This window comes from Flavobacterium sp. CFBP9031 (genome assembly GCF_034044945.1).
Taxonomy (GTDB): Bacteria; Bacteroidota; Bacteroidia; order Flavobacteriales; family Flavobacteriaceae; genus Flavobacterium.
Genome location: NZ_JAXCWF010000007.1, coordinates 57,672 through 115,342, shown reverse-complemented (window position 1 = coordinate 115,342; position 57,671 = coordinate 57,672). Strand labels below are relative to the sequence as shown.

Here is a 57,671-nt window from a genome sequence, read left to right as displayed (position 1 = left end):
TTATAAATATTTGCATTTACTCCAGATTGTCCAGGTCCTGAAATTGTTCCCGTTAAGATTTCTGAAACTGGAAGATCTTCAATTTTGTTATTTAATGTTGCACCGTTCATGTCAATGTTCCAAGAAAAATTCTTAGTATCTACTATTTTTGACCCCAACATAAACTCGATACCTTTATTGATAATTTTACCGTCAATATTGGTCCAGATTGTAGTGGTTGGACTCAAAGCTTGAGAAGGAACATTCAAAATAGCATCTGTAGTTGTTTTATTGAAATAATCTAACGTTCCGTACAATTTGTCATTCCATAAATTGAAATCTAAACCTACGTTAAATTGCGTCACAACCTCCCATTTCAAATCAGGATTTGGTGTTCTATTTACCGAAACTCCGTTTACTAGATTTAAATCGTCATATAAATAATATCCATCAGCTCCAGACAATGAATAACTTGCCTGCGTAATTTTATTTTCAACTTCTTGGTTTCCTGTCTGTCCCCAACTCGCTCTAAGTTTTAAGTTGTTTAAAGTAGAAGATTCTTTTAAGAAACTTTCGTTAGCAATATTCCATCCTAAGGCAAATGATGGGAAATAACCATATTTGTTGTTTTTACCAAAACGAGTTGATCCGTCACCTCTCATAGAAGCTGTTAAAAGATATCTGTTATCAAAACCATAATTCAATCTTCCAAAATAAGACTGTAACTCATTTTCCTGCGCATAACCTGTTGTTCCAGATTGCGTACCTTTAAAACCTGGATTTATTGAAGGAGGAACGCCTTCACCTTGGTTTGAAATTCCGTCGATACTGAAACTTGTTCCCGATCTTTCAAATTTCTGATATGAAAAACCTCCTAAAGCTTCTATTTTATGCTTATCCAAATTTAAATTGTACGTCAGATAATGCTCTACCAAAGAGTTTTTAGAATCTAAATTATTCTGAACATATTTCCCTTTCGGATTCAAATCTGTTAAGTTTGGAAAAATAGTAGTATTTCTCTCTGACATCGAACGATCGATACCAAGATTCAATTTATACTCTAATCCGTTCACGATTCTAAAAGAAGTTTCAAAATTTCCTAAAACTCTCAAAGTACGAGTCTGATCGGTATAAATGCTTAATAAATACGCTGGATTGTAATGCGCATTCATATTAAAATTGGTATAATTTCCATTTGCATCAAAAACCGATCTAGTTGGGTTTGCCATTAAGGTATGTACCAACAATTGTCCGTTAGAACCTCCGTCATCACTTGTAGGAACGCCATCGTCTTTGGTTTCACTAGCCGTAAGATTAAATTTTAATTTTAAACGTTTATTGTCTAGAAATGACTCAGCAGCATTAATTCTTCCTGTCAAACGCTTAAAATTGCTATTTCTAATAATACCTTCTTGATCTAATTGTGATACAGAAGCATAGTAATTTCCTGATTCTGTCTGTTTAGAAAATGCTAGCGAATTGCTTTTTGTAATAGCTTCTCTAAAAATAACATCTTGCCAATCTGTATTACCGCCATGGTCAAAAGCTTTATCTTTAATTGCATTTCTGTATTGTCCTGCACTCAAAACATCCAATTTGTTTGCTACAGTAGAAATTCCTAAAGACGAATCAAAAGTTAGAGTTCCATCTCCTTTTGCTCCTTTTTTAGTCGTTACCAAAACAACTCCGTTAGACCCTCTTGCTCCATAAATTGCAGAAGCAGATGCATCTTTCAAAACTGTAATCGATTCGATATCACTATTATTCAAAAAGTTTAAAGGGTTTTTAGCTTGCGAACTACCAAAACCAACATTCGTTCCAGATGGGCTCACATCGTCATTAGACAATGGAATTCCGTCAACAACAAACAAAGGCGTACTTCCGCTTCTAATAGATCCAACACCTCTAATGGTTACGTTTACTCCTGCTCCTGGCTCACCGCTTGTACTAACCACACGAACACCCGCAACTTTTCCTTGAATTAAATTATCTGGCGAAATGCTTACTCCTTGTTTAAAGTTAGCCGCTTCCAATTGTGTAACTGCTCCCGTAACGTCTTTTTTAGATTGTTTTCCGTAACCAACAACCAAAACTTCATTTAATTCTGCAGTAGCTGGCTCTAACTGAATCGTCATAAAACCACTCTGTGCAGGAACCGTTTTAGATTTATATCCTACATACGAAATATCGATTGTTTTTCCTTCTCCAACAGTAAGTTCAAAAACACCGTCAAAATCCGTCACTGTTGAGTTTGAAGTGCTCGTTTCTATTACAGATGCTCCAGGAATAGGCAATTTATTTTCGTCAACGACTTTTCCTTTTATTTTAATTCTCTCAATTGCTTTGGTATTTACTGCTTTTGGCTCAGCTGTTTTTTGAATTAAAATTAATTTACCATTAATGTTATAATTGAAATTGGCTTTTTTAGAAAGGTCATTCAAAATCGCCGTAATAGACTCTGAATTAAAATTTACTGTATAAGCCGTATTATCAGCAATTATGGCTTGTCCGTAACTAAATTTGTAGTCGGTCTGCTTTGTTAATTTTGAAAAAATAGAGACAAGAGTCGCTTTTTCTATTTTATTTGCTATTTTTGACTCTTTTAATAAAGTTTTACTATAACCGCTCTGAAAGGCAAGTAAAGCTAGAACTAAAAAGACAAAACTCTTTAGATTTAAATAAGAAGGTTTAAAATACATGATTTAAGTAATTGTTTTTACGATGCTTAATTTATTAATGGCAGTTGTTCCCGCAACTGCTTTTTTGTTTTTAATCCACTTTTACTATTTCGCCATAGACTTTGAATTTTAGGTTTGTGATATAATTTATTTGTTCCAAAACATTTTCTAATGTCGCGTCCTTCTTAATGAATACCGTTAACGGCATTGCTAATACGTGTTTATTATTATACTCAAATGAAACTCCGTATTTATATTGTAAAATGGTGATTACTTGTTTTAAAGTAGTTTGATCTAACGTAACATCTTCATTATACCAATTCACCAAAAATGCTTTATCGGCCAATTGTTTGGTTAATTTTTTACCTTCAAATAAAGCTTCCTGATTCGGTACTAAATCAACACTCTGCCCTTTTCCAGACACATTTACTTTTCCGGTTACTACAATTACCTTACAGTTTAATTTTGATAATTGAATGTGAAATGAAGTTCCCACAACTCTTGTCTGTATTTCGCCAGAATGAATAATGAAAGGATGTTTTTTGTCTTTGGCGACTTCAAAAAACGCGTTTCCTTTTACTAAAGAAACTGTTCTTTGATCGCCTACAAATTTTTCAGGATACTGAAATGATGAGTTTGCTGCCAGATAAATTTTCGAACCGTCACTTAATTGGATAGATTTGGGAATCGATGACGTTTTAAATGTGATTTGTTTTTGGTTTAAAACATTTGGTCTCAAGAAAAATCCTAAACCAAGCAGAAAAAGAATGCTGGCAGCAGCTATATATTTTAAATAAGGACGGAAAGATTTCTTCTTTCCAATTCTTAACTGAATTTCATCGTACATGTTTTGAGATTCGATTTCTGGATTTCCCATAAAATCATTATCCCACTTTGATTTTTGATATTCGCTGAAAGCAAAATCATGTAATAAATTTTCTTCTGCTGATGAAGTTTTTCCTCGCGAACTTTTATCTAGCAAATACTCTAAACTATGTTTGATTCTTTTTATCATAAATACTTATTGTTATGAATAAGTACCAGAATCTCGAAATCGTACTATCGCCAAATATTATGAAAACATCAAGCGAAAGTTATTTTAAAATTTTTGATTGAAAATAATGAATGGCGCCAGCCAAGCCAAGTCTTTTAAGCCTTCGCGAAGTTGTTTTACCGCAGATGAAATCTGATTTTTTACGGTTTGTTTCGAAATTCCAAGCTCCTCTGCAATCTGATCGATTGTCATGTCTTGAAATTTATACATCAGCAAAACTTCTTTTCTTTTCTCCGGAAGTTTATCTAATGCAGCATAAAGCAGATCCATCACTTCTGGATCAATTGTCGAAAAATTGTCAATAATGTAGTCTTCGAATTTTTCTTCCAGAATCGTCTTATCAAAACGATTGTTCTGATAATGTTTGAAAACCTGATTCTTAACCGCGCGAAACAAAAAAGGTTCAATCGCATTAATATTCAGCTCTTCTTTTCTTTCCCATAAATCCACAAAAACATCTTGAACGATGTTCTGCGCCAAGTCTTTATCCTGAGTCATCGTATAAGAAAACGCATTGAGCTTTTTCCAATATTGATTATACGTTTGTTCAAAAATTTCAGGATTATTCATATTATAATTACAGGCTTTTTAATATCGTAAAATAATAAAATGAAAAGCCAATGCTTTTTGCGTCAAGGTTATCTTTAAATTAATAAATAAACACGTTTGTTGTATTAATACTACTTTTTCAAGACAGAAATAGAAATGTCTTTGCGATTTCTTTTTTTTAATCTAACATAGAAACCAATAGCAGCTTTTAACTTAGTCCCTTTCAAAAAATGCAATTTTCTTTTGATGCGTCCCAATCAACAGTATCAATTACATTTTAGAATTATGAAACCATTTTTGTTCACTTTATTATTAGCAGGAGCTTTAAGCGTTCAGGCCCAAAACGACAATCTGAAAATGAACCAGCTTCAAGTTATCGGATCGCATAACAGTTACCGTCACGCGATCGAAACGGACTTATACAATACTATTCAGGCACGAGACACTTCTCGTTCGCTTAAGGGTTTACAATATACTCACATCAGTATTACAGATCAATTAAACAAAGGTCTACGCAATCTGGAAATTGATATTTTTGCTGACGCGAAAGGCGGAAAATATACTCATCCGAAAGGTTTAGATATCGCAAAATCTGAAGAAGCTTACGACCCAGATGGATTAATGAAAAAACCGGGTTTTAAAGTTTTCCACATGCCGGATATCGATTTTAAAACTTCTTGCTACACTTTTGAAATCTGTTTGCAGGAACTAAAAAAATGGTCTGATGCCAATCCAAATCATATTCCCGTTTTTATCACTTTAGAGCCAAAAGACGGCGATGCTAATTTCTTCGGAACAAAACCAGAAGATTTCACTGCATCCGTTTTTGATGAAATGGATAAAGTAATTCGAAAAGAATTAGGAAAAGACAAATTGATTACGCCAGATATGGTGCGAGGAAAATACAAAACACTCGAAGAAGCCGTTTTGCATGACAACTGGCCAACTTTAAAAGAAGCCAAAGGACGATTTTTATTCCTATTAGATAATAACGGCGCAAAAAGAGATTTGTACGCATTGAATCATCCGTCCCTTAAGGGACGCGCCGTTTTCATTAACGCCGAACCCGGAAAACCAGAAGCCGCAACATTATTCAGAAATAATTCTGAAGATCCGCAGATTGAAGATTTAGTTAAAAAAGGATATTTAATAAGAACAAGAGCAGATTCTGACACCAAAGAAGCGCGTGCCAACGATTATTCGCATTTTGAAGCAGCTAAAAAATCAGGCGCACAAATAATCACAACCGATTATTATCTTCCAAGCACTTTCTTCAATTCACCGTACCAAATTAAATACGATGATGGAAGTTATGTTAGAAATAATCCTGTTACTGGAAAATAGTTTTTTTTTGTTTCAGGTTTCAGGTTTCAAGTTTCAAGTTATTTCTGGAACGGGAAACCTGAAAATTGAAATAATAATAATTTTAACCGCAAAGAGCGCTAAGATTTTTTATTTAAGATTGCGTTTAGAAACGCAAAGTTCGCAAAGCTTTGTGTTCTTCGATTTTTATAAATCATGCTTAAAAATCTTAGCGAACTTTGCGTAACTCTTTGCGCTCTTTGCGGTAAAAAAAACAAAACCTATGAATTCAAAATTTATAATATTATACATAATCTCGCTCCTAGTTTTTTTCAATAACGTAGCATCCGCACAAAAAGTAAAAAACCTCAACGGAACACAAATCGCATTTTTATCTGATGTCCATCTACAGGATTTATTCGGAAGATTTTCAGATTCAGATTATAAAGGCGTTATAAATCCGAAAACGGGAGAATATGTTTTGGTGCGAACGATGTCATCTCAGCTACATTCTACTCGAATATTCAATGAAAATTATTTCGCCTTTATAGCCGCTTTAGAAGATATCGCTAAGCGCAAAATCAAATACGTCGCACTTCCTGGAGATTATACCGATGACGGACAGCCAATTCACGTTCGCGGATTAGCCAAAATATTAGAACAATACACCAAAAAGTACGGAATAGAATTCTTCATCACCACAGGAAATCACGATCCGGTTGGGCCATTTGCTCAAGAATCTGGAAAAGAAGATTTCTTAGGCAATGATGGTAAAAGTCAGCCCATTTTTAGCAAAGACGGCCTTTATAAGCCCAATTTAAACACCGAACAGCCAGTAGTTGTTACCGCCGATATTGCTAAAATGGGTTATTTAGGAATTACAGATCAGCTTCATGATTTTGGTTTTCATCCAAATAAAAAATACAAATTCTGGGCAATACCATTTTCTACCTATTCAAGCAAGAATTATACATTCGAAAAAGCTCTAGAAAGCGCCAAATTGGCAAATCGCGTATACGAAGTAGCACCTGGTTATGAAGTTCCAGATGTTAGTTATGTCGTAGAGCCTATAGACGGACTTTGGCTGATGGCCATTGACGGAAATGTTTATATCCCAAAGAAAAATGCTTCTGCAGAGAAAGACTCTAAGAATTACAGCGAAGCCAGCACGGGTTATAACAATGTACTTTCGAACAAAAGACATCTTATAAAATGGGTTGAAACTATTTCAGCGGAAGCCAAAAAACAAGGAAAAACTTTAATCGCATTCAGCCATTTTCCAATGATTGATTTTAATGATGACGCTTCTGCAGAAATAAAAGAATTGCTTGGTCCAAACAAATGGCAATTAAACCGAGTTCCTGTCGAAGAAGTAGCACAAGTTTTTGCAGATGCGGGATTGAAGATTCATTTTGGAGGTCATATGCATATCAACGATACGGGAGTTCGAACTTCAGCAAAAGGAAATACTTTGGTTAACATTCAGACTCCATCGCTTGCAGCCTACATTCCTGCTTATAAATTATTGAGTTTCAAAAAAGATAATCTCGTAGATATTCAAACCATTACTATTGATAATGTTCCGAGGTACAACGAACTTTTTGATTTATACAAAATGGAATATCAGTTTTTGGAAAGTCAGAACATGCAAGACATTTGGAATATTGATATTTTAAAAACGAAAAACTATCATGATTTTACCGATTTTCATTTAAAAGAATTAGTTCGACTTCGTTTCTTAAAAGACGATTGGCCTAACGCTTTCAAAGATTTTATATTGAATGTTTCTGCAAAAGATTTACTGGTTTTAGCCAATATGCAATCCGATCAAGATTTTGATTTTATACTAAAAAATAAAGAGCAGTTTCAAGAACAATGGAAAGAAGCTGAAGCTAAATCAGAAAAAATCCTAACTCAGAATAAACTCAAAAAAGAAAACTTTAATTGGACGGGTTATGATCTTCTAGTAGATTTTTATCGTTTTAGAAGTGCAGATGAATTGGCTTTGGCTGATGTTGGAATTCAAAGAGCAAAAGAATATAAAGTTTTGTCTGATTTATTTTTAGAAGGTTCCAAAGCTGATCTTTCAAAAGACACTCCGCTCCAAAAACAGATGAAGTTATTCCTAATCATCTTCAATAAATTTATGCACGAAGTTCCAGCAGATCATTTTACAGTTGATTTGAAAAATGGTGAAATTAAGAATGTCAAGTGATTCTCTTTTTTAACCGCAAAGCACGCAAAGTTTTTTATCTCTGCAAACCTATTAAAAACGCAAAGTTCGCAAAGCTAAACCTAAAGCTTTGCGAACTTTTTTATTTTATAAAATTTAGTCTTAAAAAACTTTGCGCTCTTTGCGCAAACCTTAGCGTTCTTTGCGGTTAAACATAAAGCTTTCATCATAAAAAAGGCCGTCCAAATAGACAGCCCTTTTCATCACATTAAAACCTAAAATTTAATGTATCTAAAACCATTATGGCAAATGGGTTATGATTATTTTTTAATAAAACGTCTTACCGTTTTTATTCCGTTTTTCTCTACCGAAATCAGATAAATTCCTGTTTTTAAAGTCGAAACATCAATGCTGTTATTATTTACGGTTTGAGAAAAAACAGTCGCACCGCCTTCTGTATTGATTACATTTACATTTCCGCCAGAAACCTCTGTGCTGAAGAAAAGCTGACTTTCAGTCGGATTCGGATAAATTTCTAAACTCGCAATTGATTGTTCTGTGCTTGCAGGAGCAGATTTTGCAGTTGAACCCGATTTTGTAATTCTAAACCAATTTATATTAAAACCTGTGTTCTGAACATATATCCCGAAATTATACGTTCCAGCATTTACATTTACCGTTTGAGTAATCGTCTGCCAGTTTTGCCATCCTCCTGTATTTGGAACATTTACAGCACCAAGCTGAATAGTTCCTGCATTTAAATCAGATGATAATCTTCCGCCTGTAACTGCACTTGCCACTCGATATTCTATTTGATAAGAACCAGAAGTTGGAAAATTAATATTGTAATAAGCCATCCAGTCGCCAGTGTCACAATATCCAACATTTAATCCGCCGCCTGTATCGGTTGTTGCTTCGGTTTGAACACCACTCATCGTATTATAATTTTCAGCCTGAATTGTAGTTCCAGTTGCTGGAGGATTACTTCCTGTAATTACCTGATTAACGGCTGTCAGTAAGGATTTAGATCCTGTTGCATCTTGAGATAATTCCCAAATCATAACTCCGCCTGCGTTTTGAATCGCAAAAGTCGTTTTTTGTTTGATAGTTGGAATTCCGTTATAATAAATCGTATTTCCAACCTGATCCAGATTCTCCGCTCCTGGATATTGCGCTACAATATTAGCATAAGAAATTCCCTGATTGGCAGAAGCTCCAAAACCGTAGCCATAAAACGGAAGTCCAATGATAGCTTTACTTGCTGGCAATCCTCTTCCTGTCCAATAATTAAACTGATTTACCGCCATGCTGTAAGGCGAATGCTGTCCCGGATTATTTGGCGCCCAAGGCCCAGTTGCATCATAAGCCATGATATTGATCCAGTCGTAAGCTGCAAAAGTAGATGAAGGTACATTGGCACCACCATATCCTTCTGAAAGCGCTGCTGAAATCAATTTGCCATTGGCATGCAGTTTATTGGCAAGGGCAATTACAAATCCGCCGTAATCTCCATTAATTGCTGGACCTTCTAGATCTACGTCTACACCGTCAAAATTATGGGCTACAACATAATCGTAAATTTTCTGAATGAAAGCCGTTCTGTTGGCTGGCGTAATTAAATTGAAATAATTATCACGAATTGGTCCGCCTTCAGAAACAGAACCACCTCCAAGCGATACAAAAACTTTTACGTTTTGGGCATGCGCCGCATTAATAATGGCATTACTTCCTGAATTAAAACTCAAATATCCGTTGGCATCAGGATTTTCAAAAGCAATATTAATATGCGTTAATTTACTGTACTGAATCGTACTCGAAAAAGCATTCAAGTCGATCCAGTTGGGAACGTAAGCTATTACTTTCTTTTGGGCCGAAACTAAATTAAAGACACCCAACACTAAAATAATCATGCATTTCTGCAGCATTCTTTTGTAATTGTTTTTCATAATAATTGTTTTAATAGATTAATAAACTCGTAAACATGGGACGGTTATTTGAGTTGTATATTTTTTTATTTTAGATTTCAGACTTTAGATTTTAGATTTTAGATTTTAGATTTTAGATTTTAGATTTTAGATTGGGATTTGGCAAAGCCAAATCCCAACTAGGATAGTGTACAAGTGATTTCAAATTAATCTAAAATCTAAAATCTGCAATCTAAAATCACTTTAATCTAAAACTATTTCTTTATGAATCGTTTGATCGTTTGTTTTCCATCTCTTTCAAAAACTATAAAATAGATTCCTTTTCTAAGATGCGAAACATCAAAACTATTGTTGTTGATTTTTTGAGATGCTACAGTAGATCCTGTTTGAGAATCTACAATTTTTGCAGTTCCTCCAGAAAGATCTGTTGTTACATACAACGTATTTTCAACTGGACTTGGATAAACATTTAAAACAGTTTCAGCTGGTTCTTCACCAGTTTCAACTGAAGCCATTCTTGCTGTTCCTCCTACTACTTTTGTAATTTTAATCCAGTTGATATTCATTCCTGTATTCTGAATGTAGATTCCGAAATTATATGTTCCTGCATTTACATTTACAGTCTGCGAAACGGTATGCCAATTTTGCCAACCTCCCGTATTCGGAATATCAACATTTCCTAAAACGACAGCTCCAGCATTCAAATCAGAAGATAATCTTCCGCCCGTAACACCGCTTGCTACTCGATATTCAATTAAATAAGAACCAGTTGTTGGGAAATTAATATTGTTATACGCCAGCCAGTCTCCTGTTTCTGTATAACCAACGTTTGAACCTCCACCTGTATCGGTAGTCGCTTCAACTTGAATACCGCTCATTGCTGAATAATCTTCTGCTTGAATCAATACCGAAGTTTGAGAACTTGTAGCTGGAACCAATTTCCATTGTCCGCAAGTTTGATTGTTGTTATCCCATTGCTGAACGATCGCTCCCGATGCTGTACTTGCTCCTGCCACCTCAACAATTCTTCCGCTATGACGGGCCACAATTTTATAATAGCCATCGCCTGTTGCAACCAAAATAAACTGCTGATTTGTGGTAGCATTGTATGGATACTGTTCTACTCTTGCGCCATTTGCTTTATTGAAGTTATTAATGTCCATTGACATTCCGCTGTGGTTCGCAATGATTTTATACAATCCATCACCTAAATGCGTGAAAGTAAATTTCTGATTGTTTCCAGAATTCAAAGCGCCTTGATTGATTCCTGCTCCGTTTGACGTACTCGAATTCCAAACATCCATATATAATCCGCTGTTTCTGTTTTGAAGAAAGAAAGTCTGGTTTCCTAAAGTTGTCGTTCCGTTTGCAATAATTCTGATTGAACTTACTTTATCATTCCAAGTGGTATTCAAACAAGAATTATCAGAATTGATTACAGTTGAAGCTCCGCCGAAATTATCATCTTGATATAAAATCGCCTGATAACCGGGAGTAATTTTAAGTGATGAAATATCATCATTTAAAACTCCTAAAGAATTTAAACGAGCCAAATTATAATCTCCAATTGTCAATCCTGCTGAGAACCCTGTGTAGTTACAATCTTTATAAACTGTGATTACATCTGTTGTAGCTGGAACTGAAGGCGTATTAAGTCCAAAATAACCTCCAAATGTAGCAATGACTTTTGTTGGCTGTGGCGAATGAAGCGATGGCGACTGATCGGCAACATCATCATACGCAAATCCGTAAGCCAAATTATCAATATTAATTCCTGGTAAATGCCAGAACTTAGAATAATGATTGGTTGGATTTACTTGATAATATTTCGATGCATCGTACCAATTTTGCTGTCCCGGATTTGCTGTTGTAGTATTTACCACATGTCGGTTGATCGCTGCTGTTAACTGAGCCTGAATTACAAGATCTAAATCTCCATCAACCAATCTTCTGTCCAAAACACCTTTTCCTTCAAGTGCTTCTTGCGTTGTTGGCCTATTTTGAACACGTCCAGTTCTTCCGACAAAAGCACCAGATTGTCCCACCATTTCTAATTGTTCTCCAATAACTCTTCCTTTAAAAACTCCCGCATCTCCTGCGTAAAAGATCAAGTCTTCATTTTTGTATTTATTCCAAATCGCATCGATATATGATTTTAAATAATTGGCGTATGGTCCTGATCCTTCAGCATAAGCAGCTGTTTTAGAAGGAGCGGTAATTTCTCCAGTTGCATCATTGACACAGCCTTGAAATTCTGCTGGAACATTCGCTTTAAAAGCCGCAACAATATCAGCATGCTTTTTTAAATCTCCCACTTTCTTTTGATATCCGTTAGCTCCAAACAATTCCAATCCCATTGGATATTTGTATGAATCGACTCTTGTTGGATTTCCGAAGAAACCATATTGATTATTAGTCAATTCGATCATTTCATACAAAATTCCCTGATTTGGATCTGTTGCGTTCTGCGGATTTGGCGATGCATATCCCGAAGGCGCTCCGCTTGCTCCAAAAAAGTAAAAGTACAATTGTGAGCCTTTAGAAATAAAAACTCTACATCCTGCAATTAATGGCAAAGTGAAAGTTTTGTTTGGAATTTCGCTCAGTTTTGTAAAACATGCGGCATATTTTGAGTTTTGTCCCGGTCCTGTGTTTCCTCCATAAGTGGGTCCTGTAACTGTATTATAAGAAGCATTCATGGGCAAAACCTGACTTGTCTTGGCATTGACCCAAACGTGATTTCCTGTAGTATAATCGATTCCTACAATGGCAACATATAGGTCGCTGTCTGCAAATGTCGAATTATTACTAATCGTAAACGGTACAGGCCCTTGAGCATGCATTAGGCTTGAAAACACTAAAAAAAGCGTCATCAAAAAAGAAAATCTTTGAAGTCTAATTTTATTCATATCTAAATAATTTTGGGGTTACATAATAATTAGATTCTAAAACTAAAGTCATTTGAAAATGACTAAATAATTCCGCCAGGTGCAACTGGTCTGCCCTCCTTGAATTGCACCCAACGGATTTAAAAATTATTTCTTAATTAACTTCTTACTCCAACTCTTTTGATCTGATTTGAAGTTTAAAATATAGATTCCTCTGCGAAGTTTACTCACGTCAATTACACTTTCATTCCCTTGAGGTTTATTCTGTAAAATCAAAGTTCCAGAGTTATCATAGATCGTGATCACTTTATTGTCTAAGTTTTCAGGAGATGAAACTTGAACATAGTTTGTTGTCGGATTTGGATAAACTGCAAAAACAGTTTCTTCTTCCTGAGGTTCTTCGGCAACATTCAAAGCCATTCTAGCCGTTGAAGAAGATCCGTAAGCTTCAATTTCATACAATGAATATCCGTAAGGAGCCAAAGCTTTTGCTGTACATAAAATGCGAAGATATCTTCCTGTTCCGCTTACCGCTAAATCATCCGTTCCGCCATCGCTTGCCGTTTGTGTACTGATGGTTTCATTTTCTGTAAAAACATTGTCAGTTGAAAGCTGTATTTTATATTGAGTTGCATAAGCAGCTTCCCATTTTAAAACTACTCTGTTAAGTGTATAATTGCTTCCTAAATCCACATAAATCCATTCGGTTGCATTGGCAAAAGAACTCGCCCATCTTGTACCTCCATCTCCATCTGTTGCTTGGTTTGCAGTAAAAGTCGCATTTTCTAATGTCGAAGCCGTTGCTGTTTTAGCCAAAGCTAAATTCACATTTGGAGTTTCTGTAGAGGCTAAATTTAAAGCTCTCAGATTATCAAAATAATAGGTATTTCCAGAATTAGTTCCCGGTTCAAACAAGAAAACAAAACGGTTGACATCATTGTCTGGAGTTGAAGCGTCTGGCGTGCTTACATACGTAAAAGTAATCGTATGCCAAGCGTTGCTCTGTTTTACCACTCCCTGATAAATACTGTGTCTTCCAACAGGATAATTGGATGGAACTGAAGCACTACTTTCTGCTTGCCATGAAATAATTGATCCAACTGGCGCAGAAGTGTAAACATCCATTGCAAACTTTTTTGTTCCCGCTTTAAAATCACCTATGTTGTTTAAAGTCGTGTTGAACGAGAAATTATCATACAACTCCGTTGATTTACGAACGTATTTTCCAACATTAGAAGAAGTATTGATTCCACTTGCATTTGGATTTGCTGTGTTTGCTGTATACGTTCCAATAGCATCTCTAAATGTAATATTATGAATCGTTTGATAATCTTCATACACAACACCAGGCGTAAAAGTATCTGGAAGCTTAGTCGATCCAATTCTAATATTATCAAAATAATATGTATCGCTTGTGTACGAACCCGAATTAAACAATAAAACCATTTGATTCACTGCCAGATTCGAAGTTCCAGCATCCGGACTGGAATTATAGTAGAAAGTTAATGTTTCCCATTGGTTTTGTTTGGTTGTAATGGCTACGTAACTACTATTTCTTCCTGTCGGATAATTGGCTGGAAGCGAAGTCGCACTATTTTCAAAATTCATGCTTACAACTGTACCAATTGGCGCCGTTGTATAAACATCAATCATAATTTTATTGGTCTGACTTTTGAATAATCCCGCATCTTCAATTGAAGTTTGTGTATTAAAGAAAAGCACATCATATTGCTCAGATGCATTTCGAACGTACTTCGCCACATTCGCGGAAGCGTTAACCGAATTAGCCCCAGGATTTGCCACAACAGAATACGTTCCCGTTGTCGTTCCTTTTATAATTTTATTTGCTCCATCATAATTTTGCAAAACATCTGTTGCAATAATTGGTTTTTCTGGCGCTGCTTTAGTCAGTAGATTATCAAAATAATATGTCGCTCCAGAATTTGAATTCGATTCAAAAAGAATTACCACATTATTAATCGCTAATGCGCTCGTATTTGGATCGATTACTTTTTCAAATTCAAATTCAATCGTTTCCCATTTGTTCTGAACTGTTGTCGTCGCTTTAAAACCACTATGTCTTCCTGACGGATAATTGGTTGCAGTTGTTACATTGCTATTTTCCAATTGCATCGAAATTTTTGTTCCGACAGGAGCCGAAGTATAAATATCAAACGAAAGTCTTTTTCTTCCGTACACATAATCGTTCGCATTGGTAATGATTACGTTTCTAATATTCAAAACATCGTACAATTCACTTGAATTTCGAACGTATTTTCCAACCAAAGCAGAAGTGTTAATTCCTGTGGCCGAAGGATTCGCGACAGCTTCTGTCAAAACTCCCGTTTTTACAGGATACAATACATTTCGATTACTCTGGAAATCTTCATGTATTTTTTCTATTGGCAATGCTGGCTCGGTTGTAACGGCTAGTTTGTAAGTATTGACATTACAGCCAGAAACCGTTGCAGCCACAGAAACATCTCCTCCAGTAGTTCCCCAATTTACAGTAATCGAATTTGTTCCCTGTCCTGATGTAATTGTTGCTCCTGCTGGAACTGTCCAGTTATAGGTCGCCCCCGCAATTGCATTTACAGAATAGGTTTTACTAGTTTCATTTTGGTATACTTTGTTATCTCCTGCTACCGCATATTTAAAACTCCCATCGTAAACACGAACATAATCGACTTGTAATTTTGCTGGGAAATCACCTGGAACTGGCGCTACTCCCGCTCCATTTACACTGGTATAAGGCGTTCCTGCGCTACCAACAGCAAGGTTTAAAATGATATAAAACTGACTATCGTTAAAAGGCCATCCGCCATTAACGGTCGTATTTGGAGTTGCTGTATGAAATAAAACATCATCAACAAACCATTTGATAAAATTTGGTCCCCATTCTACCGCATAAACGTGAAAATCTGAAGATAAATCTGTCGGAGAACTATAGCTTCTTCCCGTAAAATGATATCCGTTTCCATCATAATGAATCGTTCCGTCTACAGATTGCGGATTTCTGTGTTTGGCTTCCATAATATCAATTTCACCGGTAAACGGCCAGTTTCCGTTTACAGGAAGCATCCAAAAAGCGGGCCACGCGCCTTGTCCGTTAGATAACTTCATACGGGCTTCAACCCTTCCATATTTTAGAGAATATTTTCCTTCTGTAGTTAATTTTGAAGAAGCATACGGCTGATCTGGGAATGAAGCGCTCGGCTCATACTTTGCCTGAATGTTCAAATAACTGTTTGCACCTTCTTTTACAATTGTCGCCTGATTCGGATCATAGCGTTGTGCTTCGGCATTTCCAAATCCGCAGAGCGACGGACAGCCATTTCCTGAAATGCTTTGCCATTTGGTCAAATCTACCGTAGTGCCATTAAATTCATCAGACCAGACCAATGTATTACATTGGGCTTGAGTTTTAAGAAATGGCAGCAGTAGAAATAAAACTGCCACACAAAATTGTTTTAATAAATAGGAATTACTTTTCGGTGGTCGGCCGAAAAAAAAGTCTTTTTGCTTCATTTTAAATAGGTTTTAGTTAGTAAATGTTATTTCTTCAATAAAAACCATTTAAAAAAAATAGTTTGTATTTTCCGACAATAACAAAGCAATATTAACTAAAAAATCAGGCAAGACTTACATTTTTGAGTACGGTTTGACTACGGTACTATCGAAGAAATGTAACAAATCATCGATGAAATGCATAAAATCACTTAAAATTTCACTTAAATGAGAAAAATTAAAAATTGAGAATAAATTCGGTGATGTTTGTATCTGATGGAAGCTGCAATTTTTTACGAATGCGATAACGGGTATCTTCAACACCACGAACAGAAATTCCTAAAAGCGGAGCAATTTCTTTTGTATTGAAGTTCATTCGCAAATACGCACACAATCGCATATCGCGCGGAGTCAATTCTGGATAACTCGATTTTAATCGCTGCATAAAATTATCATGCAATTGATTAAAGATTTCTTCAAATTCATTCCAATGTTTGTCTCCCTGCAATTCGTGGTCAATCAATTTATTGATTTTCGTCAGCAGGCTGAAATTTACATTCGGATCATTCTTCTTATCAATCTGTCCGATCAATTCTTTAATAGAAAGTAGAATTTCATTTAAATGAATCAAATTGACTGTATTTGAAGCTACTTTAGCATTTTTAAGATTTATTGTCGTTTCGAGATTCTCTCGCACAATAGCCATATTCTGTTGTTCGAATGTCAGTTTCTGTTCGTTAAGTTCTGCACGGCTTCGAAGCAATTCTCTTTCCTGATTCTCTATTAATTGACGGCGTTGACGCTCAGCAACAGATTTCTGATATCTCACAATTAAATAAATTACAATACTATAAAGCGTAAAATAAAATAAGTATGCCCAAAAAGTTCTGTACCAAGGCGGTAAAACTTCAAATCGAAAAACAGCTTCTTCGCTGACCACATCATACACGTTTTTTGCCCTTACATGAAAAACATATTCGTTTTCAGGCAAATTGGTATATTCCTTTTCGGTCTGAAGACTATAATCTGACCACGTTGGCTCAAAGCCTTCCAGCCAATATTCATATTTTGTAGCATCGGCGTCTTCAAAACAAAGCGATGCAAAAGAAAAATGAAGTGCATTGTTAGAATACGCTAATACTGTTGAAAGTTTATCTTTTACCGATCCCGTTTTATTTGGAAGAACATCATAACGGCTAGAAAACAGCAAACTATCTTTTGGAAAAATGCATTTTACTTCTGAAATAACCGCTTTATATTTCGTTTGATATTTTTTGTTTTTAATGGCACTGTAATGAATCAAGCCTTCTTGCGTTCCAAAAAACACATCACCACTTTTTGTCGTTTGAATATTTTCAAATCCAGGAACATATAGGTATCGAAGTTTTCGATAGGGAAGTTCTTCTGTCTTGAAACTTCCGTTTTTCTGTTTGCTCATTTTTCCTGTATTTTCACCAGAAATGTACCATATATTATCCTGCTGATCTGGTTTTAATAATCGGATATGATTTTCTAATCCCAAATATTTCTTGAAAACAGGATCTGGAATCATTTTTTTTGAAGATACATCTTGTCTGTAAACGCCTTTTGTGGTTCCAAACAAAATCTGATTATCGATTTTAAAGGTATTCAAAAACAAACTCGACGGAAATCCATTTTTATCATTATAAAACTGAATATCAGCAACTGAATTATATACTGCATTGAATTTCAATTTGTAAATTCCTTTGTAGCCGTGTGCAATCCAAATGTTTCCTTGTTTATCGGTTTCCATAATTCTGCTGCTTTCTTCAAAACCTTTTATTCGGTGCTGAAAAATCCACGAACCGTTTACTTTTTTTAAAAGATACAATCCGGTATAACCGCCAACAAGAAGCAAATCAGGACGATTCGGGATTAGGATTCCTTGCCAAGCGCCATCAATTTTGGCTAACGCTTTCGCGGAATTTCCACTGATTTCAAATATGCCATTTTTTTCAAATGCTAACAACGAATTGCCAAAAACACCAATATTCCAAACATTTTCAGACATTCCAGAAACATACTGAAACGTTACATTTTCTCTTTTTCCACTTTTATAAGCTTCCCAATCGAGCCAAAATACGCCATTATCTGTACCGATATACAATTTATTCTGGTAAATCTGACTGCAGTAAATTTTAGTTTCAGAATTTGTACCGTCAATAATTTTGGATAAAGGAGATGAAATCTGAATTAATGAAATTCCGCCTTTGAGCGTGACCCAAAGATTGCCTTCCGCATCGATTTTAAAATTGGTAACATATTCGTTTTGAAGTCCCATTTGTTTGTCAATATGCTGAATCAAATATCCTTCACTATCAATAACTATCAACCCCGATTGACGGGTTCCAATTCCTAAATAACCGTCCGAAAGTTCAATTCCTGCCGAAATCTGATTTTGTTTTAATAAAGGATCAACTTCCGTTATAAATGGTTTAACCTGTTCTCCATCGAAGATAAAAAGTCCATTTTTTTGAGTTAATACTAAAAGTCCATTTTTGGTTTGAAAAATCTTTCGAACCTGCAATCCAACAAACTGCTGGCTATTTACAACTGGAATTAATTCATTTCCTTTCAGCTTTAATAATCCTTTTTCATTGTTTGTAACATAGATTTCTTTTCCCACTTCGAAGAAATCATCAAAAGAGGTTTTGGCATTAATTACCTTGATTGTATTGTTTTTGTAAATAAAAATCCTTTCGTAAGAGAAAAAAATAACTTCATTATTTCGAATGACCGTATGAAGTACATCCCCAAAATTTCGAGCCGATTTAGGAAGCAATTTTACTAAAGAAGTATATTGATATTGCCCATTTGGAAGCTGAATCACAAACCCGAAATCACCTTGCGCACCCACATACATTTTATCGCTTTTATCAATTGTCATCGACCGCACCATGCTTCGGTTTTCTGGCTGTGTCACAATAGCCCAACGCACACCGTCGAATTGCATAATACCAAAATGATTGGCAAAAAACATCATGCCTTTGGAATCTTGCAAAACATCCCAATTTTCTGATGCAGCTTTATAGGTCTTGGGGCTATAATTGGCTATAAAGGGAACTCCAATCTTTTTGATTTGGGAATTGATAATTGGAGAAATAAATAACAGTAATAGAAATAAAATCTTGATTTTAAGTTTCGTCATTTTTGTGCGGTCTGTAGGTTAATGCAGTGACTTTGGGAAATCACTTCCTAAAAAAGATCCTTTGGGAAAAATCATTTTTTAGGACAAAAAACATTTCTTTTTAAATATAGTAATAACAATTATTCAATATTACCAAATCAAAAAAGAGAATGTCGAAACTCAAATATATAAAAATTTATTTTAATGCAACAAATTACATTTTAATGAGAGAATTTGATAATTAGAAAATTTACCAATTAGATAATTAAACTTTGTCAAAGTTTTGAACTTTGACAAAGTTCTTAAGAATCTGCCGTCGCACAAATAAACCCGACAGGTTTTAAAAACCTGTCGGGTTTAACTTGAAACCTGAAACTTGAAACAAAACAAACAAAACTTAAAGTCCAAGCTTTTCACTTAATTCTTCATATGAGCTAAAAAGCTCTGCTCCTTCTTCTTCTAAATCTTCATTATTGAAACCATTGGCAAAACCATAAACTTTAAATCCTCCGCTTACTCCTGCTCTTACACCAGCTTTACTGTCTTCTAAAACAATGCATTCTTTTACCTCAAAACCCATTACTTTAGCGGCGTGAAGAAATATTCCTGGTTCGGGTTTCCAGCTCCCAATTTGATACGAACTGAATATTCTATCTTCGAATCTATCGAGTAACCCAGCCACTTCAAGATTCAAACGAATTTTATCTACTGGTCCGCTAGAGGCAACGCAATATGGAATTTTTAATTTTTCGATATTTTCGATAAAATCAACAATTCCTTCCATTGGTTTTACCTGAGTTTTAAAAGCTTCAAAACTCTTTTCGCGATATTCTGTTTCAAAATTTTCTGGAAGTTTCTGATTGATTGCTTCTTCAATATGTCTGAAGCAATCTTTTAGATTTCGGCCATTAAAATAACGATAAGCATCTTCCAGTTCCATCTCGAATCCATGTTCTTGCGCCATTGACAACAATATTCCGTTACCGATTTTCTCAGTATCGACCAATACTCCGTCACAATCGAAAATTATGCATTTAACCATTTCTGTTGATTTTCATTTATTTATAAATTCTTCCCGAACTCAAAATCAGGAAATGTAAATTACGGAAAATAATCTATTTTCTTGATAAAGCTTTTCTGCTCATTTTCAAACTTCTGTACAGAATTACTCCTATTCTGTATTTTCAATTCCGTTTTGATTTGTACTTTTATAATCCTATCAAACCTAATTTTGAGAAATATTAAAATCATAACATTTTGAAAAAACATCTTTTTATCATAACCATTCTGACAGCCCATTTTGCAGCTTTTTCTCAGAATAAAATCATTACAATTTCCAACTTTTTAAAAGTTGACAGAGAATTTGAAACCATCGAATTGACTAAAAAATCACTTGGATTAAATACCGATTCGAAACTTGAAAACTATGCTGTAAAAGACATTAGCAGTAATACTTTCTTAGAAACTCAAACCGTAGATAATGATGACGACGGAAATGCAGATGTTTTGCTTTTTCAGCCAAAAATCAAAGCTGCTTCTAAACAGGATTTTGAAGTATTAGTTGGAACAAATCCAAATGCTTCAAAAGTAGTTAGCTGCTATTCTCGTTTTGTTCCAGAACGTACAGATGACTATGCGTGGGAAAACAATAAAGTAGCTTTTAGAACTTACGGGCCAGTGGCTCAAAAAATGGTTGAAGATAAAATTCCTGGAGGTACTCTAACTAGCGGAATCGATGCTTGGCTAAAAAGAGTAGATTATCCAATCATTAATAAATGGTATGAAAAAGCCACAAACGGAACCGGAACGTATCATAAAGATACCGGCGAAGGTTTAGACAACTTTCATGTAGGTGACAGCCGTGGTGTGGGTGGAATTGCTGTAAATGTTGATGGAAAATATTATTTTTCTAAAAATTTCATCAGCTGGAAAACCATTACAACAGGGCCTATCAGAACGAGTTTTATTCTGACCTATGCCGATTGGGATGCAAAAGGCAATAAAATAACGGAATCGAAATTAATTAGTTTAGATTACGGAAGTCAGCTTTCTCGTTTTGAAATCAATATTACGGGAACTAAGCAAATTGCTGCCGGATTAACGCTTCATGATAAAAAAGGAACAACTGGAACAAATGTAAAAGAAGGCTGGCTAAGCTATTGGGAGCCAATCGACGATTCTGAAATTGGCACAGGATTGGTTGTTCCTAAAGGCAATTTAATCAATTTTGACAATCATGTAACAGACGAAAAAGATCTAAGTAATCTGTACGGAAATATTGCTGTTAAGAACAATAAAGCTATTTATTATGTTGGCTTTGGATGGAAAAAAGGAAGTCCGTTTCAAACTAAACAGGAATGGGAAAAATATTTGAGCTCTTTTGCGGAAAAGGTTAATAATCCTTTGATTGTGAAGGTGAAGAAATAATTATTTTTGCCACTAAAGCGCTAAGGCGCAAAGTTTTTTATATCTACCTATTTCCATACAGTTTGTCATTTCGACCGAAGGGAGAAATCTCCACGAGTAGCTCTACAAAGATTGGTGATAATCTATACGGAGTTTCTTACGAAGATTTCTCCCTTCGGTCGAAATGACAAACTAGACTTTAGAAAAAATCATTTTCTAGGAAAATAATTCTCCTTCAAAATAATTTCTAACGGAATATAATGCGTTCGCTCCGTCTCTTCTTGCAGAACCAATTTCTTATACAAATAATTAATACCCATATAACCTTGATCTTCGGGTCTTTGATTGATTAAAAAATCAATTACGCCTTTGTTTAAATATTCGATATTCTCTTTCAGCAAATCAAAACCAATAATTCGAACACCTTTTATATTGTTTTTTTCTAAAAACTCGGCAACAATATACGCTCGAGAATTGGGTACAAAAACGCTGTTTACACCCGAAAACATTTCTAAACTCAATTGATCGATTCCGGAATCTTTTAAGGTAAATTCAGAAAATTTAAAATTGGTCAATTCATCATGGTCTTGAAAATACGAATAGAAACCTTTTATACGCTGCTGATACACAGAAGTGCTTTCGATTTCTCTAGTAATCTTAAAAATTAAAACTTGTCGCTCATTTTTTACGGCAAAACTAATTAATCTTCCAGCTAAATAACCGCTCTGAAAAGCATCTTGCCCTACATAAGCATGTTCGTTTTCTTCAGAAATATTCGAATCGATCATCACAATCGGAATATTCTTTTTTTCATATTCCTTTAAAAACTGAACAGAATCTTCGTAAAAAATCGGTGCAAACAATAAACCATCGCAATCAAATCCCAATACTTTTTGAGCCGATTCTTTAAACGATGCCAAATTATAATCGTAGAAAAAATAATCCAATACGATTCCGAATTTACTGAATTCCACAGCTGCTTTTTCTATTCCGTCAGTTTGACTTTTCCAATATTCCAAAGTTTCCGATTTTGGAAGGAAAACTGCAAAATGAAACTTTTTATTCAGTGCCAGATTACTTGCCAAAATATTTCGGGTATAACCAAACTCTTCAATTATTGCATTCACCTTATCTACGGTTTCCTGCGCTACTTGTCCGCGTTTGTGTATAATCCTGTCGACAGTTCCGGTAGAAATATTAGCTAGTTCGGCAATTTTTTTAATTGTTATGATATTGATTCTTTTTAAGTTAAAAAAATAAAAGCAGTCGGGTAAAATTAATTTATTTTATTAAAAATAAGTTGTTTTACATCACTTTTTGCATACATTTGTAAAACACCGTGTGCGTACACGCAAATATACATATAACACTGAAAAATAAAAATAATAATCAATTAAAATGATACTAGACTCATTACAAAATGCACCAAAATACTACGGTCTGCATCCAAATTTCAAAAAAGCTTTTGATTATGTTAATCAAAATGACATTGCCAATCTAGAAGAAGGGGCTTTTGAAATTGGCGAAGGTTTAAAACTAATTGTAATTGTTGGACAAGGAAATACAAAGGAAGAAGCTGTAAAAGGATTTGAATGTCATGATAAAAACATCGATATTCAAATTTCGATTAAAGGACCCGAAACTTTTGCATGGAAGCCAAGAGAAAAATGTGTGAATCCGAATGGCGACTACAGCGATGAAAGAGACGTTAGATTTTTCCATGATGCACCAGATACTTTTTTTGAAATGCAGGAAAAACAATTCGCTATTCTGTTTCCAGAAGATGTTCATACCGCAATGATTGGTGAAGGAACACTGAAAAAAATCGTTATTAAAGTAAAAATATAAGTCATGAGCACTATTCAGAATTCGATTGATGTCATTGTAAAACAAGGAATGCTTCCATTGTATTTTAATGCAGAGGAAAGCAAAAGCATCACGATTTTAAGAACACTTTATAACTCTGGAATTAGAGCAGTAGAATATACAAGCCGCGGTCCAGAAGCGCTTTCTAATTTCAAAAAAATGGTTGAAGTAAGAAACGCTGAAATGCCAGGAATGCTTTTAGGAATTGGAACCATCAAAAATTTAGCACAAGCAGAAACGTATTATTTAACTGGAGCCGACTTTTTTATAAGCCCAGGATTTGTTCCTGAAATTGCTTCGTTTTTAATTTCTAAAGAAGTTTTATACGCTCCAGGCTGCATGACGCCAACTGAAATTATTGCTGCTGAAAATGCTGGAGTAAAATTCATTAAACTTTTCCCCGGAAACATTTTAGGTCCAGATTTTATGAGTGCCATCAAAGATGTTTTTCCAAACTTAATTTTTATGCCAACTGGAGGTGTTGATACTACTAAACAAAATATCGAAACTTGGTTTAACGCTGGTGTGTCTGCTGTGGGAATGGGAAGCAAATTAATTAGCAAAGAAGTAATGGAATATGGTGCTTACGAGACAATCGAAAAAGAAACCAAAAGGGTTTTGGAATTGATTGAAACAATCAAAAGTTAAATTCCAAATTTGAAAACCCAAATTCCAAACTCAATATGAACTGATGGGGCTAAATAAATCAAAAAAGTAAAAATTAATTATACAAAAATGTGCTTTATTTCCAAATTGGAATTTGGAATTTAAAGTATTGAAAATTAAAAATTAAAATGGATTCAATATTCAATCTACAAGGAAAAATTGCCTTAATAACAGGTGGTGCTGGAGTTTTAGGAAGCAGATTTGCAAATACCTTGGCACAACAAGGTGTAATTGTCGGAATCGTTTCGCAATCACTGGAAAAAGCTGAAAACACAGTAAAAGCCATAGAAGCAAACGGCGGGCAAGGTTTTGCCGTTCAAGCGAATGTTTTAAATAAGGGAGAAATAGAAAAAGCCAAAGATTTTATTGTTGAAAAATACGGCCGTCTAGATATTCTAATTAATGCAGCTGGCGGAAATATGCCGGGCGCAACCATTCAGCCTGATCAAGCGGTTTATGATATGAAAAGCGATGATCTGCAAAAAGTTATTGATTTAAATATTATCGGAACAATGCTTCCAACTCAGGTTTTTGCCGAACTTTTTGCGAAACAGAAATCAGGAAACATCATCAATATTTCATCGGCTTCGGCACAAAGACCTTTAACAAGAGTTGTAGGATATTCTGCTTCAAAAGCGGCAATTGACAACTTTACACAATGGATGGCGGTGGAACTGGCTCAAAAATATGGCGAAGGACTTCGTGTAAACGCTATTTCTCCTGGGTTCTTTATTGGCGAACAAAACCGCGCTTTATTGCTTACTCCAGAAGGAAAACTGACTCCAAGAGGTGAAAAAATCATCGAACATACACCAATGGGAAGATTTGGAACTCCAGAAGATATTGACGGTGCACTTTTATTTTTATGCAGCGATATGTCAAAATTTGTTACTGGAACTATCTTAAAAGTTGACGGCGGATTTGCTGCAACAAGCATTTAAGATTTCACCCCTCTCCTGCAAGGTTTCCAAAACCTTGCAGGTTTAAATTGTAGATTATTATAAATTAAAATACCTACAAGGTTTTGGAAACCTTGCAAGAAATAAAAAAAAATAAAAAATGGAACAAACATTAAGATGGTTCGGACCAAATGACCCTGTTTCTTTACAAGATATCAAACAAACTGGAGCAACGGGAATTGTAACGGCTTTACACCATATTCCGAACGGGGAAGTTTGGAGTATTGACGAAATCATTAAGCGAAAAGTTGAAATCGAACACGAAAACGGCGATCCTAAAAAAGGTGCTTCTGGGTTAACTTGGTCGGTTGTAGAAAGTATTCCGGTTCATGAAGACATTAAAAAACAGACTGGAAATTATCTTCAGTATATAGAAAATTATAAAGAAAGCATTCGCAATCTGGCTTTGTGCGGTATCAAATGTGTTTGTTACAACTTTATGCCTGTTTTAGACTGGTCAAGAACCGATTTATCGTATACAGTTGAAGACGGTTCAAAAGCTTTACGTTTTGACATTAATGCTTTTGCTGCTTTTGAATTGTTTATTTTAAAAAGACCAGGTGCAGAAAACGAATATTCTGAAGAACAAAAACAAAAAGCAAAAAGCTATTTTGAAGCCATGACATCAGAAGATAAAGTAAAATTGCAACAAAATATTCTGGCTGGGCTTCCAGGGGCTGAAGAAGCTTATTCTGTTGAAGATTTTCTAGTAACATTAAGTGCTTATAATCATATTGACAGACAGGCTTTAAAGAATAATCTTTTTCATTTTCTGAAAGAAATTATTCCGGTTGCTGAGAGTAAAGGTGTTTTGATGGCTATCCATCCAGACGATCCTCCTTACCCAATTTTAGGTTTACCAAGAGTCGTAAGTACCGAAGAAGATTTGATGGAATTAATGAACGCCGCTCCTTCTCCATCAAACGGATTTACAATGTGTACAGGTTCTTACGGTGTTCGCGCCGATAATGATTTGCCTGGAATTGTGAGACGCCATGGCGACAAAATGAATTTTATTCATTTAAGAAGCACGCAGCGCGATGAAGAAGGAAGTTTTTACGAAGCAAATCATTTGGAAGGCGATGTAGATATGTACGAAGTTGTAAAAGCCATTTTGGAAGTTGAAAAAAGAAATAATACTCAACTACCAATGCGCCCAGATCACGGACATCAAATGCTGGATGATTTGAAGAAAAAAACAAATCCGGGGTATTCTGCAATTGGCCGTTTAAGAGGCTTAGCAGAACTACGCGGACTTGAATTAGGGATCAAACGATCTTTATAATTTTGTTTGCCATTAAGGCGCTAAGACGCAAAGTTTTTTATTTTTTTGTTTCACGCAGATTTAAAAAGATTTAAGCAGATGAACGCAGATAATTTATACATAATAAAATCTTCTATAATCTGCCAAATCTGCGTGAAAAAAAATCTTTTTAATCCTTTTAATCTGTGGATAAAAAAAAATTCGTGCCTTAGTGCCTTCGTGGCAAAACAAAAAAACTAACTAACCACAAAAACCACAAAACCATGATTCGCCAAGCCATTCTTATATCCTGTGGCTTTTTTATAAACACTTTACTGGCACAGGAAATACCCAAAATTATTACTTCAAAAACCAATTATCTTCCAGATTTTAGTTATGCGGGATATCACTTCGGCGAAAGCCAGATTCCCGAAACCAATGGAAAAGTCATAAATGCAATTGATTTTGGCGTAAAAGCAAATGACAATTTGGACGATTCAAAAGCGCTTTTAAAAGCCTTTAAAGCCGCGAATGCTGCTGAGGGAAATGTCATTCTGCAATTACCAGCTGGACGCATTATCTTAAGTGAAATTCTCTATATAGAAAGAAGCAATTTTGTACTTCGTGGCGCAGGTTCTAACGAAAATGGAACTGAAATCTACTGCCCAAGACCGATGATGTATCTTAAAGATTCTTATGTTTTGGCTGAACTTCGCGAATATTTAACCGCTTTTGATAAAAGACAGCGCGAACCTGAAAACAATATCGATTTGCCTTTCTCGCAATACGCTTGGTCTGGAGGTTTTATCTGGACGCAAGTTTCGGGCGAACGCGTAAAATCGTATTTGGATAAATACGAACCAGAGTCTAATCCGTTGGCGAAAGTCAGTTCGGGAAAAATGGGCGAGCATGTCATTACAGTTTCTGATGTCAAAGGTTTAAAAGTCGGTGATGTTGTTGAACTGCAGCTTTTTAATAAAGACGGCGAAAATGGCGAAATCATCAACGATTTATATCAAGGAGCTAAAGTAAAACCGGGTTCGCATCACTGGAAATTTCCAAAACTTCCCATTGTGAGACAGCAGGTTGAAATTACTAAAATTTCGGGTTCCAAAATCACATTAAAAACACCTTTAACCATTTCAATTAAGCCAAGTTATCAGGCGCAATTGGTTGAGTGGAAACATTTAAACGAAGTCGGTATCGAGCATCTTCGTTTTACGTTTCCTGATATTCCAAGAGTCGCGCATCACGTAGAACCTGGCAATAATGGTATCTTCTTAACTCGTCTTTTCAACAGTTGGGTTAAAGATGTGAAAATCACCAATGCCGACAGCGGAATTTTAGCCGAAGAAGTTGCTAACGTTACCATTCAAGATATTACAACCGATGGACCGCATTTATCGCATTACACCGTAACTTTAGGCGGCGTGCACAATATTTTGGTTAAGAATCTCAAAATCTATAATTCTGCCGTCCATCCTTTAAGTTTCAACACTTTTGCAACTAAAAATGTGTATCAAAACTGCGAGATATTTACTGACCCACTTCTAGATCAGCATTCAGGAGCCAATCATCAAAATTTATTTGATAATATTACCGTTCACATAAAAACAGACAAAAATAATAGTTACGCCTTATTTGGCGGCGGAGGTGCAGATTATTGGAAACCTTCTCACGGTCCTTTCAGCACGTTTTGGAATCTGAATGTTCAGGTTGAAAATCCAGATCTATCAAAACCAGTTTTATTGTACGGAATGAAAGACGGCGCTTTAGCCAGAATCATTGGTGTTCACGGAAATACGAAATTTGAAATCAAATACGACATTGATCCCTATATTGAATTTTTGAATACGCCAATTGAGAAGATTCCTTCTTTGTACGATTATCAATTAAATAAACGTTTGAAAAAATAAATTTAAACACATAGAAACATAGCTTTTAGGAACGTAAAAAGGCGTTTCACTTACATAAATAATCATAGATTTTGCGTGAAGCTATGTGTGAAAAACTAGTTTTTTTTAAATGCCTTTTTTATAAAAAGAAAAAATCTATGTTTCTATGTGTTTAAAATTAATCTCGCAAAGTCGCTAAGACGCAAAGTTTTACTTGTTCATTTTAATCATTAATTAAGTATAGTTTGTCACTTTCGACAAAGGAGACTCAAGCGATAGCAAACAAGCGAAGCAAATCTCCACGAGTAACTCTATAAAGATTGACGAAATTCTGTACGGAGCTACTTGCGAAGATTTCTCCTTCGTCGAAATGACAAAAATGAGAAAACCTTTGCGTCTTAGCGACTTTGCGAGATTAAATCATAACTAAAAAAACTTTGCATCTCTGCTCCTTTGCAACTTTGAAACTAAAAATAAACGCTATGAAATATAAAATAGCTTTTCTCGCAATTGTATTTGTTTTCGGGAATTTGTTTTCCCAAAATAAATACCGTCTTAAAAATTTCTCTACAACAGACGGGCTTTCGCAGAGTTCTGTCATTGCCATTCATCAGGATAAATTTGGGCAGATGTGGTTTGGAACCCGCGATGGTCTTAATAAATATGATGGAAGCCGATTTACAATTTTCAGGAATGATGCAACTGATAAATTTTCGATTAGCAATAATGATATTTTAGCCATTGAAGAAGACGATTCAGGAAAAATCTGGGTGGGAACTTACAACGGACTAAATTGCTATGATCCCGTTTCGAATCGCTTTACAAGATATCTTCACACCAAAGCCAATCATACTATAAGTAATAATGCGGTTTGGAGTATTAGGGAAATTGGCGGTGAAATGTGGTTTGGAACTTCAAAAGGATTAACGATTTTCAATAAAAAATCAGGATTATTTACTTCCGTATTTCATTCCGATGGTGATGCTTCTACTCTTCCAAGCAATAATATTCTGAGCATTTTAAAAACTAAAAAAGGCGAAATCTGGATTGGAACAACGAAAGGTTTATGCCAATTGACCAGTCGAAAAAATGGTAAATTATCTTTTAAAAATTATCCATTAAACACAACTGACTTACTAAACGTTCAATCGGTTATTGAGGACAAAGATGGCAGCTTATGGGTTGGGACAAAAAACAAAGGACTTTTAAAATTCGATCTAAAAGAAAAAGCTTTTATTTCTTTTTTACCGGCTGAAAAATACCGCGAAATCAATACCGACATTCGCTCTTTAGTGATTGACAATCAAGGTTCTCTATGGGTTGGCGCTTATGACGGAATTTATATTTTAGGTAAAGAGAAAAATATTCAAAAAATCAATAATAGCACTAATGCCAACGGAATCGACAAAGTAAAATCTATTTTTATGGATAAAAAAGGTTCTATTTGGATTGGCTGTTATTACAAAGGTGTAAATCTTTGGGACGTTTCGAATGTCAATTTCTCCAATTACAATCAGAATTCGAAAAAGATTCCAATGAGTTTTGATGTTGTAAGTTCTATTATTGCAGATAAAAACCAAAACATTTATTTTGGAACTGAAGGCGGTGGAATTAGCATTTACAATACAACTACCGAAGCTGTAAGTTATATCAATAGTAAAACTGGACAAACTCATAAAAATGATATCAAGGCCATGTGTCTTGCAGACGATCATATTTTATGGATTGGAACTTTTTCGAAAGGATTATCGGCTTACAATACCATTTCTAAAAGAATGGAAGATAATAGAATTGCATCTGATTTAACCGAATTACTGAAAGAAAGCGGTGTTTATTCTCTTAAAGCTGAAAATAAAATCTTATGGATTGGAACTTTTGGCAAAGGTTTAATTCGTTACAACACATTAGGCAAAACCTTCCAAATTATTGGAAATGATACTTCTAAACCTGTTTTTCTAACCAATAATATGGTTCGCAGTATTTTGATCGACAAACAAAATTCAATCTGGCTTGGAACACAAAATGGTTTAAATCGCATTTCGCTTCAAAATTTTGATTCTAAGAAATACCAAATACAACATTTCTTTTACGATCATTCGGCTTTGTCGGGAGATGATATTCTGACTTTGTTTGAAGATTCTCAGAATAAAATATGGGTAGGAACAAAAGCCAAAGGACTTCATGTTTTTGATGGAAAAAAGTTCACCAGAATCAATCTTAGAATTGGAAATACGGTTATTACCTCTATTCATTCGATTTTAGAAGATGACGATAAAAACCTATGGATCAGTACTAATCAGGGAATTATCAAGTACAATACAATTAAAAAATCGGTTGTAATTTATGATCAGAAAGATGGTTTGGCGAGTAATGAATTCAACGATAATTCGGCTTTAAAATTAGGTTCCAATCAGTTTTATTTTGGAAGCCCGTCAGGTGCAACTTTTTTCGATGCCACAAAAATTTCCTTAAATAAGTATGCTCCTCAGGTTTTAATTACCGATTTGAAAATTAAAAACGAAACAGTAAATGCGCATGATAAAGACGGAATCTTAGAACAGAGCATTGGCTATACTAAAACGATCACTTTGGATTATGACAAGGCAAATTTCTCGATCAGTTTTGCGATTCCAAATTACATTCGATCCAAAAATAACCAATACAGTTATCGTTTGGTTGGTTTGGAAAATAACTGGACAACTACTAAAAACAGTGAAGCTAATTTTGCGATTCAAAATCCGGGCACTTATACTTTTGAGGTTCGAGGCGCCAACAATGACGGCGTTTGGAATCAATCTCCAACAACTTTAACCGTTATTGTAAATCCTGCTCCATGGCGCAGTATTTGGGCATTTCTGATTTACGGAATCATAATTGGTTTAGGTTTATATGGCCTGATTTGGATTATGAAATCGAAAGCGAGATTGAAACAAAAACTCGAACTGGAATATCTGGAAACGCAGCGTATTGAAGAAAACAATAAGCTGAAACTAGATTTCTTTACCAATATTTCGCATGAATTTAGAACGCCTTTAACTTTGATTTTAGGGCCGTTACAACAAATTTTAGCCGATTACAACGGAACCAACGAAATGTATAAAAAACTTTTGGTTATTGAAGGAAGCGCGAATCATCTTTTGAGTTTGATTAACCGTTTAATGGATTTTAGAAAACTGGAAAATCATCAGGTTACGCTGGAATCTGCAAACGGAAATATTGTCAAATTTACCAAAGAAATCTTTCTTTCATTTATCGAATATGCCAAAGACGGCGGATACGATTATACGTTTGAAACTGAAAACGAAGAAATTCTGCTTTATTTTGACCGCTATAAACTGGAACGCGTATTTTATAACCTGATTTCAAATGCTTTTAGATACACTCCAAAAGGCGGTTCGATCAAAATTAAAATCAATCAAGACCAGCAGAATCTGTTTATCGCCGTTGAAGATTCGGGTGTAGGAATTGCCGAGGAACATATCGATAAAATTTTCGATCTGTTTTTTGAAGTTCCAACACATAATCAGGTTCAGAAAAATTACAATAAAGGAACAGGAATCGGACTTTCTATCGTTAAAAACATTGTTAAACTTCATAAAGGAAAAATTGATGTTACCAATAAACCTTCTGGCGGAGTTATTTTTAAAGTGACTTTACCGCTTGGGCGTGAACATCTTCTGGACAACGAAATTATTCCTGATTTTAAAATCAGTGACGATATTGCACAATACGCAGCTCAGTTAGAAACTTCAGAAATTGTAGAAAATGATGACATTGAAGATTTAATTGTAAACGAAGAAAAACAAACGATTTTAATTGTTGAAGATCATAAAGTCTTGAGAAAGTTCATGAAAAACCTGCTCAAAAAAGACTACAATATTATCGAAGCCGAAAATGGTAAAATTGCTTTAGAGAAAGCTTTAAAATTTGTTCCAAATCTGATTATCAGCGATGTGATTATGCCAGAAATGGTAGGAACTGAATTGTGTTCACGAATCAAAGAAAACATCAAAACCAGCCATATTCCGGTTATTCTGCTGACTTCGAGATCGTCATTAGTTTACAAATTTGAAGGATTAGAAAGCGGTGCCGATGATTACATTAGTAAACCATTCAATTTAATGGAATTCAGGCTTCGCGTTAAAAATCTTCTAAATACAACGGAACGTTTGAGAATCAAATTTTCAAGTGAAGACAGTTTTATTCCGTCAGAAATTACGGTTTCTTCTCTGGATGAAGAATTATTGAAAAAAGCATTCAAAATTGTAGAAGAAAATATTTCAAACGAACAATTCGATATTCCGTTTTTCTGTTCAGAATTAGGCGTAAGCCGAACGATGTTATTCTTAAAAATAAAAGCTTGGACCAATTGCACGCCAAACGAATTTATACATGAAATCAGATTAAAACGTGCGGCTCAATTATTAGAACAAAACAAATTAACGGTTTCTGAGATCAGTTATAAAGTCGGTTTCAACAATCCGAAATACTTTAGCAAATGCTTTCAGAAAAAGTACGGTGAAACTCCATCTCAATACGCCGACAAATTTTATAAATCTCCTACGATTAAATTGTGAAATGTGAGATGTTAAATATTAAATGTTAAATGTGAGATGTCAAATGTGAATTGTTAGAGGTAACTAAACTATTTACTTTTTACTATTTACTTTTTACAACTCACATTTAAAATCTTATTTAAACAATTCGCATTTTTAAAGGCTTAAAAAAGGGTATCTGTATTTTTAGATACCCTTTTTTGTATTTCTATTTCTTTTTCGGCCTATACATTTGCGATATGAAAATCAAAAAAACAAAATTCTTATTGCTGCAAATTTTCTTTGTCATCATCATAATCGGAATGAGTTTATTGCTTTTCTACTTTATCTAACTTATTAACCTTAAAACCAAAAAATGAATGTTTACAAACCACAAAAACAAATCGTTTAGATGGTGTTTTCTAGTATCTTTTTTACTGGTAAATATCGTGATGCATGCACAGGAACGAAAAGTAACTGGAAAAATAACTTCCAGCGAAGATTTGCTCGGGCTTCCAGGTGCTAATGTCTATATCAAAAACTCCTCTGTAGGCGCTTCTGCCGATATGGACGGAAATTATACTGTAATTGTAGGAGAGAAAAATGCTGTTTTAGTTTTCAATTTCGTAGGATTTCAAACGGTCGAAGTTCCAGTTGGAACTAAAAATGTTATCAATGTAAGTTTAAAACCAGATACAAAAGCACTCGATGAAGTTATCGTGGTGGGTTACGGTACACGTAAAAAGAGTGACATTACGGGTTCTGTATCTTCTGTAACGGCAAAAGAACTAACTGCTTTTCCTGTTTTAAATGCAGAACAAGCTTTACAAGGTCGTGCAGCGGGTGTTTCGGTAATGACCAATAATGGTGGCGAACCTGGAGCTCCTACAAAAATTAGAGTGCGTGGAGGAACTTCTATCAATGCCAGTGGAGATGCCCTGATTGTTGTAGACGGCTTTGCAGGTGTTTCTATGCCAGCTCCTCAGGATATTGCTTCTATTGAAGTTTTAAAAGATGCTTCGGCAACTGCTATTTATGGTTCTCGCGGATCTAACGGGGTTATCATGGTAACAACCAAAAAAGGAAAACCAGGAAAACCAGTAATTGAGTTTAGCAATTCGACTTCTATTCAATCCGTAAATAATAAATTAGATTTATTAGATGCAGATCAATTTGCAGCTTATAGAAAAAGTTTTACTACGCACACGCAAGGTCCTGCAAATACAGACTGGCAAGATGAGATTTATCGTGAAGGAATGATTTCGAATACGCAATTGTCTTTCTCAGGCGGATCTGAAAATATCAGATATTATGTTTCTGGAACGTATTTCAACCAAAATGGAGTTGTAATCAATTCTGGAATTGACAAATACACGATTGTTGGAAATCTTGAGGCCGATTTAACTCCAAAATTTAAAGTAGGTTTAAACACTTTTACAAGCAAGCAGAACAAAGAAGGAATCGTAAGTCAGACAGGTGCTGGAGGAACTGGTGCTGCAGGTGTAATTGCTTCTGCATATCGTTTTATGCCTGATAAAGGAATTTACAATGCAGACGGAACTTATACAACGACTGCTCCAATTGGTGACGATATTGATAATCCATACGCAACGGCAATGGAAAATATTTTGGAAACTGTTTCTATCGTAAACCGAAACAATTTCTTCGCTCAATACCAAATTACAAAAGATCTTGATTTTAAAACTACTTTAGGTTTAACCGATAATAATTCGCAAACAGGAAGATTTATTCCTTCCACTTTAATTGCCGGAAAAAACATCAAAGGAGAAGCTTCTGTAAACAACACAAGATTTTCGTCTTTCCTGACAGAGAACTATTTGACTTTCAAACGCGAAATTATCGACAAAGGAATACTGACAGTTCTTGGAGGATACTCTTACCAGAAAAACAAAAACGAAAATTCGTATGCCGCTTCAAGAGGATTTTTGACGAATACGAATTCATATAGAAATTTAGGCGCTGGAACTGTTTTCTTAAAACCTGATTCTGGTTTATCTGAAACTGAGTTAATCTCTGCTTTTGGAAGGTTGAATTTTGATTATGCCGACAAATATCTATTGACATTTACAGCAAGACGTGACGGTTCTTCAAGTTTTAGTAAAAACTACAAATACGGAACTTTTCCTTCTGGCGCAATCGGATGGAACATTAGTAAAGAAAACTTCTTAAAAGACAATAAAACGGTTTCAAACTTAAAATTAAGAGCAAGTTACGGAGCAACAGGAAACCCTTCAATTGGTGCCTACTCAACTCTTTCTAGATTTTCTGAAATCTATTATGTAAGCGGTGATGTAATTACAAATTCGGTTCAGCTGACTTCATTAGACAATCCGAACTTAAAATGGGAAACGTCGTATCAGCAGGATTACGGAATTGATTTAGGTTTGTTTGATAATAGAATTAGTATTACAGCAGATTATTACAAAACGATTACCAAAGATTTATTGTTCAACAGGCCACTTCCTGGAATTTCTGGAATTGCTTCTCAGCTTCAAAACGTGGGAGAATTAGAAAATAAAGGATGGGAATTAGGTATTAATACCAGAAACTTTATTGGTTCTGATTTTACTTGGTCAACAAACTTTAATATTTCTTCAAACAAAAACAAAGTTTTAAAATTGGCTGATAACAAAGATCTTTTAATCAACTCTGCTCCTGGGCATTTCTTAGCAACAGAATCGCAAATTTTAAGAGTTGGACAGCCAGTAGGTTCTTTCTTTGGATTTATTTATGATGGCGTAATTCAGCAAGGTGAAGCTGTCTTACCAGGAAACTTTGAAACTGTTGCAGGTGGTGAAAAATTTAGAGATGTAAATGGTGACGGAAAATTGGATTCTCAAGATAAAACAATCATCGGAAATCCAAACCCAGATTTCATCTTCGGATTCAACAATGATTTCACTTATAAAAATCTTGACTTGAATATCTTCTTTCAAGGTTCGCAAGGAGGTCAAATCTTAAACTATACTTTGATGGAATTGGCTTCTGGAAATAACAACGCTACAACTGAAGTTTTAGATGCTTGGACACCAACTCATACTGATACAAATGTTCCTGCAAATGCGGCAAGAACAAAAAGAATCACTTCAAGATTTGTTTATGATGGAAGTTATATCCGTTTAAAAAACATCTCTATTGGATATAGTTTAGATGAAAAAGTTGTTTCTAAAATGGGATTAAGCAAAGTTCGTTTTTACATCAGTGCACAAAACCTTTGGACCATTACTGATTATCCAGGAACAGATCCTGAAACGAATTACTTGAACGACACGAATTCTAGAAGTAATACCAATTTAGGATTGGATTATGGAGGATATCCAAACGTAAGAACATTTACAGCAGGATTCAATTTAAAATTTTAATCTAAAACAATTATGAAAAAATATATAGCTCTTCTTTGCTTTGGAACAATGGCGTTTTTTAGCTGTTCTGATCTAGAAGAAAAACCAATAGGAATTATTCGTCCAGAGAACTTTTTTAATAATACAGACGATTTGCAGGCTGCTGTAAACGGTGCATTTGCCAACATTGGTCACAATAATTATTGGGGAAGAGAATTTACAATTGCCCTTATGCTTCGTGACGACATGTCTGATATTGGCGACAGAACAACGCAAGCGGCTCGTATTGATGTAAACGATATGTCAATGAATGATACCAACGCGCTTGTGGCAAACTTTTGGCCTCAATCGTATGTAATTATCACAGCCGCAAATCAGGCGATTGAAGGTGCTAAAAAAACACCTGGCGATCCAGCAAAAGTCAACGCTATTGCAGCTCAAGCGTATTTTGCAAGAGCTTTTGCTTATTATCATTTAGTGCGCCTTTTTGGTGATATTCCGTATGTTGATTTTGTGGTGAATGATGTGAATCAGGTAAACTCGATTGGAAAAACAAAAGAAGCGGATGTTTATCCAAAAATTATTGCCGATTTAGAATTTGCGAAACAATGGCTGGAGGATAAACCAAAAGTAAAAGCTGTTCCAGGGAAAGGTACTGCCGCAGGATATCTAGCGTCTGTTTATTTGACTTTAGGAAATTTTCAAAAAGCATATGATGAAGCAAAATTTGTAATTACCAACGAAGCTAAATTTGGTTTAGGTTTGGATGCTGATTTTCAGGATTTATTTAACGCTACTAAAACAGCTACTTTAAAAGAGCCACTTTTTACAATTGACTTTAATAACTTAACATCAGGAAATTACGGTCAGGATTATACCGCCTTTTTTACTGGATCTTTAAAAGATGATAGTTATAGCTACGGACAAGGATTCTCTGTTGCCGTTCCGTCTTTAAAAGTTTTCAACACTTGGGATCAGAGAGATTATAGAAGAGCGGTAAGTTTTGATACCATTATCAGAAAGAAAACCGGACCAGGAGGAGCATTACAAGTCTTTCCTTCAAGCGATAATGAAAAAGCACCTCGCCCACACATTGCCAAATATTTCCGTTTTCCAGGAAAAGCAGGTGCTAACGGAAGAACTTCTCAGCACAACTACATTACCATGCGTTTTGCAGAAGTTTTGCTGACAGCAGCAGAAGCTTTAAACGAAATTAATCCGGGAACAACAGAAGCTAATGGTTATGTAAACCGTGTTCGTGCAAGAGCAAGAAACAAAGCGGGTAAATTAGTTTCTTTTCCAGCAAACGTAACTCCGGGCTTATCTCAGGCAGATTTCAGAAAAATGGTTATTGATGAAAGAAGATTAGAGTTGGCTTTTGAATATGTAAGATGGTACGACATTAAAAGACTTAAAATCGGACCCGAAGTATTTGGACCAGATGGCTTAGAACCACATGCCAATTTTGATCCAAACAAAGATTATTTGTGGCCGCTGCCTGGAACAGAATTGGCTATTAATCCGAATTTAAAACCAAATAATCCTGGTTATTAATTGAACGCGGATGAAACGGGTTTGCTATCTCAAAAGCGCGGATTGAAACGGTTTTTTTTATTACGTTTCGCATAATTGGTTTCCCGCAGATCTTGCAGATTTAGCAGATAAAAGAAAAAAAAGCCAAATCTGCGTTTTCGCAATAGCGAATCCGTCAAATTCGTGTCTAAAAATCACGATCACAAAATATATATTATTTTAATATGAAGAATGTCAGTTTCATTTCTTTAATTCTTGGGTTTGCATCGCTGGTAACAGCATGCAAATCCGGAATTAATACTCAAACAAAAACGACCTCAGCAGCGACAGAAAAACTGGAAACGCGTTACAAAATGTTACTCGATTATCCAGTAGATTCTATGTCTATGCCTAGAAGTATGAATATAAAAACTCTTGAGATTCGCAAAGTGCCGTCGAGAGATTGGACAAGCGGCTTTTTTGCTGGAAATCTTTGGCAATTGTACCGATTAACAGGCGATTCAAAATATAAAGAACAAGCTCAAAAATGGACTCCTTTCAGCAAAAAAGAAAGTGTCAATAGTAATTCGCATGACGTAGGTTTTAAAGTGTTTTGCAGTTTTGGAGAAGCTCTAAAAGTGGAAAACAGGAAAGAATACGAAGCGGTAATTGTTAAAGGCGCTGAAACTTTGTGCACAAGGTTTAATCCAAAAGTGGGTTCGATTCGTTCTTGGGATTTCAACAAAGAAATTTGGGATTATCCGGTTATCATCGACAATATGATGAATCTGGAATTGCTTTTTGAAGCATCCAAAATATCTGGAAATCCAAAATACCGCGATGTTGCGATTAAACACGCCAATACAACTTTGAAAAATCAGTTTAGAGAAGACAATTCATGTTACCACGTTATCGATTATAACCCAAATACAGGCGAAGTTAGAAAGAAAACCACACTTCAAGGTTACAATGACGATTCGGTTTGGGCACGAGGTCAAGGATGGGCAGTTTACGGATTTACGATGTCGTACAGATATACAAAAGATCCTGCTTATTTAAAACAAGCCGAAGCAACGGCAAAGTTTTTTATGACGAATAAAAACCTTCCAGAAGACGGAATTCCATATTGGGATTTTAAAGATCCTAGTATTCCAAATTCGGCGCGCGATGTTTCGGCTGCAATGGTGATGGCATCTGCTTTATATGAATTGCATGGTTATACCAAAAATGACAGTTATCTGGCTTTCGCCGATAAACTGATGGCTTCGGTACAAACGGATAACTATATTTTAGATACTAAAATTAAAGCACCGTTCCTATTTGATCACAGTACAGGAAACTGGCCAAAACATGATGAAATTGACGAACCTATAATCTATGCCGATTATTATTTTTTGGAAGCTCTATTAAGAAAAAGTGACAAAGTAACAAAGTAGCAAAGCTTTTTTGCCTTTGTACTACTGAACCTTGGAATCTTTGAGCCTTTGAACCTCTGAACCTAAACACACATGAAGAAATATCAACACAATACATTTTCAATTTTTGCGCTTTTTGTTTTGTTTCAAATTTGTCTGAGCAGCAGTTTTGCTCAGACAAAGATGAACATCAATGACAATTGGCTTTATTTAGAAAATGACACTCAAAAACTAAACGAAGCGCAAAAAGCCTCCAACTGGACTTCTTTAAACTTACCGCATACTTGGAATGCCGAAGATGCAACCGACCTCTATCCAGGATACAGACGCGATGCCAGTTGGTATCAGAAGAAATTAAATATTGCGCAAATCGATAAAAACCATGTTTATTCATTATACTTTGAAGGTTCAAATGTAACCACAAAAGTATATGTAAACGGAAAAGAAGCTGGTTCGCATATTGGTGGTTATATTGGTTTTTCAATAGACATTACCAACTTTATCAAAGAAGGAAACAACGATATTTTTGTTCGTGTGGATAATAGTTATGATATTGAAATTATTCCATCTCAAAAAAGCGATTTCTTTATTTATGGCGGAATCACGCGTGATGTGTGGCTAGTTTCGAAATACAAAAATCATATCGAAAATATAAAAATTACAACTCCTGAAGTTTCTGCTAAAAAAGCTTCGGTGCAAATTGTTTCTACTTTTGTGAACCCTGAGAATTCAAAAGATTTATCATTGACGATAACTTTAAAAAACCCGAAAGGGAAAAAAGTGGCAAGTAAAACCGTTTTGGTTTCAGATAAAACTTCAACAATTACTTTCGAAAACATCAAAAACCCAGAACTTTGGGATACTGAAAAACCAAATTTATACCGACTTTCTGCTGTTTTATCAGAAAAAAATCAAATTAGAGATAGTGTTTCTGAAAAAGTAGGTTTCAGATGGTTTGAATTTAAAGATCATGGTCCGTTTTACCTTAACGGAAAACGTTTATTAATTCGCGGTACACACCGTCATGAAGAACAAGCTGGAGTTGGAGCTGCTATGAGCAACGAACAGCATTGGGCTGATATGAAATCGATTAAGGAAATGGGCGCTAATTTTGTTCGTTTAGCACATTATCCGCAAGATCCTGAAATTTATAAAGCTTGCGACGAACTTGGACTTTTGGTTTGGGATGAACTTCCTTGGTGTCGTGGCGGAATTGGAAATGAAGTGTGGAAAACCAACACCAAAAACATGCTGGAAGAAATCATCAATCAAAATTACAATCATCCAAGTATTATAATTTGGTCTTTAGGAAATGAAATCAACTGGCTTCCAGATTTTCCTGATGGAGATAACGCAGATAAAACCAATGTGTTTTTAAATGAATTGAATGATATTGCTCATAAACTTGATCCGACAAGAAAAACGGCTATCAGAAAATATTATGAAGGATCTCATATTGTAGATATCTTCTCTCCCTCTATCTGGTCTGGTTGGTATTCTGGAAGTTATAAAAGCTACCAAAAAGCAATTGATGTCTACAAAAAAGAATACAAGCATTTTATTCATGCCGAGTATGGCGGAGACAGTCATGTTGGGCGCCACAGCGAAAATCCTGTAACGGGCGAAAATGTAATAAAAGCTGAAGGATGGGAAGAAGCTATTGTACAGACTAAAGTGGCTAACATTGCCCAAATTGGCGATTGGAGCGAAAACTATATAGTTGATTTGTTTGATTGGCATTTGCATATATCCGAGAATGACCCAACGTTTGTGGGAAATATTCAATGGGCATTTAAGGATTTTGCAACGCCGCTGCGTCCAGAAGACGATATTCCATATATGAACCAAAAAGGACTTACGGATCGAAACGGAATTCCAAAAGACGCATATTATGTTTTTAAAAGTTATTGGGCAAAAGAACCTTTCGCTTACATCGAATCGCATACCTGGACGGAACGTCAAGGTCCAGAAAATACGCCAAGAACAATCAGTGTTTTCAGTAATTGCGAGAAAGTAACGCTATTTCATGATGGGAAATCTTTGGGAGAAAAACAGCGTAATCTTTCCCTTTATCCTGCAAATGGTTTAACTTGGGATGTCAATTTTAAAAAAGGAGAAAACGTTTTAATTGCCATTGGTAAAAATAAAGATGGAAAAACGGTTTCTGATACGATAAAAGTCAATTATCGCTTCAATAAAAATGATACTGCTTCTTCGCTTCAATTGTCTTCGGAAAAATTAAAAAACGGCAATTATCTGGTTACGGCAATTGCAATTGACAATAACAATTTACGCTGTTTGGATTATGAAGCGAGTGTCTATTTTCAATGTCTAAAAGGCGGAAAAACATTAAAAAACCAAGGAACACCAACGGGAAGTGAATCTATTAGAATGGCAAACGGAAAAGCTTCTATAGAGGTTATCCCTGACGGTTCTGGCAATCCGATTGAAATGACGGCGTTGAACCAGAGTTTTAAAGGGGAATATTTGAAGATTCCAGTTGAGTGAAAAGATCCTAAGTTGCTAAGGTTCTAAGATTCTAAGTTTTATCGCCTAGTTTGTCATCCTGACGAAGGAAGGATCACACTCGTAACTCTACAAAGATTGGTGACAAAGATTGCGGAGCTTCTAGTGTGATCCTTCCTTCGTCAGGATGACAAAAAAACGAATGAAAAAATCTTTGTGCCTTAGCGCCTTTGTGGCAAAATACATAATAAACAAATTTACAATGAAAAAAATTCTAACATTATTATTCCTGACGTCGTTCGCAATTGGACAATCACAAGGTTTAATTTCTAACGTGTCAAACCGAAATACTACTTCTTTAAACGGAATTTGGAATTACATAATTGATCCGTACCAAACTGGCTTTTACAGCTTTCACCTTGACCAATACGATAAACAGGAAAAACCAGCAAAAGGAGCATTTTTCACGAATTATCATGCTCAAAACAAACAGGAATTGGTAGAATATGATTTTGATAAATCGCCAACAATTACTATTCCTGGCGATTGGAATTCGCAGGTTACAGAACTGAAATATTATGAAGGAAATGTATGGTTTAAAAAGTCTTTCGATTACAATTTAGCAGCCAACAAACGTTTGTTTTTATATTTGGGAGCTATCAATTACAAAGCTGATGTTTATTTGAACGGAAAGAAACTAGGAACTCACGAAGGTGGTTTTACGCCATTTAATTACGAAGTGACTTCTATTGTTCAGCCCAAAGGCAATTATTTGGTTATAAAAGTTGATAATACGCGCCATAAAGAAGATGTTCCGACTGTGAATACAGATTGGTGGAATTATGGCGGAATCACGCGCGATGTAACTTTAATTGAAGAAGAAGCATCTTTTGTAGAAGATTACACTATTCAGCTGAAAAAAGGTAATGCGAATGTTATTTCGGGATTCATCAAGATCAATAATTTAGATCCATCAAAAAATCAGATTTCGATTGCTATTCCTGAATTAAAAATCAATTACAAAGGAAAAGCAGATGCTCAGGGAATTCTAAACTTTGAAATCCCAACGAAAAAGATTTCTTATTGGTCGCCAGAAAATCCGAAATTATATGATGTTATTGTTGACTTTAACGGAAAAAAATTAAACGACAAAATTGGTTTCAGAACAATTGAAACGCAAGGTGATAAAATCTTATTAAACGGAAAAGCAGTCTTTTTAAGAGGAATCTCTATTCACGAAGAAAATGCAAAAGGCGGACGTGCTAATTCTGAAGAAGATGCGCTGCGTTTACTAAATTGGGCAAAAGAATTAGGCTGTAATTATGTTCGTCTGGCACATTATCCGCATAACGAAAACATGGTTAGAGAAGCTGATAAAATGGGATTAATGGTTTGGGAAGAAATCCCAGTTTACTGGACTGTTGAATTTACTAATAAAAATACGTATCAAAATGCCCAAGATCAATTAACGGCTGCTATTACAAGAGATAAAAACAGAGCGAGTATTGTGATTTGGTCTATGGCAAATGAAACTCCAGTTTCTGACGCTAGAAATACTTTTATCACGAATTTGGTAAATCATACAAAATCATTGGATAATACAAGGTTAATTAGCGCCGCTTTATTAACGCATAACGGAAAGATTGACGACGAAATTGGCAAATCGCTTGACATTATTGCTTTCAATCAATATTTAGGCTGGTATGGCGGTAACTTAGAAAATGCTGAAAAAACATTCTGGACTACACCATACAACAAACCTGTTTTCGTTTCTGAATTTGGAGGTGATGCAAAAGCGGGCTTTCATGGAGAGAAAAACGAACGTTGGACAGAGGAATATCAGGAATATTTATACATTCAGAATCTAAAAATGATTGAAAAGATTCCTCACTTAAGCGGGACAAGTCCGTGGATTTTGGTTGATTTTAGATCTCCGAAAAGATTGCTTCCAGGTATTCAGGACGGTTACAATCGTAAAGGCTTAATTTCAAATGATGGTGAAAAGAAAAAAGCTTTTTACATTATGCAGGATTGGTATGCTAAAAAGAAAAAGGAGTCTCAGAATTAATTCGTTATTACCAATTCATTAACAAAAAACAAACTGTAAATTATATGATTTTTCTTCATTATTAACTTACTTTGTAGTTATTCTAAAAATTGTAATCCTATGAAAAAAATTTATTTACTGGCAGTTACATTGTTTGCTGCCTTTACAGTTCAGGCACAAGAAGTGGTGAAATTTGCTCCATTAGACAACAGCCCTGTTGATATTTCTTATTTCCCAAACAAGGCGGTTAAATTCAAAAAAACAGATAATCCAAATCCGATTATCAAAGTTATTTACGCAAGACCTTCTGCAAAAGGAAGAACTATTTTTGGCGATGTTGTAAAGTTTGGAGAAATCTGGAGAGTTGGTGCTAATGAAAATACAGAGATTAAATTCTACAAAGATGTAACTATTGGCGGTAAAAAAGTTCCTGCAGGATATTACAGTTTATTCGCTATTCCAGAAAAAGATAAATGGACGATCATTATCAATAAAGAATTGGATTTATGGGGTGGTTATGCTTATGATGAAAGCAAAGACGTTGTAAGAGTTTCTGTTCCAGTTAAATCTGTAAGCGAAACAATCGAAGCTTTATCTATTGCATTTACAACTCAAGGCAATGTAACAAATCTTGTTATTGGATGGGATAAAACAACTGTTGAATTACCAATTACGATTAAATAAGTTTTAATGATATATGCCACGAAGGCACAAAGTCGCAAAGTTTTTTAAGCTTTGCGACTTTTTTATTTAAGCACAAAGAGCCGATTTTACATAAGCTCTCAAAGCCTTATCACGCAATCTTGTCATTTCGACGAAGGAGAAATCTCCGTAAGTAGCTCCGCAGTAATAATCCATTCTTTGTCGAGTTTCTCGCGAAGATTTCTCCTTCGTCGAAATGACAAAAATGAGGTTACTCACAAAAAAATCCCTTTAAGATCTTATTCTCAAAGGGATTATTGTAATCGTTTTTTATGCTTAAACCTTTGCGGTCTCAATAATTTTATCTAATGTAATTGGTAAATCTCTAACACGTTTTCCAGTTGCATTAAAAACGGCATTTGCAATTGCAGGCGCCATTCCGACTAAAGCTGTTTCTCCTAAACCTTTTGTTCCCATTGGGTTACTGATTGGGTCTTTTTTATTAACGAAGAACACTTCTTGTTTTTCTATATCTGCATTTACAGGAACATGATAATCAGCGAAATTATTGTTGATTGGACGGCCAAAACGATGATCGATTTCTAATGCTTCCATCAATCCCATTCCGATTCCTCCTACTGCTCCACCGAACATTTGTCCAGCAGAAGTTTTCTGACTGATTACGGTTCCAATATCGGCACAAGACACAACATGAGCCAATCTTATCTTACCCAAATTCGGATTCACTAATACTTTTACAAAATGAACCGAAAACGAATAAATCGAATATTTCTTCGCTTCTTCTGCGGCTTTAGAAAGATTTTCTACTTCAAAATCTTCTAATTTATTACTGCTTAAGAGCGCCGCTAATGTAACCGATTTAGATTTGTCTTTTTTAGAAGAAACTGCACCATTTTCAAAAGTTAAATCTGTGAGAGCGATTCCTTTTAAAGCAGAATTTTTACTTCCCAATTCAATTATTTTATTCACCAATAAATTACAAGCATCATGAACAGCAGAACCAACAGACGAAGTCGTTGCCGAACCACCTTGCGTTGGGCCTTTTGGCAATCCGCTTTTTCCCATTTCGATAACTACATTTTCAGATGGCAAACCAATTACTTCAGCTCCAATAGCAGTCATCATAGTTGCCGTTCCTGGTCCCATATCATTTACACTGCATTGCAATACCAAATCTCCATTAGCCAAAAATTTTGCCTTTACAGAAGTTGGGCTTCGATAACAGCCGAAAGTTCCAGTTCCCATTCCGTAACCCACTAGCCAGTTTCCTTCTTTAACAGAACCCGGTTCATTTTTACGGTTTTTCCAGCCTATGCGTTCCATTCCAGCTTCGTAGCATTCTAAAAGAAATTTACTGCTCCAAGGTTTATTTTGTTCCTGATCTTTTTCAGCATAATTGCGTTTTCTGAATTCAATCGGATCTAGGTTTAATTTATAAGCCAATTCGTCCATTGCGCTTTCTAAGGCAAAAGAGCCTGTCGCCTCTCCCGGTCCACGCATCCAGATTGGTGTGCAAGTATCCAAAGGCACAATTCTATAACGTGTCGAAACATTGGCACAATCATAAATAAATCGGGACATGTTTACGGTACCTTCCATAAAATCCTCATAGCTTGAAGTCATTGCAACCGCTTCATGCGTTAATCCAGTCAGTTTTCCATCTTTAGTTGCCCCAAGCCCCATTTTCTGAATCGTGTAAGGCCTGAAACCAACATTGGTAAACATCTGTTCGCGATGCAGTACTAATTTAACTGGACGATTTAGTTTTTTGGCTCCAATTAAAGCCGCTATTTCATACGGCCAAGTATGCAATCCCATTCCGAAAGCGCCTCCAAGATATTCGGCGTGAACCTCAACATCTTCGACAGGCACTCCAAAAACTCCGGCAACACTTTTACGCGTTCCCTCGACACCCTGACTTTTGGTATATAAAATGGGTTTATTTCCGTCCCATTTGGCTATAATATTTGCCAGTTCCATCGGGTTATGCACCTCGGTTGGAATCGTATATTCGGTTTCTAGAACAACCTCAGCATTTTTATAACCATCATGTTCTCCGCGATGGTAATCATTTCCTTTATCGGTTTCGACTTTCTTTTCCTTTTCAGCTGCTTTTTTAAGTTCTGTCGAATGTTCTTCTTTAAAATAATCGGCTTTAATTAAACTCGCCGCATATCGCATACGCTCAAAAGTATCGGCAATAACCAGAGCAATGGGCTGATCGTAATACAAAACCGAATCATCCTTGAAAATCTGCAAGGGCTGACCAAAATTATGCTTGTCTTTTGCTTTTTCGTAGCCAGCAGGTTTATCCACATTTAAATGCGTAATTACAGCCAAAACTCCTGGCGCCCATTCCGCTTTTTTAGTATCAATGGTTTTAATTCTTCCTTTCGCAATCGTACTTCCTACCAAACAGGCATAAACAACGCCTGCTGTTTTATATTCTGCCGAATAAGTTGCTGAACCCGTTACTTTAGCAAATCCGTCAACTCTATTAATATTACTTGTCTTGCTCATAATTTAATTATTTTGATGCTGCTATTGTAAGTGCTTCTGCTACTGCATTCTCTCCAAGCGTTATTTTAAAATTATTATCCCCGAATCCTTTTGCACCTTTCATAGACAAATGGCCTGCTTGTTTAAATAGATCTTCAGAAACTGTTTTTCCTTTCAGGAATTTTTCTGTTTCAGTCAATCGCCATGGTTTATGTGCCACACCTCCCATAGCCAATCTGACATCATTTATGGTATTATTTTTTACATCTAAAGCCACAGCAACAGACACTAATGCAAAAGCATAACTCGTCCTGTCACGCACTTTAAGATAATGCACATTTTTAGTAAAATTATTATCTGGAATTTCAACAGCAGTAATCAATTCTCTGCTGTCAAGTGTATTGTCTTTTTCTGGTGTATTTCCAGGAAGTTTATGAAAATCAGTAAACTTAATTTCTCGTTTTCCTTTTGGACCTTCTACCAAAACTGTTGCATCGAGCGCCGCCAAAGCCACACACATATCACTTGGGTGAACGGCAATACAACTATCCGAAGTTCCAAAAACAGCTGCCATTCGGTTAGAACCTCCAATCGCACCGCATCCGCTTTTTGGTACTCGTTTGTTGCAAGGCATATCGGTGTTGTAATAATAAGAGCATCTCGTTTTCTGCAGCATATTACCTCCAACGGTCGCCATGTGACGAATTTGCTGAGAAGCTCCAGCAGCTAATGCTAACGCTAATAAAGGATATTTCTCTTTAATAGAAGCATCTTCGGCAACCTGACTATTTTTTGCCAATGCACCAATCGAAACTTTTCCTTTTAAGAACTCTATTTTCTTTAAGTCTAATCCGTTAATGTCAACCAATTTATCTGGAGCGACAATATTCTTCTTCATCAAATCCACCAGATTTGTTCCTCCCGCAATAAACATAGAAGAATCATCTTTGGCTTTTCCTGTAATTGCCGAAGAAGACGACAAAGCTTTAATTATCTGAAAGTTTTTCATATTTCCTTCCCTCCTTCCTTCACTTCCGTTATGGCGTCAACAATGTTATGATAAGCACCGCATCTACAAATGTTACCACTCATATATTCACTGATTTCTTCTCTGCTATTTGCATGGCCTTCTTTGATACAAGCAATTCCAGACATGATTTGTCCAGGAGTGCAATAGCCGCACTGAAAACCATCGTGTTTGATAAAAGCTTCCTGCATTGGGTGCAGTTTTTTTCCTTTCGAAAGTCCTTCAATCGTAGTTACCTGTGCGTTTTGCTGCATCGTTGCCAAAGACAGACACGACAAAATTCTAGTTCCATTTACGTGCACCGTACACGCACCACATTGTCCGTGGTCACATCCTTTTTTGGTTCCAGTAAGCTGTAACTGTTCGCGAAGCAAATCCAATAACGTAGTTCTTGGCTCAATATTTAGATTGTGTTTTGTGCCATTTACTTCAATAGAAAGCGGTACTGTTTCTAAATATTCCGCTATTTTTTCATCCCATTTCTTTTCTGTAGCCATAATCAATGAAGGCGGCGTCAGGGCAAGGGCGGTAAAAAGTCCTGATTTCTTTATAAAGTCACGACGCGAATTGGAATCTTCGGGTGTTACTTTATTCTGATTTGTTTTTTTAGAAGCCATTCAATCTATTTGTTAAATTAGCAAATTCGCTTTTGTCATTCTAACAAATTTAGCGATCTTATGTAAGAAAAAATTATAAAATTCAAACATTACTCTTATTTAGAATAATTACAATTTCTTTCTTTTTTTTAACCGCAAAGAGCGCAAAGGGTTTTCGCAAAGTTCGCTAAGTTATTTTTCTCTCGCAGATTTGGCAGATAATGCAGATTTTGAATACGATGAAAAGATTTACACAGATTCTTTTTGATAGAAATAAATAAAAAATCTGTTTAGATCTGCAAAATCTGCGAGAAACAAAAATTATACACATTAAAATTTTGCGTTCTTTGCGAAAACCCTTTGCGCCTTTGCGGTTAATTTTTTTCAAGTAGATTAATTCTGAAATTGTATTTTTACTGAACTAAGCCCAAATTATGCTACAACAAAAAATCATTTACCTTGATAACAATGCCACAACACGTGTTGATAAACGAGTTTTGAATGCAATGCTTCCGTATTTTACTGATTTGTATGCAAATTCAACAGGAACACATTTAGCGGGATTAACGGTAAAAGAAGCTATTGAAAACGCAGCATGGCAAACGGCAGATTTAATAAATGCCGATGCAGAAGAAATCATATTTACTTCGGGCGCGACTGAGGCAATTAATCTCGCAATTAAAGGTTTAGCCGATCAGGACCGAAAACATATCGTCACCATTCAGACCGAACATAACGCGGTTCTGGAAACCTGTCACTTTATGGAAAGCATTGGTTTTGAAGTAACTTATCTTCCTACTGATTTCCACGGACTTTTGAGCCTTCGACTTTTAGAAGAAATAATCACAGATAAAACTCTGGTTTTCATCGGAATGTTTTCTAATAATGAAACTGGTGTCATACAAAATATCAGTACAATTTCTAAAATATTGAAAGCCAAAAATGTACTTTTTATGTGTGATGCTACGCAGGCGGTTGGAAAAATTCCTGTTGATGTAAAAAAACTCGGAATTGATCTTTTGACTTTATCCGCACATAAATTTTACGGTCCGAAAGGCGTTGGCGCTTTGTATGTTTCGGCGAAAGCCAAAATAAAATTGTCTTCTCAAATTCTTGGAGGCGGACAACAAAGAAAATTACGAAGCGGAACGCTAAATGTTCCCGGAATTATAGGTTTAGGAAAAGCATCGGAAATTGCTGTAAATGAATTAGAAAAAGATCAAAATAGAATTTCTCTATTACGAGACAAACTTGAAAAAGGTTTATTACAATTTGAAGGTTCTTTTGTAAATGGAAATACAGAAAACCGAATTTACAATACTTCTAATATTTGTTTTCCAGGCGTGAATTCAGAACAACTGATTCTGGCTTTGGGAAATATTTCCGTTTCGAATGGCGCTTCTTGCTCTGCAGTTACTTCTAAGCCTTCTCACGTTTTAAAAGCAATGGGCTTGTCTGATGAAGAGGCTTTGAGTTCGATTCGTTTTAGTTTGGGAAGATTTACTACTTCTGAGGAAATTGATATTGCTATTGAGAGTGTTTTGAGTCTCGCTAGGCAGTTTGCCACGAAGACGCTAAGACACTAATTTTTACTTTTTTAATCTCGCAAAGTCGCGGAAACGCAAAGGTTATTTTTGTCATCCTGACGAAGGAAGGATCACACGCGGGAGCCGACAAAGATTGAGGATTTACTTTATGGAGTTTCTAGTGTCATCCTTCCTTCGTCAGGATGACAAACTGGATCTAGAAAATCTGTGTAAAAAAAACTTTGTCACTCTGCAACTTTGTCCCTTTGTCCCTTTCTTCAGGATGACAAACTGGATCTAGAAAAGCTGTGTAAAAAAACTTTGTCACTCTGCAACTTTGTCCCTTGTCCCTTTCTTCAAGAAATCAACTTAAAATAATCCTCCTCTGTATCAATATCAATATTCCCTTTTTCAAAAAGAACTGAAACTACATTTTCTGTATGCTTTTTAATGAGTTTTTTAGCGCCTTCCTGCCCTTTTAACTCCAGAAGTTCTTGAAAGTATTTTTTATGAAATAAAACTGGCGTTCCTAAAGTTTCAGAGTATGATGAAGCGGCAATTCCTTTTTTTGTTTTATTGGCTTGAATAATTAAATTTTCAAAAACAGCATTTGTCACAAAAGGCTGATCGCAAACTGCTAAAATACATTGCTCACAATCTGGATTTAGAAGCAATAATTCCTTTATTCCTTTTGCAATTGAAGAAGACATTCCGTTTTCCCAGTCAGAATTAAATGCAAATGTGACTTCGGGTAAATTAAGCTCTTTTTCGATTAAATCATGGTTTGAACCTATCACGACTATTACAAATGAATTTTCAACCTTCAAAGCTTCTGAAACGGTGTTTTTCAACAAAGTTGATTCTTTATATTCCAGCAATTGTTTGGGTCTGCCTAATCTTGAAGAATTACCAGCGGCCAAAATAATAATGCCTGTTTTATTTTGAAATCTATTCTCCATAATGAATTTCATCATGTATTTTGCCTTCTTTATATTTCAGCGAAGTTCCTATTCTTTCTGAAGCTACCGCTTTTATTTCCGAAACAATCGATAAAGCAATTTCTTCAGATGTTTCTGCGCCAATATCGAGTCCAATTGGAGTATGAATTCTTTTCATCTGCTCTTCGCTTACTGTTATTCCTTCGATCAAAAGATCGTCTATCATTCGGTTGAATTTTGACTTCGGACCTAAAATTCCGATATAATGAAAATCGGTTTTTAGCAGCGCTTTTAAAACAGCTAAATCATATTTGTAATTGTGCGTCATCAAAGCAAAATAGGTCTGATCGTCAATAACAATATTCTCTAAAAATTGTTCTGGATTTACCACCGAAACTTGATCGGCTTTAGGAAACCGTTTTTTAGTTGCATGTGTTGCGCGTCCTTCGCCAATAGTAATTTTCCAGCCTAAAATTGAAGTCATTTTTACTATAGGCTGAATATCGTTTCCTGCACCAGCAATTACAAGCGAAATAGAAGGTTTTATGTATTCGATTAAAGCTTCGTTGTCGTTTTCTTCCTGAAGTTTTTTCACTACAGAAGTTTTAGTTTTCAGCACTTCTTTTACATCCGAAATTAAATTTAAAACCTCGTTATTATGATTTAAAACAGGACTGTCTTTTCTAAAAAACAAAGTTGTTCCAATCTGAAAAGCATTTCTTTTCAAAGAAAAAACGGTTACAATTACAGCTTCTTTTCTTTCTAATTCCAATTGCTGCAAAAGCTGAATTGGATTATTCGAAATCTCTTCATCAATATATTCAAAAAGAATATGAACGATTCCGTTGCATCCGAGCTGTAAACCCACTTCCGCATCATCTTCGTTATTCGTATTGTAAGTAACTAATTTATTTTGTTTTTGATGGATTGAAAGAAGTGCTTTTCGTAACGCGTCGCCTTCCAAACAACCACCACTTATTGCACCGGTCAATTCTCCATCTTCTGTAACCAGCATGCGAGCGCCAGGTTGTCGATATGACGAACCTTCAACTTTAACGACCGTTGCTAGAGCTGTTTTTTTTCCTTCGGATTTTGCTTGCGAATAGGCTTTAAGAATTTCGTTGATTTCTTTCATAGATACTTCTTCATCAATAGAAACTTAATATTGATGATACTTTTTATTAGCCTAAAAGTAAAAAAATATTACAAACTTAAAGACTGCAAAGTCATTTAAGTTTGTAATATTTTTTTTGAAAAGTCTTATTTAAACTGCCTAAATTATTTTATTCATTTAATTCTAAAAAATAATTCAGCTTAGACTTTATTATTTTTTTGTTTCTGTCTAGCAGATATAGTTTTTCGGGATTTTTACTGTAATAACCGTAATAAACCTGATCTTTTTCTGGTTTATCCCAGTTTAAAATATAGATTGTTCCATCAGGATCTTTCTCTAAACCTCTTTCGGTATTGATATTACCCATTTCTTTAAAGTTTTTTTCAGGCTGTTTCCCTTTGTATGTACTAGATAATTGAAATGTATTATCTGCAACATCAATTTTTAGAACCGTTTCTATTCCTTCACAATCTGCACATGGCAGCGTTCCTTCAAAAACAGAAATAGTATCATCTGGTTCGTTTTTTTCATTACTAGCTATAGTATCTGTCAAAACAGAATTATTTTCATCTTTACTATTTTTAGAATTACAAGATGCTATAAGAGCTGATGCAAAAGCAAGAATAATTATTTTTCTCATAATATTTTTTTTCTTCAAATATAAGGAATATTCTTACTTGTGTGTCGATTTTAAACTTAAAATCTACAGCGATATCACTCCCATAATAATAGCAGTCTGTACGGCCTCTGCGGTATTGGTTACTTTTAATTTTTCAATAATATTTTGTCTGTGGCGTCTTACAGTGTAAACCGAAATATGCATTTCTGTCGCAATTTGTTCGCTTTTATTTCCTTTTGCTACACTCGTCAAAACTTCTATTTCTCTTTTTGAAAGTATATTTTCTGTATTGTTTTTATACTTTTCTGGTTCGATTACCTCGCCTGTTTGAATATTAAAAATTTTTCCGTCAATTCCAGTTCGAGGCTGCAAATCTGTTGATGGCAGATATAAACACAATGCAAGAGAGATACTTCCGTTATTAAATGTGTTCAAATAAATTGTACGGTGATTTATATACGTAATTTTATCGTTAGAATCTTTCATTCTCAAACGGCTCAAAGTACTGTAATTACTGTATTCTTCTTTTGGAATTTCTTTTAAAAACTGATAAAAATTGAGTTCTAAAACATGACGTTCAACCAAATCGTCTGAATTGATTTTAGTAAAAATACATTCTTCAAAAGCAGAATCAATTACAGCATTTTCATCTGGAAGCCCGAAAATAGAGCCGAAACTTCCGGCATAAATATAACTTTTATCGGATTGATAATCGGATAAAACGGCTACACATTGCTCTATTTTGACATAATTGATAACAAATTGTTTGTACATTTCGATATCATTTGATTCTCCAATTTCAAATTTTTGTTCTAAAAACGTAGTCATTAATTGGTTTTCTATTGAAGAATTTTGAAGCATTAGAAAGTATAATTGGTTAATTTTAGGTATTGCCTCTTTATTGAAGCCATTCTATTTTTGGAAAACTAAAAATATCACTTTCTATCCCAAAAAAATAATCTATGAAAACATTTTTTTACCACGCCATTATCCTTCTTGGTCTTTCTGCTTTAACGAGTTGCAATACTAAAAACGAAACTGCAAAAACAGCCATGAAAGAAGAAACCAAAACAGATTCTGCATTTGTAAACGGTTCTCCTTGCGACATTAAATTATCTTCTATACATTTTACAAAAGCGATAAACGGCGCCGATACGCTAATTAAAACCGAAGCTAACGAAAAAGTCATTTTTAAAGCTGGCGAAAAATCTGATTATTTTTCTGATCCAGACGGGAAATTGTCGAATACAACAGCGCCAATGCTTTTATCTGAAGTAGACAATACAAAACCTTTTACGCTTACCGCGAAAGTTACGCCTGAGTTTACAGAAAAAGGTTTGTATAATGCTGGTGTCTTATATATTTATGTGAATGATAGCTTTTATCAAAAATTTTGTTTCGAACAAGATGAAAGAGGCAATCATCGAGTTGTAACGGTTCGAACAATGGGTACTTCTGATGATAACAATCACGATATTGTAAAACAGCCTTTTGTTTACATGAAAATTTCTTCTGACACAAAAACAGTTGCCAGTTATTATTCGTTAGATAAAAAGAATTGGCAAATGGTTCGTTTATACAAAAACAATTATCCTAAAAAAATCTGGATGGGAATTAGTACTCAATGCCCTGTAGACAAAGGAACGCAGAGTATTTTTGAAGAGATTAATCTAGAAGAAAAAAGTGTTTCTGATTTTCGCTTAGGAATCTAATCTTGATCTTTTAAGTTCTTGAACAAAAACAAATTGTTATTGTTAACATAATTATTTTTTCAAATTGACGTATGATTTATATTACTAAGTTTTGTATTTTTATCTATAGCAAAATAAATATTACCTAACTTTAATAATAAACTACATGGGAAAATTTGTAATTACTACTAGAGCTAATGGAGAGTTCCAGTTCAATCTAAAAGCTGGTAATGGCCAAACCATTTTAACAAGTGAAGGCTATACTACAAAAGCGGCCTGCAACAATGGTATTGAATCTGTTAAAACCAACGCGGGAGATGATAATCGTTATGATAGAAAAGAATCTAGTAACGGTAAACCTTATTTCAATTTAAAAGCTGGAAATGGTCAAATTATTGGTTCAAGCGAAATGTACGAAAGTGTATCTGCTAGAGAAAACGGAATCGAATCGGTAAAGAAAAATGCTCCTGATGCAACTATAGATGATCAAACGGCTTAAATAAAACATATATTAAAAATAAAAAAGCGGTTTCTAATTCATAGGAACCGCTTTTTTATTTTAATAATCTGATGCTTATTTTTTATTTTTTAACTGATATAAAACTGAGCTGTGAGGCTTTAAATCGGCTGTTATTTCTTTTGAAGTTACTTTTGATTTCTCACCGGTCCACATATTTAAAACTTCGGCTGAAGTAGAAATTCCTAAATCGGAAAGATTTACGGAAACTTTTTGCGAAGCATTATCTGAGATATTGAACAAAGCCAGATAAACACTGCCATCTTTGGTATTTTTTGATGTCACAGCAATTTTTCCTTCTTTCTGAAAAAGCTGTTTTACATCGCTGCTTTCGTTATGCATTTTTACGACCTCTTTATTCGTTAATAATGATAAGGTAAAAGCATCATTACTTGGTAAATCTCCTCCAAAAAACAATGGCGATTTGAAGATATTGAAAAATGTAATTAAAGTATATTGTTCGTCTTTGGTTAAACGCGTCATTCTATCCTCGCCTCTTTCTCCCCTTACCGAAATGCGTCCTAGCGGAATCATATCGCAGTCTGGCCATGTTCCTGGTGCAATGTACGGATACCATTTTTGCGCTACATCCATTAAGTGCGTAATGTGTGGCCATGTATCCCAAACATCATCAACCATTCGCCACATATTGGCATGATTGCTTACGTGAGCGGCAGCTGAAATTGGCGTTTCACCTGGCGATGTGCTTAATACAATTTTGCGTCCGCATTTGTCAATCGCATTTCTAATTAAATTGATTTCAGCTTCATGATACGGTCTTGACAAATCATCAATTTTAATAAAATCTACTCCCCATTTTGCATATAATTCAAAAATAGAATCATAATATTCCTGCGCTCCGGGTTTGTCTGCCACAACGGTATAGTTGTCTCTCAGCCATTCGCATTGTAAAGAGGTGGTATAAACCTGATCTGCTGTAATTCCATTTGCTCCTTTTATGGGCAGTTTATCTTCAACTGCTTTTTTAGGAATGCCACGCATGATATGAATTCCGAATTTTAATCCTTTTTTATGAATGTAATCTGCTAAAGGCTTAAAACCTTGGCCGTCTTTTGCTGAAGGAAATCGGTTTATTGCGGGCAAATATCTTCCGTACTGATCAATTACGTAACGCGGATCGGTCTGGTTATAGCCTCCTGCTTTGTCGTTTTCTACAAACCAACGAATGTCGACCACGATATATTCCCAGCCAAATTTCTTCAGTTCTTTTGCCATATAATCGGCGTTGGCTTTTACTTCGTGTTCTTCAACTGTTGGTCCGTAACAATCCCAGCTATTCCATCCCATTGGAGGAGTTTGAGCCCATTGTTTGAATTCTTCTTTTTGAAATGCTTTGGTTTGAGCATTTGATAATGTAGACAGAAAAAATATTCCTATCGCCATTGTACATAAGTTTTTGATTTTCATTGCAAGTGTGGTTAAGTGTAAGTTATACACTTTAAAAATAATAAAAAAAACGTACCAAGCTGATTTTTTTTATTTCTCGTATGATCAATCACTTTTAAATGAAAAATAAAAAATGCAGAAAAGTTACCCTTTCTGCATTCACTATTTTATATTTTTTATTTGTTTTCTTAATCCAATAAAAACACAATCAACCCTCTAGCACCATGCGCACCAAGAACCAAAGATTGCTCAATATCGGCTGTTTTTGACGGACCTGCGATGAAAGTTCCAAAACCATATTCCATGTTTCCAATTCTCTGATACGCTTGCTGCATCGTTGGTACAAGATCTTTTTTATGAACGATAATCGCTAAATACTGCGCAATAAAAGGTGCAACGCGCTGTCCTAAAATAGCATCCGTTACCCAAAGTCCGCTGTTTTCTGCTACTCCAAAATGTGCTTTTACAACCGTTAATTCAACATCTTGAAGCGAATGCGGATCAACTGTTTTCCAATCTAAAGAAGCAATCTCAGAAAGTTCTGGAAGCGTTGTAATTAATCGTTTCTCCAGATTGTAATTCGATTTAATGTAATTGATAATTTCATTATAATCAGCAACTTCTACAGGATCGCCTCCAATTCCTTTTAAAACTGTTTTGTAGGTTTCTAATACATCAAATTGTTCGGAACCTAAAAGATTTAGATCAGGCAGTTCTGCAACCTCATTAGGCTGATTCAGTTTTATTCTTTTTAAAATTTCGCCTTTACTACTCATTCTTTCTATTTTTAGATTCTTTCGAATTTTTCTTGTACCATTCTCTAAAAGACTCTTCTGGAACATCTGGCATTTCACGCTGATCGTACCATTTATTCATTTTATTATTGACCATTCCTGGAACGTTCTTCATTACAAATCTTCCCGATTTTCCAGCAATATTAAAAACCGTTGGATTCGCCAATACCGTCGCCATCGTTTTCATTGCAACCGTTTTGGCTGTTGGTGTATGCCCTTCTTTTACCAAAACCTGACGCCATTTGTACAATTGATCGTGAATATCAATTTTTACAGGACAAACATTGGTACAGGAACCGCAAAGTGTACTGGCAAAAGGCAGATCGGCATTTTTGCTCATGTCTAAGTTTGGTGCCAAAATAGAACCAATTGGTCCTGCAACCGCATTATGATAACTATGACCGCCGCTTCGTCTATAAACAGGACAAGTGTTCATACACGCTCCACAACGAATACATTTTAGCGAATTTCTAAAATCTTCTCTTCCTAATTGTGTGCTTCTTCCGTTGTCTACAATTACGATATGCATTTCTTTTCCGTCTCTTGGCTTCTTGAAATGACTTGAAAAAGTTGTAATAGGCTGGCCCGTTGCGCTTCTTGCCAATAATCTCAAGAAAACGCCTAAATGTTCTCTTTTCGGAATCAGTTTTTCGAATCCCATACAAGCGATATGAACGTCTGCCAAATGCGCACCCATATCGGCAT

38 protein-coding genes (2 of these 38 cut by a window edge) are annotated in these 57,671 nt (G+C 35.3%); 18 read left to right on the top strand and 20 right to left on the bottom strand.

Going from position 1 to position 57,671, the window contains the following annotated elements; genetic code table 11:
* The 3 genes from SOM12_RS13355 to SOM12_RS13345 form a co-directional block, all read right to left on the bottom strand.
* Positions 1 to 2,678, bottom strand: partial view of a SusC/RagA family TonB-linked outer membrane protein gene (locus SOM12_RS13355; RefSeq protein WP_320493772.1) — the 5' portion only. 604 nt of this gene lie to the left of the window's left edge; 2,678 of the gene's 3,282 nt are visible here — the first part of the coding sequence; its start codon is at positions 2,676 to 2,678; its stop codon lies off the left edge, out of view.
* Positions 2,679 to 2,748: 70 nt separating this feature from the next.
* On the bottom strand, positions 2,749 to 3,672 hold the full coding sequence (locus SOM12_RS13350; RefSeq protein ID WP_320493771.1) for a FecR family protein: 924 nt from the start codon (positions 3,670 to 3,672) through the stop codon (positions 2,749 to 2,751).
* Between the two features lie 84 nt (positions 3,673 to 3,756).
* Complete coding sequence (locus SOM12_RS13345) at positions 3,757 to 4,281, bottom strand: RNA polymerase sigma-70 factor (protein WP_095930736.1); 525 nt, start codon at positions 4,279 to 4,281, stop codon at positions 3,757 to 3,759.
* 264 nt (positions 4,282 to 4,545) lie between these two features.
* On the opposite strand from SOM12_RS13345, the gene SOM12_RS13340 reads away from it, so the two are divergent.
* On the top strand, positions 4,546 to 5,604 hold the full coding sequence (locus SOM12_RS13340) for a phosphatidylinositol-specific phospholipase C1-like protein (RefSeq protein ID WP_320493770.1): 1,059 nt from the start codon (positions 4,546 to 4,548) through the stop codon (positions 5,602 to 5,604).
* Between the two features lie 241 nt (positions 5,605 to 5,845).
* Positions 5,846 to 7,777, top strand: coding sequence for a metallophosphoesterase (locus tag SOM12_RS13335; RefSeq protein WP_320493769.1), 1,932 nt, complete (start codon positions 5,846 to 5,848; stop codon positions 7,775 to 7,777).
* 278 nt (positions 7,778 to 8,055) lie between these two features.
* Here the strand turns inward: SOM12_RS13335 and SOM12_RS13330 are convergent, their stop codons facing one another.
* The 5 genes from SOM12_RS13330 to SOM12_RS13310 all read right to left on the bottom strand — a co-directional run bounded on the left by SOM12_RS13330 (position 8,056) and on the right by SOM12_RS13310 (position 20,245).
* Positions 8,056 to 9,681 carry a glycosyl hydrolase family 18 protein gene (locus tag SOM12_RS13330; protein ID WP_320493768.1) on the bottom strand — a complete coding sequence of 542 codons (1,626 nt, stop codon included), beginning with the start codon at positions 9,679 to 9,681 and terminating at the stop codon, positions 8,056 to 8,058.
* Between the two features lie 233 nt (positions 9,682 to 9,914).
* Positions 9,915 to 12,569 carry a beta-1,3-glucanase family protein gene (locus SOM12_RS13325; RefSeq protein WP_320493767.1) on the bottom strand — a complete coding sequence of 885 codons (2,655 nt, stop codon included), beginning with the start codon at positions 12,567 to 12,569 and terminating at the stop codon, positions 9,915 to 9,917.
* 126 nt (positions 12,570 to 12,695) lie between these two features.
* Positions 12,696 to 16,007 (bottom strand): family 16 glycosylhydrolase, encoded by a 3,312-nt coding sequence (locus tag SOM12_RS13320; protein ID WP_320493766.1) that lies wholly within the window; start codon positions 16,005 to 16,007, stop codon positions 12,696 to 12,698.
* Between the two features lie 286 nt (positions 16,008 to 16,293).
* Positions 16,294 to 19,224: a triple tyrosine motif-containing protein gene (locus SOM12_RS13315; RefSeq protein ID WP_320493765.1), complete on the bottom strand. Its 2,931-nt coding sequence runs from the start codon at positions 19,222 to 19,224 to the stop codon at positions 16,294 to 16,296.
* A gap of 376 nt (positions 19,225 to 19,600) precedes the next feature.
* Positions 19,601 to 20,245, bottom strand: coding sequence for an HAD family hydrolase (locus SOM12_RS13310; RefSeq protein WP_320493764.1), 645 nt, complete (start codon positions 20,243 to 20,245; stop codon positions 19,601 to 19,603).
* Between the two features lie 215 nt (positions 20,246 to 20,460).
* Between SOM12_RS13310 and SOM12_RS13305 the strand changes: the two genes are divergently transcribed.
* Positions 20,461 to 21,630 carry a DUF4861 family protein gene (locus tag SOM12_RS13305; protein WP_320493763.1) on the top strand — a complete coding sequence of 390 codons (1,170 nt, stop codon included), beginning with the start codon at positions 20,461 to 20,463 and terminating at the stop codon, positions 21,628 to 21,630.
* 188 nt (positions 21,631 to 21,818) lie between these two features.
* Here the strand turns inward: SOM12_RS13305 and SOM12_RS13300 are convergent, their stop codons facing one another.
* Positions 21,819 to 22,823, bottom strand: coding sequence for a substrate-binding domain-containing protein (locus SOM12_RS13300; protein ID WP_320493882.1), 1,005 nt, complete (start codon positions 22,821 to 22,823; stop codon positions 21,819 to 21,821).
* Between the two features lie 184 nt (positions 22,824 to 23,007).
* Between SOM12_RS13300 and SOM12_RS13295 the strand changes: the two genes are divergently transcribed.
* The 12 genes from SOM12_RS13295 (at position 23,008) to SOM12_RS13240 (ending at position 44,259) form a co-directional block, all read left to right on the top strand.
* On the top strand, positions 23,008 to 23,457 hold the full coding sequence (locus tag SOM12_RS13295; protein ID WP_095930745.1) for a YhcH/YjgK/YiaL family protein: 450 nt from the start codon (positions 23,008 to 23,010) through the stop codon (positions 23,455 to 23,457).
* Between the two features lie 3 nt (positions 23,458 to 23,460).
* A complete protein-coding gene (locus tag SOM12_RS13290) occupies positions 23,461 to 24,123 on the top strand; it encodes a bifunctional 4-hydroxy-2-oxoglutarate aldolase/2-dehydro-3-deoxy-phosphogluconate aldolase (RefSeq protein WP_095930746.1) in 663 nt (220 codons plus the stop codon).
* Between the two features lie 146 nt (positions 24,124 to 24,269).
* A complete protein-coding gene (locus tag SOM12_RS13285; protein ID WP_320493762.1) occupies positions 24,270 to 25,082 on the top strand; it encodes an SDR family oxidoreductase in 813 nt (270 codons plus the stop codon).
* Positions 25,083 to 25,200: 118 nt separating this feature from the next.
* Positions 25,201 to 26,385, top strand: coding sequence for a mannonate dehydratase (uxuA, locus tag SOM12_RS13280; protein ID WP_320493761.1), 1,185 nt, complete (start codon positions 25,201 to 25,203; stop codon positions 26,383 to 26,385).
* A gap of 242 nt (positions 26,386 to 26,627) precedes the next feature.
* Entirely contained in the window at positions 26,628 to 28,259 is a 1,632-nt protein-coding gene (locus SOM12_RS13275) for a hypothetical protein (RefSeq protein WP_320493760.1), read from the top strand.
* A gap of 461 nt (positions 28,260 to 28,720) precedes the next feature.
* Entirely contained in the window at positions 28,721 to 32,815 is a 4,095-nt protein-coding gene (locus tag SOM12_RS13270; protein WP_320493759.1) for a two-component regulator propeller domain-containing protein, read from the top strand.
* A 338-nt stretch (positions 32,816 to 33,153) separates the two neighbouring features.
* Complete coding sequence (locus SOM12_RS13265; protein WP_320493758.1) at positions 33,154 to 36,156, top strand: TonB-dependent receptor; 3,003 nt, start codon at positions 33,154 to 33,156, stop codon at positions 36,154 to 36,156.
* A 12-nt stretch (positions 36,157 to 36,168) separates the two neighbouring features.
* Positions 36,169 to 37,689, top strand: coding sequence for a RagB/SusD family nutrient uptake outer membrane protein (locus SOM12_RS13260; RefSeq protein ID WP_250836416.1), 1,521 nt, complete (start codon positions 36,169 to 36,171; stop codon positions 37,687 to 37,689).
* 203 nt (positions 37,690 to 37,892) lie between these two features.
* Positions 37,893 to 39,083, top strand: a complete 1,191-nt coding sequence (locus SOM12_RS13255) for a glycoside hydrolase family 88 protein (RefSeq protein ID WP_320493757.1) — start codon at positions 37,893 to 37,895, stop codon at positions 39,081 to 39,083.
* Positions 39,084 to 39,155: 72 nt separating this feature from the next.
* Positions 39,156 to 41,570, top strand: a complete 2,415-nt coding sequence (locus SOM12_RS13250; protein WP_095930754.1) for a glycoside hydrolase family 2 protein — start codon at positions 39,156 to 39,158, stop codon at positions 41,568 to 41,570.
* A gap of 220 nt (positions 41,571 to 41,790) precedes the next feature.
* Positions 41,791 to 43,596: a glycoside hydrolase family 2 protein gene (locus SOM12_RS13245; protein ID WP_095930826.1), complete on the top strand. Its 1,806-nt coding sequence runs from the start codon at positions 41,791 to 41,793 to the stop codon at positions 43,594 to 43,596.
* 99 nt (positions 43,597 to 43,695) lie between these two features.
* On the top strand, positions 43,696 to 44,259 hold the full coding sequence (locus SOM12_RS13240; RefSeq protein WP_095930755.1) for a DUF2911 domain-containing protein: 564 nt from the start codon (positions 43,696 to 43,698) through the stop codon (positions 44,257 to 44,259).
* A 66-nt stretch (positions 44,260 to 44,325) separates the two neighbouring features.
* Here SOM12_RS13240 and SOM12_RS13235 read toward each other — a convergent pair whose 3' ends face one another.
* The 4 genes from SOM12_RS13235 to SOM12_RS13220 are packed head-to-tail and all read right to left on the bottom strand — an operon-like array spanning position 44,326 to position 48,381.
* Positions 44,326 to 44,496: a hypothetical protein gene (locus SOM12_RS13235; RefSeq protein WP_172426931.1), complete on the bottom strand. Its 171-nt coding sequence runs from the start codon at positions 44,494 to 44,496 to the stop codon at positions 44,326 to 44,328.
* Between the two features lie 57 nt (positions 44,497 to 44,553).
* Positions 44,554 to 46,758, bottom strand: a complete 2,205-nt coding sequence (locus SOM12_RS13230) for a xanthine dehydrogenase family protein molybdopterin-binding subunit (RefSeq protein ID WP_320493756.1) — start codon at positions 46,756 to 46,758, stop codon at positions 44,554 to 44,556.
* 7 nt (positions 46,759 to 46,765) lie between these two features.
* Positions 46,766 to 47,746, bottom strand: a complete 981-nt coding sequence (locus SOM12_RS13225; RefSeq protein ID WP_095930757.1) for an FAD binding domain-containing protein — start codon at positions 47,744 to 47,746, stop codon at positions 46,766 to 46,768.
* Positions 47,743 to 48,381 (bottom strand): (2Fe-2S)-binding protein, encoded by a 639-nt coding sequence (locus SOM12_RS13220; RefSeq protein ID WP_320493755.1) that lies wholly within the window; start codon positions 48,379 to 48,381, stop codon positions 47,743 to 47,745. The genes SOM12_RS13225 and SOM12_RS13220 overlap by 4 nt, the downstream gene beginning before the upstream one ends.
* A gap of 413 nt (positions 48,382 to 48,794) precedes the next feature.
* On the opposite strand from SOM12_RS13220, the gene SOM12_RS13215 reads away from it, so the two are divergent.
* The gene (locus tag SOM12_RS13215) at positions 48,795 to 49,946 is read left to right on the top strand and encodes a cysteine desulfurase family protein (protein ID WP_095930759.1); all 1,152 of its coding nucleotides are present in this window, start codon (positions 48,795 to 48,797) and stop codon (positions 49,944 to 49,946) included.
* Between the two features lie 296 nt (positions 49,947 to 50,242).
* Here the strand turns inward: SOM12_RS13215 and SOM12_RS13210 are convergent, their stop codons facing one another.
* The 4 genes from SOM12_RS13210 to SOM12_RS13195 all read right to left on the bottom strand — a co-directional run bounded on the left by SOM12_RS13210 (position 50,243) and on the right by SOM12_RS13195 (position 53,385).
* Positions 50,243 to 50,860, bottom strand: coding sequence for a nucleotidyltransferase family protein (locus SOM12_RS13210; RefSeq protein WP_253251849.1), 618 nt, complete (start codon positions 50,858 to 50,860; stop codon positions 50,243 to 50,245).
* Positions 50,835 to 51,959 (bottom strand): XdhC family protein, encoded by a 1,125-nt coding sequence (locus SOM12_RS13205; protein WP_095930761.1) that lies wholly within the window; start codon positions 51,957 to 51,959, stop codon positions 50,835 to 50,837. Before SOM12_RS13205 ends, SOM12_RS13210 begins: the two co-directional genes overlap by 26 nt.
* Before the next feature lie 148 nt (positions 51,960 to 52,107).
* Entirely contained in the window at positions 52,108 to 52,578 is a 471-nt protein-coding gene (locus SOM12_RS13200; protein WP_095930762.1) for a copper resistance protein NlpE, read from the bottom strand.
* A 63-nt stretch (positions 52,579 to 52,641) separates the two neighbouring features.
* Positions 52,642 to 53,385, bottom strand: a complete 744-nt coding sequence (locus SOM12_RS13195) for a helix-turn-helix transcriptional regulator (protein ID WP_320493754.1) — start codon at positions 53,383 to 53,385, stop codon at positions 52,642 to 52,644.
* A gap of 134 nt (positions 53,386 to 53,519) precedes the next feature.
* Here SOM12_RS13195 and SOM12_RS13190 point away from each other — a divergent pair, with 134 nt between their 5' ends.
* On the top strand, positions 53,520 to 54,269 hold the full coding sequence (locus SOM12_RS13190; protein WP_095930764.1) for a DUF1349 domain-containing protein: 750 nt from the start codon (positions 53,520 to 53,522) through the stop codon (positions 54,267 to 54,269).
* A 145-nt stretch (positions 54,270 to 54,414) separates the two neighbouring features.
* Positions 54,415 to 54,747: a YegP family protein gene (locus tag SOM12_RS13185; protein ID WP_095930765.1), complete on the top strand. Its 333-nt coding sequence runs from the start codon at positions 54,415 to 54,417 to the stop codon at positions 54,745 to 54,747.
* A 75-nt stretch (positions 54,748 to 54,822) separates the two neighbouring features.
* On the opposite strand, the gene SOM12_RS13180 is transcribed toward SOM12_RS13185, so the two are convergent.
* From SOM12_RS13180 to SOM12_RS13170, 3 genes are all read right to left on the bottom strand, one after another.
* Positions 54,823 to 56,193, bottom strand: a complete 1,371-nt coding sequence (locus tag SOM12_RS13180; RefSeq protein ID WP_320493753.1) for a glycoside hydrolase family 27 protein — start codon at positions 56,191 to 56,193, stop codon at positions 54,823 to 54,825.
* 167 nt (positions 56,194 to 56,360) lie between these two features.
* Positions 56,361 to 56,948, bottom strand: a complete 588-nt coding sequence (locus SOM12_RS13175) for a LutC/YkgG family protein (protein WP_320493752.1) — start codon at positions 56,946 to 56,948, stop codon at positions 56,361 to 56,363.
* On the bottom strand, positions 56,941 to 57,671 hold the 3' portion of the coding sequence (locus SOM12_RS13170) for a lactate utilization protein B (RefSeq protein ID WP_320493751.1). The gene runs 670 nt beyond the window's last position; the window shows 731 of its 1,401 coding nt (coding positions 671–1,401); its start codon lies off the right edge, out of view — the gene reads right to left on this strand; its stop codon occupies positions 56,941 to 56,943. Before SOM12_RS13170 ends, SOM12_RS13175 begins: the two co-directional genes overlap by 8 nt.

Coding starts and splice junctions, on each gene's coding strand:
- SOM12_RS13290 (WP_095930746.1), top strand. CDS start 23,461: ATGAGCACTATTCAGAATTCGATTGATGTCATTGTAAAACAAGGAATG.
- SOM12_RS13345 (WP_095930736.1), bottom strand. CDS start 4,281: ATGAATAATCCTGAAATTTTTGAACAAACGTATAATCAATATTGGAAA.
- SOM12_RS13190 (WP_095930764.1), top strand. CDS start 53,520: ATGAAAACATTTTTTTACCACGCCATTATCCTTCTTGGTCTTTCTGCT.
- SOM12_RS13210 (WP_253251849.1), bottom strand. CDS start 50,860: ATGATGAAATTCATTATGGAGAATAGATTTCAAAATAAAACAGGCATT.
- SOM12_RS13250 (WP_095930754.1), top strand. CDS start 39,156: ATGAAGAAATATCAACACAATACATTTTCAATTTTTGCGCTTTTTGTT.
- SOM12_RS13200 (WP_095930762.1), bottom strand. CDS start 52,578: ATGAGAAAAATAATTATTCTTGCTTTTGCATCAGCTCTTATAGCATCT.
- SOM12_RS13230 (WP_320493756.1), bottom strand. CDS start 46,758: ATGAGCAAGACAAGTAATATTAATAGAGTTGACGGATTTGCTAAAGTA.
- SOM12_RS13330 (WP_320493768.1), bottom strand. CDS start 9,681: ATGAAAAACAATTACAAAAGAATGCTGCAGAAATGCATGATTATTTTA.
- SOM12_RS13275 (WP_320493760.1), top strand. CDS start 26,628: ATGATTCGCCAAGCCATTCTTATATCCTGTGGCTTTTTTATAAACACT.
- SOM12_RS13270 (WP_320493759.1), top strand. CDS start 28,721: ATGAAATATAAAATAGCTTTTCTCGCAATTGTATTTGTTTTCGGGAAT.
- SOM12_RS13335 (WP_320493769.1), top strand. CDS start 5,846: ATGAATTCAAAATTTATAATATTATACATAATCTCGCTCCTAGTTTTT.
- SOM12_RS13255 (WP_320493757.1), top strand. CDS start 37,893: ATGAAGAATGTCAGTTTCATTTCTTTAATTCTTGGGTTTGCATCGCTG.
- SOM12_RS13180 (WP_320493753.1), bottom strand. CDS start 56,193: ATGAAAATCAAAAACTTATGTACAATGGCGATAGGAATATTTTTTCTG.
- SOM12_RS13205 (WP_095930761.1), bottom strand. CDS start 51,959: ATGAAAGAAATCAACGAAATTCTTAAAGCCTATTCGCAAGCAAAATCC.
- SOM12_RS13285 (WP_320493762.1), top strand. CDS start 24,270: ATGGATTCAATATTCAATCTACAAGGAAAAATTGCCTTAATAACAGGT.
- SOM12_RS13245 (WP_095930826.1), top strand. CDS start 41,791: ATGAAAAAAATTCTAACATTATTATTCCTGACGTCGTTCGCAATTGGA.
- SOM12_RS13220 (WP_320493755.1), bottom strand. CDS start 48,381: ATGGCTTCTAAAAAAACAAATCAGAATAAAGTAACACCCGAAGATTCC.
- SOM12_RS13325 (WP_320493767.1), bottom strand. CDS start 12,569: ATGAATAAAATTAGACTTCAAAGATTTTCTTTTTTGATGACGCTTTTT.
- SOM12_RS13265 (WP_320493758.1), top strand. CDS start 33,154: ATGTTTACAAACCACAAAAACAAATCGTTTAGATGGTGTTTTCTAGTA.
- SOM12_RS13340 (WP_320493770.1), top strand. CDS start 4,546: ATGAAACCATTTTTGTTCACTTTATTATTAGCAGGAGCTTTAAGCGTT.
- SOM12_RS13175 (WP_320493752.1), bottom strand. CDS start 56,948: ATGAGTAGTAAAGGCGAAATTTTAAAAAGAATAAAACTGAATCAGCCT.
- SOM12_RS13195 (WP_320493754.1), bottom strand. CDS start 53,385: ATGACTACGTTTTTAGAACAAAAATTTGAAATTGGAGAATCAAATGAT.
- SOM12_RS13260 (WP_250836416.1), top strand. CDS start 36,169: ATGAAAAAATATATAGCTCTTCTTTGCTTTGGAACAATGGCGTTTTTT.
- SOM12_RS13240 (WP_095930755.1), top strand. CDS start 43,696: ATGAAAAAAATTTATTTACTGGCAGTTACATTGTTTGCTGCCTTTACA.
- uxuA (WP_320493761.1), top strand. CDS start 25,201: ATGGAACAAACATTAAGATGGTTCGGACCAAATGACCCTGTTTCTTTA.
- SOM12_RS13315 (WP_320493765.1), bottom strand. CDS start 19,224: ATGACGAAACTTAAAATCAAGATTTTATTTCTATTACTGTTATTTATT.
- SOM12_RS13350 (WP_320493771.1), bottom strand. CDS start 3,672: ATGATAAAAAGAATCAAACATAGTTTAGAGTATTTGCTAGATAAAAGT.
- SOM12_RS13310 (WP_320493764.1), bottom strand. CDS start 20,245: ATGGTTAAATGCATAATTTTCGATTGTGACGGAGTATTGGTCGATACT.
- SOM12_RS13185 (WP_095930765.1), top strand. CDS start 54,415: ATGGGAAAATTTGTAATTACTACTAGAGCTAATGGAGAGTTCCAGTTC.
- SOM12_RS13225 (WP_095930757.1), bottom strand. CDS start 47,746: ATGAAAAACTTTCAGATAATTAAAGCTTTGTCGTCTTCTTCGGCAATT.
- SOM12_RS13215 (WP_095930759.1), top strand. CDS start 48,795: ATGCTACAACAAAAAATCATTTACCTTGATAACAATGCCACAACACGT.
- SOM12_RS13295 (WP_095930745.1), top strand. CDS start 23,008: ATGATACTAGACTCATTACAAAATGCACCAAAATACTACGGTCTGCAT.